Here is a 57,671-nt window from a genome sequence, read left to right as displayed (position 1 = left end):
CACCGGCGCCTCCCCGCTGAACTCGCTCAAGCACGCCGGCACCCCCTGGGAGCTGGGACTGGCCGAGGCACAGCAGACGCTGCTGCTCAACAAGCTGCGGGACCGGGTCACCGTGCAGGTCGACGGCCAGCTCAAGACCGGCCGGGACGTGGTGGTGGCGGCGCTGCTCGGTGCCGAGGAGTTCGGCTTCGCCACCGCGCCGCTGATCGTCTCCGGCTGCGTGATGATGCGCGTGTGTCACCTGGACACCTGCCCGGTCGGCATCGCCACGCAGAACCCGGTGCTGCGCGAGCGCTTCAACGGCAAGCCGGAGTTCGTGGAGAACTTCTTCCTCTTCCTCGCCGAGGAGATCCGCGGTTACCTGGCCGAGCTGGGCCTGCGCAGCATCGACGAGGCGATCGGCCGGACCGAGCTGCTCGACGTCGCGCCCGCCGTCGCGCACTGGAAGGCCGGTGGGGTCGACCTCGGTCGCGTACTGCACCTGCCGGAGCTGCCGGAGGGCGCCGCGCGCCGGGGCGTCCGGGCCCAGGACCACGGCCTGGAGCTGGCGCTGGACAACGAGCTGATCGCGCTGGCCGCCCCGGTGCTGGACGCGTCACCGGCCGACGGGACGCCGGTCGGTCCGGTCCGGGCCGAGGTGACGATCCGCAACGAGCACCGCAGCGTCGGCGCCATGCTGGGCGGCGAGGTGACCCGCCGGTACGGCGGTGCCGGGCTGCCCGCCGACACCGTCGAGTTCACGCTGCGCGGCACGGCCGGGCAGTCGTTCGGCGCGTTCCTGCCGCGCGGGGTCACCATGCGGCTGCACGGCGACGCCAACGACTACGTCGGCAAGGGCCTCTCCGGCGGGCGGCTGGTCGTCCGGCCGGCCGCGTCGGCGCCGTTCGTCGGCACCGGTGCCGAGGCCGGCCGGCGTGCCGAGGACCAGATCATCGCCGGCAACACCATCCTGTACGGCGCCACCGAGGGCGAGGTGTTCCTGCGTGGCCGGGTGGGGGAGCGGTTCGCGGTGCGCAACTCCGGCGCAGTGGCCGTCGTCGAGGGCGTCGGCGACCACGGCTGCGAGTACATGACCGGCGGCACGGTGGTGGTGCTCGGCCCGACCGGGCGCAACTTCGCGGCCGGCATGTCCGGCGGCACCGCGTTCGTCTGGAACCTCGACCGGCGGCGGGTCAACACCGAGCTGGTCGACCTCGCCGCCCCCGGCGAGCAGGAGCGGGTCCGGCTGCACGAGCTGGTGCAGCGGCACTTCGCGGAGACCGACTCGGCGGTCGCCGAGGCGCTGCTCAAGCGCTGGCCGGAGGCGGTGGAGGAGTTCACCGCCGTGGTACCCCGGGACTACCGCCGGGTGATGGAGATCATGCGGGCCGCCGAAGCCGCCGGCCAGAACGTCGACGACGCGGTGATGAGTGCGCTCGCACCGACCGCGCAGCCGCCCCAGGCGGCACCCACGTCGATGCCGGTTCCGTCCGCGTCGCGGGCGATCGCCCAGGAGGTGGCTCGTGCCTGACCCGAACGGTTTCCTGCGCTACCCCCGGCGGATGCCGGCGCGTCGGCCGGTACCGGTGCGGATCAGCGACTGGCGCGAGGTCTATCCGCCCGCCGGTGAGGAGCTGATCCGCGAGCAGGCCACCCGGTGCATGGACTGCGGCATTCCGTTCTGCCACAGCGACACCGCCGGCTGTCCGCTGGGTAACCGCATCCCGGACTGGAACGACCTGGTCCGCACCGGCAACTGGGACGCGGCGGTGGAGTCGTTGCACGCCACCAACAACTTCCCCGAGTTCACCGGCCGGCTCTGCCCGGCACCCTGCGAGTCGGCCTGCGTGCTCGGCATCGGCGGGGGCGCCCCGGTGACCATCAAGCAGGTCGAGGTGGAGATCGCCGACGCCGCGGTGGCCCGAGGGCTGACCCCGCAGCCGAGTCCGACCCCGTCCGGGCGGTCGGTGGCGGTGGTCGGCTCCGGCCCGGCCGGGCTGGCCGCCGCGCAGCAACTCGCCCGTGCCGGGCACGCCGTCACCGTGTACGAGCGCGACGACACCCCGGGCGGCCTGTTGCGGTACGGCATCCCCGACTTCAAGCTGGAGAAGCGGCACATCGACGCCCGGCTGGCGCAGTTGACCGCCGAGGGCGTGGTGTTCCGGACCGGCGTGAACGTCGGCGTCGACGTCACCGCCGCGCAGCTCCGCGCCCAGCACGACGCGGTGCTGCTGGCCTGCGGGGCGTTGCAGGGCCGGGACACCGACACCGTGGGCCGGCAGCTGCGCGGGGTGCACCAGGCGATGGCGCACCTGGTCGCCGCCAACCGGGTGGTCGCCGCGGCCGGCGCGGGCCGTCCCGCGCTGGCCACCCTGCCGGACGGTACGCCGATCGACGCGGCCGGCAAGCACGTGGTCATCATCGGTGGTGGCGACACTGCGGCCGACTGCCTCGGGGTGGCCCACCGGCAGGGCGCGGCCGGCGTACACCAGCTCGACCTGTACCCGCGACCGCCGCAGGCCCGCGACGAGGAGCGCGACCCGTGGCCGACCTGGCCGTGGGTGCTGCGCGAGTACGCGGCGCACGAGGAGGGCGGCGAGCGCGTCTTCGCGGTCGCGGTGCAGGAGTTCGTCGACGACGGCACCGGCGCGGTCCGTGCCGTGCGGATCGCCGAGGTGACCGTCGAGAAGCGGGACGGCCGGCGCATCGTCACCACTGTCCCGGGGACCGAACGGGAGTTGCCCGCCGACCTGGTGCTGCTGGCCATCGGCTTCGAGGGCACCGAGGTGCAGCCGCTGCTGACCCAGTTCGGGGTGACCCGCAACGCGCGGGGCGCGATCGACTCGCGGGGTGACTGGCAGACCGAGGCCGACGGGGTCTTCGTCGCCGGTGACATGCACCGGGGCGCGTCGCTGATCGTCTGGGCCATCGCCGAGGGCCGGGCCGCCGCCGCCGCGATCCACGAGTACCTCGGTGGCGTCGGCACCCTCCCGGCACCCGTGCACGCCACGTCCCAACCCCTCGCTGTGTAAGGAAGGGCCCCCTGTTAACGCCTCGTGCATAGCAGGGGACCCCTCCTAACAACCGCACACACGCCCGGCCGCGATCGGCCGGGCGTGTCGCGTCTGCGGAGTGCGGGCTATTCACTTCATCTGCATGTTTCGATAGCATTACCGGCTAGTAACAACCCCTGGCCACGCGCGCGGTCCACGGGCTCCACCACCACCCTCTGTGGAGGTCCGTCATGTCCCACCGTCCGCTGGCCCGTGCCCTCGCCACGCTGGTCGCCCTCGCCACCGCCACCCTCGGCGCGTTGGCCGTCCCCACCGCCGCCCAGGCCGCCGCACCCGTGCACTACGTCGCGCTCGGCGACTCGTACTCTTCCGGCGTCGGCGCCGGCCCGTACGACCTGTCCACCTGCCTACGCAGCCAGAAGTCGTACGCGCCACTGTGGGCCGCCGCCAACGCGGTGGCCAGCTTCCGCTTCCCGGCCTGCGGCGGCGCGGTCACCGCCGACGTGCTCGCCAACCAACTCGGCGCGCTCAGCGCCACCACCACGATGGTCACCATCACCGTCGGCGGCAACGACGCCGGATTCGCCGACGTGATGACCAGTTGCCGGTTCGGCAGCACCTCCACCTGCACCAGCGCGGTCAACGAGGCCAAGGCGTTCGCCACCGGCACCCTGCCGGCCCGGCTGGACCGCACCTACGCCGCGATCCGCGAGCGCGCTCCGAACGCACGGCTGATCGTGCTCGGCTACCCGCGTCTGTTCGAGACCCGGTCCTGCGGGCTGCTGGCGATGAGCACCTACAAGCGCACCATCCTCAACGAGGCGGCCGACGTCCTCGCCGAGGTGACCGCCGACCGGGCGGCCGCGGCCGGCGCCACCTTCGCCGATACCCGGCCCACCTTCGCCGGCCACGGGGTCTGCGGCGCCCAGCCGTGGATCCGCGACGTCACGGGCGTCATCGAGGCGTACCACCCCAACGCCGACGGCTACCGGTACGGGTACCTGCCGGCGCTCAACGCGGTCACCGGCTGACCGCTCGCGATGTTAGGAAGGGTCCCCTGCTATACACGAGGCGTTAGCAGGGGACCCTTCCTTTCACCACACGCCCGAGCGCGACGGGACCGTGCCCGGATCGCCGCTGTCCGTTAGGGTTTCAGCGGACCAGGCGGCCGTCGGCGGAGGGGCACACGTTGGGCAGGCTCGCGTCGGCGTACGGGCAGGCGATGGCCGCCCACCGGGCCGCCCAGGCCCACCTCGACTCCGCCCGTGACGCGCTGCGCGGCGCGGTGCCGGTCACCCCGGCGGCCGACACCGACCTGGTGGCCCGGCTGGCCCGGGTCGGCACGGCGTTGGCCACCCCGACCCCGGGTACGCCCCTGGTGCACCAGCCCGTGCCGGTACGCGTCGGCGAAGCGGTCGTCGCCGGTGGCGGATTCCCGGTGCTGCTGCCGCTCGGTGCCGGGCACCATCTGGCGGTCGACACCGACGCCCGTGACCCGGCCGTGGCCGCCCTGCTGCGGGCACTCGTGCTGCGGTTGCTGGCCACCGCCGCGCCCGGCGGCGTCCGGGTCGCCGGGCTGGACACGGCCGCTCTCGGTGCCACCTTCGGACCACTGCGGCCCCTGGCCGACGCCGGAGTGATCGACCCACCGGCCACCACCGACGCCGATGTCACCGCCCTGCTCGACGCCGCCGAACAGCACGCCCGGGACGCGCGTCGCGCCGACCGGCCCGACCAGGAACTCCTGCTGGTGGTCGCCGCGTCCGTCCCGTCGCCCCGCGAGGCGGCCCGGCTCGCCGCGCTCACCCACGCCGGGCCCGCCGCAGCGGTCTGCGTCCTGCTGGCCGGCTGGCCGGCGACCGGCCCGGGGGAGTCCGCGCCACCCCTGGGCCACACCACCGTGGTGCGGCTGGCCGGCGACCAGACCCGGGTCGGTGACCCGCCCGGAACGCCGTTCAGCGCCGACGGCAGCGGGCTGAGCGTCCCGGTGCGTCTGGACGGCGACGCGCCGCCGGCCTCGGTCGCCGCCCTCGCCACCCACCTCGGCGACGCCGCCCGGCGCGGTGCGGCGGTCAGCTTCGCCGACCTGCTGCCCGGGCAGCGCTGGACCGCCTCCGCCCGCGCCGGCCTGCGTACCGTGGTGGGCCGCGCCGGCCGCGACCCGTTCAGCATGGCCTTCGACGACGCCACCCCGCACTGGCTGGTCGGCGGACGCACCGGCGCCGGCAAGACGGTCTTCCTGCTCGACGTGCTCTACGGCCTGGCCGCCCGCTACTCGCCGGCCGAGTTGCAGCTCTACCTCCTCGACTTCAAGGAGGGGGTGAGCTTCACCGAGTTCGTCCCCACCGGACACGACCCGTCGTGGTTGCCGCACGCCCGTGCCGTCGGCATCGAGAGCGACCGCGAGTACGGCGTGGCCGTACTCCGCGAGCTGCGCCGCGAACTGCACCGGCGGGCCACCGCACTCAAACGCCACGGCGTCACCAAGCTCGCCGATCTGCCCGCCGACACGCCGGTGCCCCGGATCGTCGCCGTGATCGACGAGTTCCAGGTGCTGCTCGCCGCCAACGACCCGCTCGCCCGCGAATCGGTGGACCTGCTGGAGGAATTGGCCCGCAAGGGCCGCTCGTACGGCGTACACCTGGTGCTCGCCAGCCAGAGCACGACGGGGATCGAGGCCCTCTACGGGCGGGCCGAGGCGGTCTTCGGTCAGTTCGCGCTGCGGGTGGCGCTGGCCGGCGGCGGGGGAGTGCTCGACCAGCTCAACGATGCGGCGGCGACCCTGCCGGTCGGCTCGGCCGTAGTCAACACCGCCGCCGGCGCGCCCGGCGCGAACACCGTGATCCGGTTCCCCGACGCGCACGCCGCCGGTGGCGAGTTGACCCGGCTGCGGCACGACCTGTGGCAGGCCCGTCCGCCCGGCGCGCGCCCGCCTTCGGTGTTCCGGGGGTACGACACCGCCCACGTCGAGGCCGACGCCACCTTCACCGGTCTACGCCCCGGCGGGCGGCGTCCCCTGGCGCTGGTCGGCCGGACGGTCGACGTGGACGGCACCACCGCCATGTTCATCATGGACACCGCCCCCGGCCGACACCTGGCCGTGGTGGGCACCTCGGCCACCGGTGCCGAGGTGCTGCGCGCCGCGACCCTGAGCCTCGCCCGGCAGCACACCCCCGGCGAGGCGACCTTCCTGCTCGCCCCGCTGGTCGCCGCCGCCGACTCGGCCGCCGACGACACCGCCGCCGAACTCACCGCCGCCGGGCACCCGGTGCAGCGGCTGGACACCGCCGCCCTGCGCGCCAGGATCGGCGCCCTCGGGGCCGCCACTCCCGACGCCGGGACGTCCGATCCCGGCGTGCCCGGGGCCGGCGGGCCCGACCCGTCTGCGCCGTCCGGTGGACCGGTCGCTGCGGCGCGTACCTATCTGGTGGTGTTCGGGGTGGACGCCGCCGCCGGACGGCTCGCCGAGACCGATCCGGCGACCTTCCGCTCCGGCCACGACGACCTGCGGACCCTGCTGCGCCAGGGCCCCGGCCACGGGGTACACCTGCTCGGCTGGTGGCGTGGCCTGCGTCGACTCGCCGACGACCTCGGCGGCACCCAGAACCGCGACGACGTGGCCTGCCTGGTCGCGTTGAACGTGCCCGGCGCCGACCTCGGTCTGCACCTCGGCGTGCACGACCTCGCGTACACGCCCCGGGCCGACCGGGCGCTGCTGGTGGACCGGCACGACCAGCGGGTCCGGTTGATCGTGCCGTTCGCCCGGGACGGGCACACCCCCGACGGGCAGGAGTGAGGCGTGTCCAGCTTCGACGAGTACGCCGCGCTGCTGCGGCACCTCTCCGCACAGCAGCGCGCCGGTGAACAGGACACCGCCGCCAAGACCGAACGACACCGTCACCTCGGTGCCACCGTGGACTACCTGCACCGACGCCTGCTCGCCCAGGGCCAGCGCCTCGACCACCTCGGCCGCACCATCGGCGTGGACCCGGGCACCGCGGTCCCGCCGCCGGGCTTCCCGCCCGGGTCCGGCCCGCCGATGCCCCCGGGTGCCGCGCAGGTGTCGGGTGTGCCGGTCTCCGGTTCGCCCGATTCCGGGCCGTCGGGCGGCACGTCGGCCTTCGGCACGCCGGGTGCCGGGTTGGTCTCGGGGATGCCCGAGCCGCCGGCTGCCGCCGGTCACCAGCCGGTGTCCGGGGGACCGTCGGGGTCGCCGGGGCAGACGGACCGGGCGTTGCCGGTGGCGGTGAGCGCGACGGAGGCGGGGGTGCCGGCCCAGCGGGCCGGAACGGTCGACCCGGCCACGGAGCTGGAGTTGGCGCGGCGCTGGGCGGACGAGGCGGACAGGTACGCCCAGCAGGCCGAGATGCTGGCCCAGCGGCCGGTGCTGCTGCCGGGCTGGTCGCCGATGGCTCGGGCGGTCGCCGTGTACCTCGGCTTCTCCGGTGTCGCCGTGGTGCTGATGCTGGTGATGGTGCTCGCCTCCGGCGTCGGTGCGGTCGGCTTCGGCACCCTGATCGCCTGGATGTGCGCCGGTCTGCCCGCAGCGGCCCTGATCGGCGCCTGGCTGGTGCTCGGCAAGTGGGGGCGGCCCGCCAGCGGTGCCGCCACACCGCCCCGGTACCCGCTGCTGGGCTTCCTGCTCTGCTTCCTCGCCGTGCCGCTCGCCTACTGCGGCTACCTGCTGCTGTTCCGCGCGCTGCGCTGACCCGGCCCCTGCGTGTGGTCCGGCGTCCGCCAGGCCCACTGCGCGATCGATTGCGGGCGGCGCGGTGGGAACTGTGCTGCGGGCGCTATCGAGCTGAGCGCAGCGACGGATCGCTGGCGGGGCGAGTCGGCGTCGCAGGCCCGACGGACATGACGGGGCGCCTCGCGACTCGTCTTCTTCGAGGTGGGTAGATCTGTTGTCGTCCCAGCGACAACAGATCTACCCACCTCTCAGTGAACCGGGTGCGCGGTGCGGGTGGTCGCGGTGTGGGGACGGATCTCGTACGCTCCTGTGTGGTCGCGGGGGCGGTCGAGCCGGGGAGGGCATGTGAGCGCAGCGGAGATGATCGCCCGGTTGGCGGCAGCCGCGCAGAAGCTGGATGAGGCGAAGGCGAAGACGGCCGCCGCCGCCCAGGATGCTGCCGAGGCGCGGCAACTCGTCGCGGGCGCGTTGCAGGGCGTGGCCGCCGGTCCGCTGATCGGGATGATCGACTCGTACCGGCAGGCGCTCGCGCAGGCCGCCGAGGGCGGTGGCCCGGCCCGGCAGCACGTCCAGGAGACGATCACCAAGGTACGCGCGCTGGGCAACTGACCGGGGCGATCAAGGAGGTGGCGGGTGGACCGCGACGGCGGGACGGTGGACGGGTTCCACATCGGGCACGTGCCGCCCGGTGTCGGCGACGAGGTGTCGGACTTCGCCAGCGAGTGGGAGGGCGTGGGCCTCACCAGCCGGTTCTGGGAGCGGCCGACGGCCGACGGCCACCAGGTGGACCTGCGCGTCCACGTGCTGCGAGGTGAGCGCCTCGCCGACCTCGACGCGGTACGCGACTTCCTCGCCGAGTATCACGAGCGTGATCCGGCGCAGTGGCGGCTGACCGAGTTCGCGCACGAGGACGGCCCGGGGCTGACCGACGATGCGCAGGCGTTCTGGCTGGTCGAACCCGGTGTCGCCGTCACCGTGCTGACGACCCCGGAGTTCGCCGAGGCGCTCGCGGCGACCGCGCTGGCCCTACGCGTCGCCCCCGACGACGTGACGTGACCGCCGGGGCGGCCGGGCCGCACGTGCTCACCGCAGCCAGCGGACGTGGGCTCCGACGAGCCGGATCACCTGTCGCCAGGCACGGTTGACGGGCCCAGACTGGAGTTGGCCGAGCTGGCGACGTGCCTTCCACCCGCTGAGCGGCCGGTCCGCCACGCGCATCAGATCGTCGAGTTCGTCAAGCGGCGAGCCCACGCGTAACAGGCGGCGTACGTCGTCCCACTCGAACGCCTCCGCGAGTTCCAGGACGAGGTCGCGGTGGCCGATGAACAGACGCGGCACCCATTCGGTGATCGGGAACCTCAGGTTGTAGACGATCAGGTCGAAGTCGTACGACTGCTCGTCGTCGTCGCGCATCCCCGTCCGGAGCGCCCAGTTCATGAAGTCGTCCCAACCGGGTACGGCGGCCAGTTCGTGGGCTCCGGGCTCGGTCAGATACCGCTGCAACGATTCCGGTGACCGGAACAGGAGCAGGTCACCGTCGGCACCGAGGAAGAGGGCCTGCTCTTTCTGGTCGTCGACGTACGCCCGGAGTGTGTACCCTTCCTCGCCGTTCGGCAGCGACACGGTGATCGGCCGGATGGCCGGTGACTTCGGTAGTGCCGCCGGGTCGTACGACGGATGTGTCCACCGTGCCGAGGGATGCTGGCGTTCGCGGGCCTCCCGTTCGCGTTCCTTCCGTTCCCGCTCGCGCGTCTCGCGATCGCGGGCCTCGCGTTCCTCGGCCTCGCGCTCGCGCGCCTCCCGTTCCTCGGTGGCACGCCTACGGGCCTCGCGTTCCCGCATGTCCCGTTCGTAGGCGTCGCGCTCCCGTGTGCGCCGCTCCTGTTCCTGCTCGAAGGTCTCGCGCTGACCGGTCCCGCCACCACCGCCGTTTCCGCCACCACTGCTGGTCCGGCCACCACTGCTGGTCTGCTCTCCGCGGCTGTCCCGACCATGACCGTCGAGGAGCAGTTTGTACGCGGCGTTGATCTGCTGCATCTGCCGGGTCGCCTCGGCGCGGACATTCTCCGGACTCGACTGGTGCCGGTCCGGGTGCCAGACCTGCACGAGAATGCGATAGCGCTCCCGAATCTGTGCCGGCGTCGAATGCCGGGTGACGCCGAGGAGGAGGTACGGATCCTGGCCGTCAGGAGACATGTGTTCGCCGGTCTTCACGAGTGCGGAGCGTTGGCTGCGGCGATGGTAACAGTGTCCGTCGATTCGCGCGGTCGTCGAATCGCCTGCGCCCCACCGTGCAGGAGCGTGGCACTGTAGCTGCTCGACACGCCGGGCCGGCGCCAGCTGCACTGCCACGATCCGGGCCGATGGGCACGCGTCGTGGTCACGCGGGCCGGACGGCGACCGCTGAGGACCTGGCGCCGCTGGCCTTCGCGGGCCACGCGCACTTCACCGCCATGCAGGTACGCGGGGGACAGGTGCGAGGCCTCGACCTGCACCTGGAACGGCTGCGGTCCGCCTCGGCGCAGATGTTCGGTCGGGTGGTGCCCGACGACCGGGTCCGTGCCCACCTGCGGGCGGCGCTGGCGCAGAGCCCGGACGATGTCTCGCTGCTGGCCACCGTGTACTCGTCGGCAGGCGAGTTCACCCTGCCCGCTCCGGACGACGAGCTGGCGGTGCTGGTCCGGACCGGGCCGGCGGCATCCGGGCCGCCGGGCCCGCTGACGCTGGCGACGGTCGAGTACGAACGGGTCCTCCCGGAGGTGAAACACGTCGGCGAGGTGGCCAAGACGCATCTTCTCCGTCAGGCCGTGGCCCGAGGTGCCGACGACGCCGCTTTCGTCGACCGGCGGGGCCGGTTGAGTGAGGGGACGATCTGGAACCTGGCCTTCTGGGACGGTACGTCGGTGGTGTGGCCCGACGCGGAGATGCTCGGCGGGACCACGATGGGCATCGTCCGCCGCCAGGTGGACCGCCTCGGCGTCCCGCAGCGCGTGCAGGAGGTCACCGTCGCCGACCTGCCGGGCATGGCGGGGTGCGTGGTGATGAACTCGTGGACGCCGGGCGTGGCGGTGCACCGGATCGACGCGGTGCCGCTGCCCGACGCGCCGTCCTTCCTGTCCCTGCTGCACCGGGCCTACCGGGCCGAACCGCTCACCTCCCCGTGAGGAAGGGGCATGACGAACGGGGTCCTGCTCACCGGCGACGGCGACGGCGACGGCGATGGCGTCGGGGGTGGGGCGGGGGCGGGTGGGGGAGTCCAGGCCGAACTGCTCGGCCCGGTTCACGGGTCGGTGAGCAGCAGCCAGTCGTCGTCCAGGGGCGCGACCGTGGTGCCGTCGGGCCAGACGTGGGCGGCGGACGTCGTCGCGCGGGCCCGGTCGACCCGGGGGCGGTGGGCCAGCGTGGCGGACTCGAAGCTGACCGGGCCGTGGAAGCGGGCACGACCGAAGTTCGCCGTGCCGGGGAAGTGGGCGCCGGTGAACCAGACATCGGCGGCGAACTCGGTCCAGCGGAACAGGGCCAGGTCGGCGAAGTGGGCGCTCCGGAAATCGACGTGGCCGCCGAAGGCAGTGTGCTCCATGGACAGTCCGCCGAGGAACGACGCCTGGGGGAAGAACGCGCTGCCGCCGAACGTGGCGTGGTCGAAGGTGACCGACCGGCGGAACGTGGCGCCGCGCCAGGAGGTCTCGCCGAGTGTGGCGTGCCGGGCGGTGACCCGCCCGCCGAACTCGGCGTCGTCGGCGTACAGCCCACCGGTGACCCGGGCGTCGTCCAGCACGATCTCCGCGTCGCCGGTGACCGCGTCCAGCACCAGCTCGTCGAAGGTGGCCGCGAGCACCAGCCGACCACCGAGCCGGGCACCGCGTAACCGGGTGACGCCGGTGCACGTCGCACCGGTCAGGTCGGCGTCGTCGAGGATGCACCCGGACGCGTCGAGGTCGTGCAGGCGGGCGCCGGTCAGGTCCAGCCGCATACCGGGCCAGAACGCGTCGCCGTCCGCGCGCAGGTGCGCGGTCACCACCCGCTGCGCGGTACGGCGTACCTCCGACTCGCGCGCGTCGTCGTCCGGCGGCGGCATCCGCAGGTACGCGCAGAGCACCGCCACGATGGTCGGGCGCTGTGCCGGGTTGTCCTGACCGAGGCGTTCCAGGGCGTGCAGTCCACCGAGGCGTACCGCCGCGTTGTCGTTGCCGAGCAGCTCCACGGCCCGGGTGTACAGCTCGGTGAGTCGGCGCTCGGCGGCGTCGTACGCGGCGGCGTCGGCCTGACTCTCCTGGTGCCGCTGCCCGGCCTCGGCGACCGCCTCGACGTGCGCCTGCACCCGGTCGCGGTGTTCCTGGTCCCGGGCGGCGACGGTCTCCTGGTGTCGTTGCGCCCGCTCGCTGATCCACTGTCGGCGGGCGGCGAGCAACAGGGCCAGCCCGCCGCCGGTGCCGGCGACCACGGTCAGTCCGGTGCGGATCGCGTCGATGCGCAGGCCGGCTCGGGTGTCCGGGGCAGCGGCCCGGTCGGCCTCACCGAGCAGCCAGTCCAGCACCCACCAGCCGAGCAGGGCGGCCACAAGCAGCCCGATCAGGATCAGCCACCAGGGCATGACCCGGAGACGCTCGTCGGGGGGCGAGGTGCCGCGCACGGCTCACAGCATGCCATCGAATCGCGCCGCCCGCCGGTGCCGCCCGTCTGGGGTTGCGGCGGAACCTCCGGCACGGTACGCCATGCGTACGCAGATCCGCCGATGTCTCCGGGGGCCCACCCGGCGGCGGTCTGGAAGTCGAGGATGGAATGGAATTCTTGACCAGTCCCGAGCTGTGGATCGCGTTCGCGACCCTGCTCCTGCTGGAGATCGTGCTGGGCATCGACAACGTCGTGTTCATCTCGATCCTGTCCGGCCGGTTGCCTGAGCATCAGCAGGCCCGCGCCCGGATGATCGGCATCTCGCTCGCCCTGATCACCCGTCTGATCCTGCTGGCCTCGTTGTCCTGGATCATCGGCCTGACCGCTCCGCTGTTCACCGTGCTCGGACAGGAGATCTCCGGGCGGGACCTGATCCTGCTGCTCGGCGGGTTGTTCCTGGTCGGCAAGGCGACGTACGAGATCCACGAGCACCTGGAGGGATCCGACCACGCCAAGTCGGGCAAGAAGGCCGCCTCGTTCGGTGTGGTCATCGCGCAGATCCTGGTGCTGGACGTGGTCTTCTCGCTCGACTCGGTGATCACCGCGGTCGGCATGGTCGACGAACTCGCCATCATGGTGGCCGCCGTGGTGATCGCAATGATCATCATGTTGGTCTCGGTCAATGCGGTGAGCACCTTCGTCAACCAGCATCCGACGGTCAAGATGCTCGCCCTGTCGTTCCTGCTGATCATCGGTGCCAGCCTGATCGCGGAGGGCCTCGACCAGCACATCCCGAAGGGCTACGTGTACGGCCCGATCGCCTTCTCGATCTTCGTGGAGTTCCTCAACCTGCGGGTCCGGTCGCGTCAGCGACGCCGTCAGGAGAACCAGCCGGTGCAACTGCACCCGACGTACGTCAAGAACGGTCAGGCGCGGCCCGAGGCCGAGCCCGAGCCGGAGAAGACCCCGGCCGGCTGACCCGCGTACCAACTCGGACGCCGCACACACCCGGTCGGTGCGTGCGGCGTCCGCCGTCCGGCGGTGTGCCCCGCTCTCCGCGGTGTTCGTGCGGTGGCGACGAAGAGATCGCTACCCGCGCGTAACTTTTCATTGACGTTTCCGGATTGTGGCCCGCATCATCGAGGCACGGTCGATCGGACACCCCCACCGCCTCCACCCGGCAACCCCGGGATCCCCCTTGGGAGGTGCAGCGATGCTGCTCCGAAAGGCTGTCCCCGTCCTGGCCCTCGCCCTCACCGCCGTGCTGACGTTCCCCGCCGCAGCCGCCGCCCGCACCGTCCCCGACGGTTCGGCGACACCGGCGGACGCGACCGCCACCACCGTCTCCGGAGCCGCCAGGCCCACCGGCGTCACTCCCGTAAGCGCTGCCTCGGTCGGTGCCGTCTCCGAGGACCCCGTCCCCGCCGCCGCCGACGGACTGCGGGCCCTCGCCGGGGCCAACCCGGTCATCGTCGTCGGCGGGCTCAGCGGTTTCGCCGCCGTCTACGAACCGCTCGCCGCGCGACTGCGCGCCGACGGGTACCGCGTCTGGATCTATCCGCTGCCGAACCTCGGGCTCGGCGACATCACCGCGTCCGCCGGAAGCCTGCGCAGTTTCGTCAGCCAGGTCCGCGCCGGCACCGGCGCGGCAAAGGTCGACCTGGTCGCCCACTCCGAAGGCGGCCTGGTCAGCCGCTACTACATCAAGAACCTGGGCGGCGGGGACGCCGTCGGACGCTACGTCAGCCTGGGCACCCCGCAGTACGGCACGTACGTCGCCAACATCGTGGCCTTCCTCGGCCTGGGCAGTTGTGCGGGAGTGGTCGCCTGCCAGCAGATGACGATCGGCTCGCCGTTCCTCGCCGCCCTCAACGCCGGTGACGACACCCCCGGCCAGGTCCGCTGGACCACCGTGCGTACCTGGCAGGACGAGTTGGTCCGCCCGGTCGACAACGCCACGCTGGCCGACGGGGCGACGAACGTGCTGATCCAGTCCAGGTGTCCGCTCCGCGTCGTCGGGCACCTCGGTCTGGTGGCCGACGGCACCACGTACTCCGTGATCCGCCAAGCCCTCCGCGACCAACCCGTCAACCCCGCCTGCCTGGCCCTCTGACATTCTCCGCTCGTCCCGCCCGCGCGGGCGGGACGAGCGGAGCCGGGTCAGGTGGCGGTGGAGAGGGACTCGTACTCGGCGTCGGTCAGCTCTATGGTGGCGGCGGCGACGTTCTCCTCCAGGTGGGCCACCGACGACGTGCCGGGGATCGGCAGCATCACCGGCGAGCGGCGCAGCAGCCAGGCGAGCGCGAGCTGGGCGGGCGTCGCGCCGTGCTCGGTGGAGATGGCGTCCAGCGGTCCGCCGGGGCGGGCCAGCTCGCCGGTGGCGATCGGGAACCACGGGATGAACGCGATGTCGTTCGTCTCGCAGTAGGTCAGCACCTCCTCGGCGCTGCGGTCGGCCACGTTGTAGAGGTTCTGCACCGAGACGATCGGCGCGATCCGGCGGGCCGCCTCGACCTGCGCGACGCTTACCTCGGAGAGCCCGATGTGCTGGATCTTGCCCTCCTGGCGCAGCAGGACCAGCTCGCCGAGCTGGTCCTCCAGCGGCACCTTCGCGTCGATGCGGTGCAACTGGTAGAGCCCGATGCTCTCCAGGCCCAGGTGGCGCAGGCTCAGCTCGCACTGCTGGCGCAGATACTCCGGTCGACCCACCGGGCGCCACACGCCCGGGCCGCCGCGGGTGAGGCCGGCCTTGGTCGCGATGACCAGATCGTCGGCGTACGGGTGCAGCGCCTCCTTGATCAACAGCTCTGAGACGAACGGTCCGTACGAGTCGGCGGTGTCGATGAAGGTGACGCCCAGCTCGTACGCCCGGCGCAGCACCCGGACCGCCTCGGCCGGGTCCTTCGGGTCACCCCAGACGCCCGGGCCGGTGATCTGCATGGCCCCGTAGCCGAGCCGGTCGACGGTCAGCTCACCGCCGATGCGGTAGGTGCCGGAGGACTTCGCGGGTCGCGGGTCGGTCTCGCTCGCCATTCGTCGTTCCCATCGTGTCGTTCGCCGGTGACCGGCGCTGGTCGCCCTGGGATACACCTTTCCCCTGGTGCGGCGGATACACCGCCGCGAGCGGGTATCCGATCGTGGCCCGTCCCGACCATGTTGATCAACCGGCACGGCCGGGTGGAATCCGATGAGCTGCCGGTGCGGGTCACCGGTGGCGTGAGACGCTCGGGAGTACCGCCGTGCGTGCCGCCGCAGCGCGCGGGTGAGCTGCGGAAAGGAACGTGATGGCAGGAGAGCCGCGGGTGGACTTCGCGCTCGACACGTTCGAGTGCATCGTGCTGTATCCGGGTGCCGCCGGGCGGGCGTTGCCGGCCGAGACCATCCAGCGTCTCCAGGCCGAGCACGCCGAGCACATGGCGGCGTTGCAGCGCCGGGGGATCATCCTGGTGGCCGGCGCGGTGGACGGCAACGACGCCCGGGAACCGGACCCGCCGCTCGGATTCGGGCTGGCGCGCACCGGCTCCGTGGACGACGTACGCAGCGTGATGGAGGCCGACCCGGCCGTGCAGGCCGAGCTCTACCGGGTGGACGTGATGACCTTCCTCTGCCCGGCGGGCTCGTTGGAGTTTCCGCTGGCCAAGACAGAAAGCTGAGGCGGGGACGGGATTCGGCGGACGATCTTCGTGCAGTGATGTCGCGAGCACCCTCGGTCACTGAAGTGGAGCGCCTCGTCGCCCATTGGTGTCAGGGGCGTACCATTCCGGCGCGCGGTCGCTGTTGCCCGCCGTTGACGTCCGGTGCGGCTTCGCCCGCCGGCTGCGCGCGTACGGCGCGCAGCGTTGGACATTCGTTCCGCCATGCGCAAGGGGTCGGCCCGTGGTCCGACCTGGAGGAGAGACTAGCCTGATGGGCGTGACACGCCGCGCGAAGATCGTCTGCACTCTTGGCCCCGCCACCTCGTCGCCCGAGCGCATCCGTGGGCTCGTCGAGGCCGGCATGAATGTGGCGAGGCTCAACTTCAGCCACGGCAGCCACGCCGACCACGAGGCCGTCTATCGGCTCGTCCGGGAGGCAGCCGAGGCGACCGGTCAGCCGGTAGCGATCCTGGCCGACCTGCAGGGACCGAAGATCCGGCTGGGCCGGTTCGCCGACGGGCCGCACGAGTGGCGTACCGGCGACTCCGTCGTGATCACCGGCGACGAGATCCTGGGCAGCAAGGAGCGCGTCTCCTGCACGTACCGCCGCCTTCCGCAGGAGGTCAAGCCCGGAGACCGGCTGCTGATCGACGACGGCCGGGTCGCCGTCGAGGTCACCGACGTGACCGGCAACGACATCCGGGTGCTGGTCACCGAGGGCGGGCCGGTCAGCAACAACAAGGGCGTCTCGCTGCCCAACGTCGCGGTCAGCGTGCCGGCCCTCTCCGAGAAGGACGCCGCCGACCTGCGGTTCGCGCTCGGTCTCGGTGTCGACCTGGTGGCGCTCTCGTTCGTCCGCTCCGCCGACGACATCAAGCTCTGCCACTCGATCATGAGTGAGGTCGGTGTGCACCGGCCCGTACTCGCCAAGGTCGAGAAGCCGGAGGCCGTCGACCACCTGGAAGCGATCGTGCTGGCCTTCGACGGGGTCATGGTCGCCCGTGGCGACCTCGGCGTGGAGCTGCCGCTGGACGAGGTCCCGCTGGTGCAGAAGCGCGCCGTGCAGCTCTGCCGCGAGAACGCCAAGCCGGTCATCGTGGCCACCCAGATGCTCGACTCGATGATCGAGAACTCGCGGCCGACCCGCGCGGAGGCCTCCGACGTGGCCAACGCCGTGCTCGACGGCGCCGACGCGGTGATGCTCTCCGGCGAGACCAGCGTCGGCAAGTACCCGGTGCTCACGGTCAGCACCATGGCCAAGATCGTCACCACCACCGAGGCCGGGTCCATCGCCGTGCCCCGGCTCCAGCACGACCCGCGTACGCACGGCGGGGCGCTCACCGTCGCCGCCTCCTCCATCGCCCGGGCCATCGGGGCGAAGGCGCTGGTCGCGTTCTCGCAGACCGGTGATACCGTGCGTCGACTCAGCCGGCTGCACTGCGACCTGCCGCTGCTGGCCTTCACCCCGGTCCCCGAGGTGCGCCAGCAGCTCGCCCTCTGCTGGGGCGTGGAGACCTTCCTGATGCCGTTCGTCCAGCACACCGACGACATGTTCCGGCAGGTCGACCAGGCGCTGCTCGGACTCAACCGGGGCAACCCCGGTGACCTGGTGGTGGTCGTGGCGGGCAGCCCGCCCGGCAGCCCCGGCTCGACCAACACGCTGCGGGTGCACCAGCTCGGATCGCTCGTCGACGCCGCCACCGCGAGGGCGTTGCAGTGACCGACGGCGAGGGGACCATCGTCGGCCAGGCCGCCGTCGACCAGTTGTTGGAGGTGCTCGACCTGGAGTCGACGGGCACCATGTCGTTCCGGGGGATGAGTCCTCCGGTCGGCCCGCAGCGGGTCTATGGCGGTCAGGTCGCCGGCCAGGCACTGGTCGCGGCCGGGCGCACCGTCGCCCCGGACCGGGTGGTCCACTCGCTGCACGGCTACTTCGTCCGGGCCGGGGATCCGGCCGAGCCGATCGCGTACGAGGTGGAGAACATCCGCGACGGCCGGTCCTTCTCGGTGCGCCGCTCGGTCGCCCTGCAACACGGCAAGCCGATCTTCTTCATGTCCGCCTCGTTCCAGCGGCACGAGGAGGGGCTCGACCACCAGACCCCGGTCCCGCCGGACGTGCCCGCCCCACAGGACGTGCCGACGATGTCCGACCGGCTGGCCCGCTATCCGGAACGGCTCGGCATCTGGGGGCAGATCCCGCGCCCGATCGACGTGCGGTACGTCGGCGAACCCGGTTGGGTACGCCCCGGCGACCGCCCGGCGGAGAAGCACCAGCGGGTGTGGATGCGGATCGACGGCAAGCTCCCCGACGATCCGCTGCTGCACGCCTGCGCCCTCACGTACGCCTCCGACCTGACCCTGCTCGACTCGGTGCTCTCCGTGCACGGTGAGGTGTGGGGGCCGGGCGGGGTGGTCGGGGCGAGCCTGGACCACGCCCTGTGGTTCCACCGCCCGTTCCGCGCCGACGAGTGGTTCCTCTACGACTGTGGCAGCCCGTCCGCCTCCGGTGCGCGCGGTCTGGCCACCGGCCAGTTGTTCACCGTCGACGGTCGGCACATCGCCAGCGTCGTGCAGGAGGGTCTGCTGCGCCGGGTGGGGGAGTAAACCGATCGGTCAAGGGGTGATCGTCCGGCCGGATCGGGCGGCCCGCTAACCTGTCCGGCATGCGACTCTCCGCTCGGGTGGACTACGCCCTCCGCGCGGTCACCGAGCTGGCCTCGGTGACCGGGGCCGGGCGCGGTCGCCCGGTGACCGCCGACCAGATCGCCCGCGCCCAGGAGATCCCTCCGAAATTCCTGGAGAGCATCCTGCTGCAGATGCGCCGGGGCGGCATCGTACAGGCACAGCGGGGACCGGAGGGCGGCTACTGGCTGGCCCGTCCGGCCGAGGAGATCTCCCTGGCCGAGGTGATCCGGGTGATCGACGGACCACTGGCCCACATCCGTGGCCAGCGCCCCGAACAACTCGGCTACCACGGCGCGGCCCGCGCCCTGCAGGACGTCTGGATCGCCCTGCGCGCCAGCGAACGCCAGATCCTGGAACTGGTCACCGTGGCCGACGTGGCCCAGGGCACCCTGCCCGAGCAGGTCACCAAGCTGGTCGCCGACCCGCGCGCCTGGACCTGATCCCGCCCATCAGGGGAGCCGACGGCCCTGATCCCGCCCACCGGGGAAGCCGACGGCCCTGACCGTGGCGGCATAGGTGGTCCCGGCCCGGCGTGTCGTGCAGGTGCACTGCCACGATCACGCGCGCGGTCCGGGGTGTGACGTCCGTGCGTCGTCTCACTGACCGATCAGGGGGTTGACCGGAGGGCACTGCGTACCGCATTCTCGACCAAGTTGATAGGAGATGCCGAAAAGTAGGGGGCGTCCGTGCGCAAGTTGCTCGTCATCGCACTGGTCGGGCTGGCCGCGCAGCTGGTCGACGGTGCGCTCGGCATGGCCTACGGACTGACGTCCACGACCCTGCTGCTGGTGGTCGGCATCGCGCCGGCTGCGGCGTCCGCCTCGGTGCACCTGGCCGAGATCGGCACCACGCTCGCCTCCGGAGCGGCGCACTGGCGGTTCGGCAACGTCGACTGGCGGGTGGTACGCCGCATCGCCCTGCCGGGCGCGATCGGCGCGTTCGCCGGGGCCACCTTCCTCAGTTGGCTCTCCACCGACTCGGCCGCCCCCTGGATGGCCGCGATCCTGTTCACCCTCGGCGCGTACCTGCTCGTCCGGTTCTCCCGGCCGCTGCGCCGCAACCCGGCCGCGGGCCGGCTGCGCGGGCGCTTCCTCGGCCCGCTCGGGTTGGTCGCCGGTTTCGTCGACGCCACCGGCGGCGGCGGATGGGGCCCGGTCGCCACGCCGGCCCTGCTGGCGTCCGGGCGGATGGAGCCGCGCAAGGTGATCGGCTCGGTGGACACGTCCGAGTTCGTCGTCGCCTCCTCGGCCAGCCTCGGCTTCCTGATCGGCCTCGGCACCGAAGGCTTCCTGCTGCCGATCGTGCTCGCCCTGCTCGCCGGTGGTCTGATCGCCGCGCCGATCGCGGCCTACCTGGTGCGGATCATCCCGGCCCAGATGCTCGGCGCGGCCGTCGGCGGCGTGATCGTGCTGACCAACGCCCGCGTCCTGCTGGGCGCCGCCGAGCTGCCCAGCGCCGTGCCGGTGGTGGTCTACGTGCTGCTGGCCGCCGGCTGGGTGGCCGCGCTGGTGCTGGCGGTGCGGGTGCTGCGGCGGACCCGCCGCGAGGAGGCGCTCGCGGCGGCCACCGCACCGGTCGACGGTGCCGCGTCGCCCGCCGAGGCGGACGCCACGCCGACCGAGGCTGAGGGCAGCACCCGTGCCCTCTCCGGCGCGGACCGCTGACCGCCCGCCCGTTGTCCCCGGCCGCACGCCCCGACCGTAAGGAAGGGACCCTTCCTATACACGAGGCGTTAGTACGGGGCCCTTCCTTACCACCGGATCGCCGAGGGTCTGCCCGCGCCGGGTCGGCCCGACGCCGGTGAGTCAGTCGGCGGCGAAACGTGCGGCCTGCGAGATCAGCTTCCACGCCTCGTCCACGTGGACCTCGGTGGTCTGCGGCGCACCGACGGCCAGCCGCAGCGTGTACCGGCCGGCGACCCGGGTGTGCGTCAGATAGGCACGACCGGTGGCGTTCACCGCCGCCAGCAGCCGCTCGTTCGGTCCGTCGTCGCCGCGCAGCCGGAAACAGACCAGGGCGTACGGGTGCCCGGTGACCAGTTCGAAGCGGTCGTCGGCGCGTACCCGGTCGGCGAAGCGGGCGGCCAGGGCGACACCGCTGCGGATGTGCGCCCGTAGTCCCTCGATGCCGTACCAGCGCAGCACGAACCACAGCTTGAGCGCGCGGAAGCGCCGGCCCAGCGGCACCTGCCAGTCCCGGTAGTCGATCACCGCGCCGGATTCGGTGGCCGCGTTGCGCAGGTACTCGGGCAGCACGGTCAACGCCTCGACCAGCTCACCGGCATCGGCCACCCAGAACGCGTCACAGTCGAAGCCGGTCAGCAACCACTTGTGCGGGTCGAAGCAGTAGGAGTCGGCGTACTCCAGCCCGTCGTGGCCGAACCGCAGTTCGGGGCAGACCGCGGCGGAGCCCGCGTACGCGGCGTCGACGTGCAGGAAGACGCCGTGCTCGGCGCAGATCGGCCCGATCTGCGGCAACGGGTCCACGGCGGTGGTGGAGGTGGTGCCGACGGTCGCCACCACCAGGGCGGGAGTCACCCCGGCGGCGATGTCCGCCTCGATCGCGGCGCGCAGCGCCGACGCCGACATGGCCCAGGTGTCCGGGTCCACCTCGATCAGCTGTACGCCGTCGGCGCCGAGCCCGGCGATGCGGGCCGCCTTCTCCACAGAGGAGTGCCCCTCGGTGGAGGTGTAGACCCGGTACCGCCGGTCCACGCCGACCTGCCGCCACCGTCCCCGCGCGGCCCGGTGCACCGCCACCAGGGTGGCCACCAGCGTGGCGGAGGAGGCGGAGTCCTGGATGACCCCGCCGCCGGGGCCGGTGGAGCGGAACCTCTGCGGCAGGTCCATCAGGTCGGCCAGCCAGTCGAGCAGCACCGTCTCCATCTCGGTGCAGGCCGGGCCGGTGGCCCAGAGCATCCCCTGCACGCCGAGCCCGGCGCTGACCATGTCGCCCAGCACGCTGGGTCCGCTGGTGTTGGCCGGGAAGTAGCCGAAGAAGCCGGGGTGCTGCCAGTGGGTGAGCCCGGGCGTCACCAGCGAGTCCAGGTCTGCGAGGAGTGCCTCCACGGGCTCGCCGTGGCTGGGCGGTCCGGCCGGTAGCCGGGCGGCGACGGTGCCGGGCGGGTCCGGCGAGGTGACCGGACGTTTGTCGAGGGTGGCCCAGTAGTCGGCGATCCAGTCGACGACCGCGTATCCGGCCTGACGGAACTCGTCGGGTGTCATGTGCCCTGCCATACCGCGAGTCGATCAAGAAGCGGGCGTGGTGGCAAGCATCCGGACCGATTGTGCCGAGAAAGCGCTTGCCCTAGCATCGCAGCTGCGCGGGGCCGCGTGTACCGACGTCGATACGTCGGGATCTCTGCCTATCAGCGCGGCACGCCACCGCCGGACCGGGCACGCCGGCGCACGGGCGTAGACCGCGCGTGACCTCCTTCGGAGGGACGACCATGCCTCGCACCACCCGCCGGGCCGCTCTGCTGGCCACGGCCACCGCCACCATCGTCGCGGCCGGAGGGTTGACCACCCTCACCGCCTCCGCCGCGGCCGCCGGCTGCCGCGTCGACTACCGGGTCACCAACCAGTGGTCCGGCGGCTTCGGCGCCGACGTCACGGTGACCAACCTCGGCGACCCGCTCACCGGCTGGACCGTCACCTGGACCTGGCCCGCCGGTCAGCAGGTCAGCCAGGCCTGGAACGCCACCGTCAGCCAGTCCGGCACCCAGGTCACCGCCCGCAACGTGGACTACAACGCCGCGCTCGGCACCGGAGCCAGCACCGCCTTCGGCTTCAACGGCTCCTGGTCCGGCAGCAACCCCGCGCCGACCGTCTTCGCCGTCAACGGCACCACCTGCACCGGCGGCACGACCCCGCCGACCACCACGCTCCCGCCCGTCACGCCCACCCCGACCACACCACCGCCGCCCACCACGCCACCGCCGATGACCCCGCCGCCCACCACCCCGCCGGCCGGCACCATGCAGGCGGAGAACCTCGATCGGGGACTCGTCAGCGTCCGCGCAGGCGCCGGCAACCTGGTCTCCTGGCGGCTGCTGGGCACCGAGACCTCCGGCGTGGCGTTCCACCTCTATCGTGGCGGCACCCGGGTCACCGCCACCCCGATCACCGGCGCCACCAACTACCTGGACAACGGCGCCGCCGCCGGCAGCACGTACACCGTGCGGGCCGTCGTCGGCGGCGTCGAACAGGCCGCCTCGGCGCCCGCGCTCCAGTTCCCCGCCGGCTACCTCGACGTGCCGTTGCAGATCCCGCCGGGCGGCGCCACGCCCAGCGGCGAGGCGTACACCTACGCCGCCAACGACGCCAGCGTCGGCGACCTCGACGGCGACGGCCGATACGAGTTCGTCGTCAAGTGGGACCCCTCCAACGCCAAGGACAACGCGCAGTCCGGCTACACCGGCAACGTCTACGTCGACGCGTACACCCTGACCGGCACCCGTTTGTGGCGCATCGACCTGGGCCGCAACATCCGGGCCGGCGCCCACTACACCCAGTTCCAGGTGTACGACTACGACGGCGACGGTGACGCCGAGGTGGCCATGAAGACCGCCGACGGCACCCGCTCGGGCACCGGCCAGGTCATCGGCAACGCCAGTGCCGACCACCGCAACTCCAGCGGATACGTGCTCGCCGGCTCCGAATACCTGACCATGTTCGACGGCCGCACCGGCGCTGCCCTGTCCACCGTGGCCTACGACCCGCCGCGCGGCACCGTCTCCTCCTGGGGCGACAACTACGGCAACCGGGTGGACCGGTTCCTCGCCGCCACCGCCTACCTCGACGGACAGCGCCCCTCGCTGATCATGGCCCGGGGCTACTACACCCGCGCGGTGATCGCCGCCTGGGACTTCCGCAACGGCAGCCTGACCAAGCGCTGGACCTTCGACTCCAACGCCTCCGGCAACGGCGCCGCCGCCGGCCAGGGCAACCACAACCTCTCCGTGGCCGATGTCGACGGCGACGGTCGACAGGAGATTGTCTACGGCGCCGCCACCATCGACGACAACGGCCGCCTGCTGCACTCCACCGGTACCGGCCACGGCGACGCCATGCACGTCGGCGACCTCGACCCGAGCCGCCCTGGCCTGGAAGTGTTCAAGGTCAACGAGAGCGGCAGCCAGCCCAGCTCCTACCTTGCCGACGCCCGCACCGGACAGCGCATCTGGTCCACCCCGGCTGCCGGCGACAACGGCCGGGGCGTCGCCGGTGACATCTGGGCCGGCAGCCCCGGCGCCGAATCCTGGTCGTCCGCCGTCAGCGGCCTGAGCAACACCCGAGGCCAGAACGTCGGCCGCAAACCGTCCTCCACCAACTTCCTGATCTGGTGGGACGGCGACCCGGTCCGCGAGCTGCTCGACGCCACCCGCATCGACAAGTACGGCCCCAACGGCGACACCCGCCTGCTCACCGGCAGCGACGTGGCCTCGAACAACGGCACCAAGTCGACGCCCGCGCTCGCCGGCGACATCCTCGGCGACTGGCGGGAGGAGGTCGTCTGGCGGACCAGCGACAATCGGGCCCTGCGGATCTACAGCACGCCCACGCAGACCGGTACCCGCCTGCCCACCCTCATGCACGACCTGCAGTACCGGGTGGCCGTCGCCTGGCAGAACACCGCCTACAACCAGCCGCCGCACCCGAGCTTCTTCCTCGGCGACGGCATGAGCACCCCGCCGGCACCGCGCATCTACCTGCGGTGACGTCGAGGGTGCGAAGGCGGTAGGCAGAGAAACGGACAGGCACCGGGCCGCGATCGCGGAATCCGCACAATCGCAGCCCGGTGCCCCACACCGCGGCACCCCCGACCCGTCCCGACCGGGGAGTGCCGTACCACCACCGGTAATAAAGTTAAGCGGCCTCCGCGTCGCGAGGGTGACGCTCTCGTGAAGATCGTGTTTCACGCCCGCCGAACCGCTGTGACCTGCGTTACTGCCTCAGCAACCCCCCGGCCACCTCGGTCGCGATCAGCTCGAACGAGCGCACCCGGTCGGCCACGTCGTACACCATCGCGGTCAGCATCAACTCGTCCGCACCGGTCCGCGCCAGCAACTCACCCAACTGCCGACGGACCGTCTCCGGCGAACCGAGCGCCTGACCCTCCCGCCGCTGCACCACGAACTCCCGCTCCAGATCCGTGTACGGATACGCCGCCGCCTCCTCCGGTGAGGCGAGCGGCTCCGGCCGCCCCGACCGCAGCCGCAGGAACGACAGTCCCGCCGGCCCGGACAACCACTCGGCACGCTCGTCGGTCTCCGCACACACTGCGTTCACCGCCACCATCGCGTACGGCCGCTCCAACCATTGCGACGGCCGGAAACTCTGCCGGTACAACGCCAACGCCGGCAGCGTGTTCTGCGCGCTGAAGTGATGCGCGAACGAGAACGGCAGCCCCAGCGCACCCGCCAGTCGGGCACTGAACCCACTGGACCCGAGCAACCACACCGCCGGCTGCTGCCCCCGCCCCGGGGTGGCCGTGATCGGCCCCGACCCGTCCGCACTGAAGTACTCCATCAGGTCGGCCAGCTCCCGGGGGAAACCCTCCGCCGACAACCCCTCCATCGTCCGGCGCAACGCCAACGCGGTCACCTGGTCGGTGCCGGGCGCGCGACCGATACCCAGGTCGATGCGGCCCGGATGCAACGCCTCCAACGTGCCGAACTGCTCCGCGACCACCAAAGGCGCGTGGTTCGGCAACATCACCCCACCCGACCCGAGGCGGATGGTCTCGGTGTGCGCGGCCAGATGCGCGAGCAGCACCGCCGGTGCCGACGACGCGATGGCCGGCATGTTGTGGTGCTCGGCCACCCAGAACCGGCGGTAGCCCCACTCGTCGGTACGCCGCGCCAACTCGGTGGTGTGCCGCAACGCCTCGGTCGCGGAGGCGCCGGCCGCGACGGGGGCCAGGTCGAGGACAGACAACGGTACGTCGATCACACGGCTGGCCAACCCGCCGGAGGCCACCTTTGTTCCCCAGCGGCGGCCGACGTGAGTCAGCCCATTCCCCGCGCCTGCTCGAAGATCAGGCTGGTCTGGCTGTGCTGCACCGCCGGATCGACGGCCAGGTAGTCGAGGACGAAGTCCCGCAACGCCTCCGCCGAGGCCGCCCGCACGTGCAGCACGTAGTCCTCCGCCCCGGCCACGTGGAACACCGACACCACCCCCGGCAGGCGGACCGAACGCGTCCGGAACGCGTCCACCGCCGCCCGCGCGTGCTCGGTCAGCCGCACCGACACCAGCGCCTGCAACGGCAACCCCACCGCCGCCGGATCCACCTCGGCGTGGAAACCCCGGATCGCCCCGCACTCCCGCAACGCCCGCGTCCGCGCCAGACACGTCGACGGCGCCACCCCCACCCGCTCGGCCAGGGCGTTGTTGGGCAACCGCCCGTCGGCGGCCAGCTCGGTCAGGATCGCGCGATCGGTGTCGTCCAGGGCCGCGAACGGCCGCACATCGTTCGGAACGAGGGGCATGACGCCATCCTTCACCGAACATCCTCACTGCGGATAGGGATAACAGCGAATGATCTTCGGAAGTATTGCCCTCTCGGCACGATATGTTCGATCCTTGCCGCCATGACGACCGTGGACACCCGAGCCGTGCACGCCGGCCGCGACGACCTCGCCGCGCTGGGCGTCCACGTGCCCCCGATCGACCTCTCCACCACCAACCCGCTGCCCTCGGTCCACGACGGCGGCGACGCGTACGAACTCCTCGCCACCGGCGGCACTCCGACCCCCGGCACCAGCGCCGTCTACCAGCGGCTGTGGAACCCCACCGTGGCCCGCTTCGAGACCGCCCTCGCCGAACTCGAAGGCACCACCGACGCCGTCGCCTTCGCCAGCGGCATGGCCGCACTCACCGCCGCCCTGCTGGCCGCCACCCGCGACGGGAAACGACACCTGGTCGCCGCCCGCCCGCTCTACGGCGGCACCGACCACGTGCTCGCCACCGGCCTGCTCGGCACCGACGTCACCTGGGCCCGTCCCGACGAGGTCGCCGCCGCCGTCCGCCCCGACACCGCCCTGGTCGTCGCCGAGACCCCCGCCAACCCCACCCTCGACCTCGTCGACATCCGTGCCCTCGCCGACGCCGCCGGCGACGTACCCCTGCTGATCGACAACACCGTCGCCACCCCGGTCCTCCAGCAACCCGCCCGCCACGGTGCCGCGCTCGTGCTGCACAGCGCCACCAAGAGCATCGGCGGCCACGGCGACGTCCTCGCCGGCGTCGTCGCCTGCGACCCGCACTGGGCCGCCCGGCTGCGCCAGGTCCGCGCGCTCACCGGTGCGGTCCTGCACCCGCTCGGCGCGTACCTGCTGCACCGGGGACTGCAGACGCTGCCGCTGCGGGTCCGCGCCCAGCAGGCCGGCGCGGAGAAGATCGCCGCCTGGCTCGCCGACCACCCCGCCGTCGAGCGCGTGCACCACCCCGGACTCGACGACCACGCCGGGCTGATCGGCCGCCAACTCGCCGGTCCCGGCAGCCTGCTCGCCTTCCGGGTACGCGGTGGCGCCCCCGCCGCGGCGGCGGTCGCCGGTGCCTGCCGGCTGATCACCCACGCGGTCTCGCTCGGCGGCGTCGACACCCTCGTCCAGCACCCCGCGTCGCTGACCCACCGCCCGGTCGACGGCGACGCGAAACCCGACGGCGGCCTGCTGCGGCTCTCGGTCGGGCTGGAGGATCCCGAGGACCTCTGCGTCGACCTGGCCCAGGCGCTCGCCACCGTCTGAGCTGACGGCCACGGTTCAGCACTTCGGCCCGACGTGCCGGTCCAGCACGGCGACCGCCTCCCGGCGCGCGACGGAGAGGCTGTTGCGGCGATTCATCCGCCACGCCACCCCGAGCAGGTCCAGTGCCCACTGGCACAACGCCATGATGTCGGTCGACTCGTTGACGAACATGTAGCGCGGATAGACGTACGTCCGGCCCCGTACCGTGACCCGGTTGACGAACCGGCAGCCGTCGGAGTGGAACAGGCCGCGCAGGAAGCTGCCGGCGTGTGCCTGCACGATCGGCCGTTGCCAGGCCGTCAGCACGATCGGCCGGCGGTGTTTGGGGCCCGGACCGTGCTGCGGCAATAGGCATGGCCAGTGGCTGCCGTAGCTCTGCACGCTGATGCAGCCGGCGGACGGGACGCGTTGCACCGAGAAGGCGAGGACGCTTCTCATGGCGGTCTCGGCCGCGTCGACCAGCCCCGGCCAGGTCTGCGCACAGGCGATCCGGAGCACCGGCACCCGGGCGGCGGTGACCAGGTGCCCGTCACCGAGATAGAGACCGAGCAGGTAGGCGTACTGGCCGGGGTCTGTCGGATTCTCGACGTCGCGGCACCGGAAACAGCGCGATGCCGTGCTCCGCTGTCTCGGCTCCGGCTGGACCCGGCACCAGTGGCGGACGGTGGGGTAGGGGAGCCCGACGGCGCGGGCGACCTCCGCGACGGTCGCGCCGTCGCGGTGCAACCGCAGCGCTCGTAGACGCAGATCGGGTGGGTGCACCGGGGCATTCTCGAACGCCCGTGCGACACTTCTGGTGTCCCCGGTGGGACTCGAACCCACACTGTCGGAGGTTTGAGCTCCGTTTCTCTGCCAATTGGAATACGGGGACGTTCGCGCTCAACGCCTGTCGCGTCGGCCCATAGGTTACCCACTACGCTAGGAGCGGCGACACCCGGTACCGCGGGTGTCGGGCACAGACTGGGTGGGAGTGGCTCGTGGCCGAGACGCAGACGGATGCCGCGCGCAGGCGGGTGTTGATCGCCGAGGACGAGGCGCTGATCCGGCTGGACCTGGCCGAGATGTTGGCCGAGGAAGGCTACGAGGTGGTCGGGGAGGCTGGCGACGGCGAGACCGCCGTACGTTTGGCCGAGGAGCTCAAGCCCGATCTGGTCATTCTCGACATCAAGATGCCGATCATGGACGGACTGGCCGCCGCCGAGCGGATCGCCGGTGCCCGGATCGCCCCGGTGATCATCCTGACCGCGTTCAGCCAGCGTGACCTGGTCGAGCGGGCCCGGGCGGCCGGCGCGATGGCGTACCTGGTCAAGCCGTTCCAGAAGTCCGACCTGGTGCCGGCGGTGGAGATCGCCCTCTCCCGCTACTCGGAGATCGCCGCGCTGGAGGCCGAGGTCGCCGGGCTCAACGACCGACTGGAGGTCCGCAAGAGCGTCGAGCGGGCCAAGGGCGCGCTGATGACCACCTACAACATGACCGAGCCGCAGGCGTTCAAGTGGATCCAGCGCACGGCGATGGACCACCGGATGACCATGAAGGAGGTCTCCGAGCGGATTCTCGCCGAGACCGCCGGTGGCGGCGAGGTCACCCGCCCGGCTCCCTGACCGCTCGCCGTCACGGGGCAGTCGTGATGCCGGGCGGCCGTTAGCATCTGGCGGCATGGGTGCCCGGCGTTCCACGCTGACGCGGCGATCCGGGGCGCGTCGTCTCGGCGTGTCCCGTGTTCGGCGGTTGTTCCTGGTGGTGGGTGGCCTGCTGGCGGTGGTGCTGGCGGGGTGTCCGGCGCCTCAGCGGGACGACGCCGGCCCGCAGCCGGCGAAGCTGCACTGGGAGCGCGTCGAGTTGCCGAACCCGCCTGAGCCGGGCCGGGTCCTGGTGCGCGATCTGGTGGTGTGCGCCGGGCACTGGTATGCGGCCGGCGCGGTGGCGGATCCGGCCGGGGCCACCAGTCCGGCGGTCTGGTCCAGCCTGGACGGTGCGACGTGGACACCGGTGCCGTTGATCGCGGACTCGTTCTATGGACGGCAGAGTGTGCTGTTCTCCGTGGGCTGCCGGGACGGCGCGGTCGCCGCGGTCGGCGGCAAGGTCGGTGGCGCGCACGGCAATCCCCGGGTGAGCACCTGGTGGCAGCGTCGGGACGGCACGCTTGTCGAGGTGGCGGCCTCGTTCGAGTTGTACGGCGGCCCGAAGGCGGTCAACGTGTCCCGGTTGACCGGTGGCCCGGACGGGTGGTTGATCGTCGGGAACCGGGCCAGCGGAGCGGCGGCCTGGGTGTCGTCGGACGCGGCGGAGTTCGCGATCGTCGAGGGGGCGCCGGAGTTGGCCAGTGACGGCCAGGGCGTGACCTGGGCGTTCGACGCGGTGGCGGGGCCGTTCGGCTGGTTGGCGGTGGGCGGGCTGTTGGCGCCGGGACGGATCGACCGGGATCCGGCGGCGTGGACCTCGCCGGACGGGCGTACCTGGCGGCGGACGGTTCTGCCGGGCGGCCAGGAGTACGAGGAGATGCAGCGGGTGGTCCTGGTCGACGGGGTGCCGCTGGGTGTGGGGTTGCGCGGGCGGGTGTTCGGCGGCTGGCGTCAGGAGTCGGCCGGGTGGGTGGCGGCGGGTGGGTTCGGTCAGGTCGCCGGCGGGGTGCCGTCGGTCGGTGGGCTGGCCGTCTCCGGCGGGCAGGTGCTGGCGGTGGTCTCCGACGGCGAGCGGTACGGCGGTTGGCTCTCCGGCGACCGGGGTGACGGTTGGCGGCCGGTGGACCTGCCGGTGGCGGCGCCGGTCGGGGCGGCTCGGGCGGTGGCTCTGTCGGCGGACGGTGGGCGGTGGTGGTTGGCGGTCGACGACGGGGTGCGGACCTCGGTGTGGGTGGGCCGCCCCGACCCGTCGTCGGAGTGATCCAGCCGTCACTCCCGGTGGTTTCCGAGGTGGAAACCTGATCTTCACGGGGGTGCCGTACGGCAGCTCCGTCCGCGCGTGTCGGCGGTGTTCCGGGGTGTTCCAACTGGCGGACAGGTGTCGGCTAACGACCGGTCAGCGGATTGACCTGTTACGGGAGTGGCAGGGTTGACGTCTCTCTTCGTAACGGTTTCGCAGACCCCGCTCCGACCTCTTCCTTGGCCGAATGAGTGTGGGTACGCTCCGCCAGCACGAGCCGTAATGCAGGGGGCGTCCCTGCCCGGTGCGCGGTGGACGGGCCACACCTTGTCGCCGCCCCGCCGGGTCCCGGTGCCCACCTGCTTCTGGAGGAGGTCAGGAAGCCGTGAGGCGAAGCTATTCAAGGGCGCTGGGTACTGCCGCGCTCGCCGCGGTGCTGGTCGCCGCCGCTGGGTGCCAGGACGCCGGCGGCAGCGGCGACAACACCGCGTCCGGTGACTGCGGTGGCAAGATCGCCATCTTCGGTGCGTTCACCGGTGACAACGCGGGTCTGGTGCTGCCGTCGCTGAACGCCGCGAAGCTCGCGGTCAAGCAGCACAACGACGCGAACGCCGACTGCAAGGTCGAGATGGTCGAGTTCGACACCCAGGGTGACCCGGCGCAGGCCACCCCGGTCGCGAACCAGGTCGCGGGTGACAACTCGTTCCTCGGTGTCATCGGTGGCCACTTCTCCGGTGAGTCGGACGCCACCATGCCGGTCTACGAGGCCGCCGGTCTCGTGATGGTCGCCCCGTCGGCGACCCGGACCGACCTGACCCAGAAGGGCAACAAGTCCTTCTACCGGGTGGTCGGCAACGACGGCACCCAGGCGGGCGCCGTGGCGACCTACCTGAAGGGCGAGAACGCGCAGCGGGTCTTCCTGATCGACGACGCCAGCGCCTACGGCGCCGGTATCACCGCCGAGCTGACCAAGAACCTGGGCGCCACGATCGCCGCCAGCGACAAGATCCAGGAGCGGCAGTCGCAGTTCGAGGCCACGATCTCCAAGATCAAGGCGGCCAACGCCGACTTCGTCTTCTACGGTGGCTACACCCGTGAGGCCGCGCCGCTGGTCCGCCAGATGCGTGCCGCCGGTGTGCAGGCGAAGTTCATCGGTCCGGACGGTCTGTACGACCCGGCGTTCCCGGCCGGTGCGTCCGGTGGCGCCGACGGCTCCATCATCACCTGCCCGTGCCTCCCGCCGGACAAGGCCGGTGGCACCTTCACCGCCGACTACCAGGCCGAGTACGGCCAGCTGCCGGGTTCGTACGGCGCTGAGGGCTTCGACGCCGCGCAGATCTTCATCGACGCCTTCAAGGACGGCAAGAACACCCGTGCCGACGTCCTGGAGTACGTGAAGAACTACGACAAGCAGGGCGTGTCGAAGTACATCAAGTTCGACGCCAACGGCGACGTGGACCCGTCGAGGGTCGTCATCTGGGCGTACCAGATCAAGGGCACGGAGATCTCTCCGCTGCAGGAGCTCAAGCTCAGCTGACGAACAGTATCGGGGTGCGGCCGGGGTGATCCCCCGGCCGCACTCGATGCAAGGAGACCTGGTGAATTTCGCGGACCTCTTCAGCCACATCGGTCAGCACACCGTCGACGGGTTGTCCAAGGGGGCGATCTATGCCCTGATCGCTCTCGGCTACACCCTGGTGTACGGCGTCCTGCGCCTGATCAACTTTGCTCACTCCGAGGTCTTCATGGTCGGCACCTTCGCGGTGCTCGGCCTGTGGACGGCCTTCGGGGTGGAGAACAACCCGCCGCTCGGTCAAGCGGTGCTCTTCCTGGTACTCGGCCTGATAGTCGCGGCGATAGCCTCCGGCGGCACGGCCCTGGCGATCGAACGGGTCGCGTACCGACCGCTGCGGCGCAAGAACGCGCCGCCTCTCATCTTCCTGATCACCGCGATCGGTCTGTCGCTGGTGCTGGTGGAGGTCTTCGGCCTGGTGTTGCCGAAGCTGCTGGGCGACCTGGTGCCGTCCATGTTCGGCCGCGGCCGGATCATCCTCGGCATGCCGACGATCATCGAGCAGAAGACGCTGTTCACGATCGGCAACACGGAGATCAACAACGTTCAGTTGATCGTGATCGTGTCCGCGGTGGCGATGATGGCGGTGCTGGACTGGTTCATCAACCGCACCCGGTACGGCCGGGGTGTGCGGGCGGTGGCGCAGAACCCGGAGACGGCGGCCCTGATGGGCGTCAACCAGGAGCGCGTGATCATGCTGATCTTCGTGCTCGGTGGCATCATGGCGGGCGCGGCGGCGCTGCTGTGGGGCATGCGTTTCGGCTTCACGCAGAACAGCATCGGTTTCGTGCTCGGTCTCAAGGCGTTCACCGCAGCCGTCCTCGGCGGCATCGGTAACCTGCGCGGCGCGTTGCTGGGCGGCCTGTTCCTCGGCATCGTCGAGGTCTACGGCGCCACCATCTTCGCGTCCAACTGGGAGGACGTCATCGCCTTCGTGGTGTTGGTCGTGGTGCTGATGTTCCGCCCGACCGGCATTCTGGGCGAGTCGCTGGGGAGGGCCCGAGCATGATCGACAAGATTCGTGACCTGGACCGTAAGCGCACCAACGCGCTGCATTCGGTCGGCGACCGGTGGCGGGCACTGCCGAGGTGGCAGCGGTCGCTGTCCTTCGTGGCGTTCGTGATCTTCCTCTACTACCTGCCGCTGCTCGGCATCCCCGGCCTGACCTGGCTGCGCACCGACTCGATCTCGGGCGGTAGCAACTGGGCCGGTGTGCTGTTCACCTGCGCCATCTACGTGTTGGTGGCGATCGGTCTCAACGTCGTGATCGGCCTGGCCGGTCTGCTGGACCTGGGCTACATCGGCTTCTTCGCCATCGGCGCGTACGCGGTGGCGCTGTTCGGCTCGGTGAACTCGCCGGTCGTGAAGTGGATCCAGGCGGAGTTCAACCTCCCGACGACCTGGGCGGTGGCCTGGGCGATCTGTGTGTTCATCGCGTTGGTGATGTCGCTGATCTCCGGGGTGATCCTGGGCTGGCCGACGCTGCGACTGCGCGGTGACTACCTGGCCATCGTGACGCTCGGCTTCGGCGAGATCATCCGGATCGTGGCCCGCAACCTGGAGGGCGTCACCCGGGGCCCGCAGGGCATCTCGGCGATTCCCGGGCCGGAGGGTCCGCCCTCGCCGGACAACCAGGTCTTCGGGCTGGTCGACGTCAAGCCGTGGTACTGGCTGGCGATCAGCGTCGTGCTGCTCATGGTCTTCGCGGTGCGCCGGCTGGAGAACAGCCGGGTCGGCCGGTCCTGGCTGGCCATCCGGGAGGACGAGGACGCCGCGGCGGTGATGGGTGTCTACCCGTTCAAGTTCAAGCTCTGGGCGTTCGCCATCGGTGCGGCGCTCGGCGGTTTCGCCGGCTTCCTGTTCGCCAGCCGGTACGCCTTCATCGACCCGACCCAGTTCAACGTGAACCTGTCCATCCTGTTCGTGGCGATGGTCGTGGTCGGTGGGTCCGGCAACATGGTCGGCGTCTCGGTGGGCGCGGTGCTGCTGGCGTACCTTCCGGAGCGGTTCCGTGAGGTCGCCGACTACCGGTGGCTGGCCTTCGGTCTGGCCATGGTGCTGGTGATGATCCTGCGTCCGCAGGGCCTGATCCCCAGCGGACGGCGGGCCCGTGAGCTGAAGGACCGCGCGGCGGAGGCAGAGGAGGCGCCCGCTCATGTCTGACGAGACCAACACCCCGTCCGACGAGACGGAGACCCCGGTAGCGCCGAAGATCCCGGCGCAGCCGGGACCGCGCAAGACGCTGCTGGAGATCGACGACGTCACGCTGCGCTTCGGTGGCGTGGTCGCGCTCAACGGGATCAGCTTCGAGATCAAGGAAGGCGAGATCCTCGGCCTGATCGGGCCGAACGGCGCCGGCAAGACCACCTGCTTCAACGTGATGACCGGGGTCTACAAGCCGACGTCGGGCGCGGTCCGGTTCCGCGGTGAGCGGGTCACCGGCCGTAAGCCGCACCAGATCAGCCGGATGGGCATCTCCCGGACGTTCCAGAACATCCGGTTGTTCCCGGAGATGTCCGCGCTGGAGAACGTCATGGTCGGGACGGACTCCCGGCACAAGACGAGCGTGCCCGGCGCGCTGTTCCGGCTCTACCGGGTGCGGCCCAAGGAGGAGGAGCTGCCGCAGGTCACCGCCTCCGGCGGGATCGTGCGGACCTGGCAGCAGGTGCGGCGTTCCTTCGCCAAGACCTTCGGTCTGTCCCGGCACATCCTGGAGGAGCGGGCGGCCGAGGACAAGGCGATGGAGCTGCTGCGCTTCGTCGGCATCGCCGACCGGGCGAACGACGCGGCGCGCAACCTCCCGTACGGCTACCAGCGACGACTGGAGATCGCCCGGGCGCTCGGCACCGAGCCGAAGCTGCTCTGCCTGGACGAGCCGGCGGCCGGGTTCAACCCGGCCGAGAAGGAGGATCTGCTCGGGCTGATCCGCCGGATCCGGGACAAGGGCGTGACGGTGCTGCTGATCGAGCACGACATGCGGCTGGTGATGGGTGTCACCGACCGGATCGTGGTGCTGGAGTTCGGCAGCAAGATCGCCGATGGTCTGCCGGCCGAGGTCAGTCGAGACCCGCGGGTGATCGCGGCGTACCTGGGGGAGCCCGCCGATGCTGCTTGAGTTGAACGACGTCAGCGTCTCGTACGGTCGGATCGAGGCGTTGCACGGCATCAGCCTCACCGTCAACGAGGGCGAGGTGGTGGCCCTGATCGGTGCCAACGGCGCCGGCAAGACCACCACCATGCGGGCGATCTCCGGTATCCGTTCGCTGTCCGGCGGTCGGATCACCTTCGACGGCGAGGACATCAGCAAGCTCCGTGCCGACCTGCGGGTGGTCCGGGGTCTGTGCCAGTCACCCGAGGGCCGGCAGATCTTCCCCGGCATGACGGTGCTGGAGAACCTCGACATGGGGGCGTACACCAGGCGGGACCACGCTGGCATCGCCGCCGACCTGGAGAAGGTGCTGGAGCTGTTCCCCCGGCTGCGCGAGCGTCGCAAGCAGGCCGGTGGCACGCTCTCCGGCGGTGAGCAGCAGATGCTCGCCGTCGGTCGGGCGCTGATGAGCCGGCCGAAGCTGCTGCTGCTGGACGAGCCGTCGATGGGCCTGGCCCCGATGATCATTCAGCAGATCTTCGACATCATCGTGGAGATCAACCAGCAGGGCACCACGGTGCTGCTGGTGGAGCAGAACGCGCAGCAGGCGCTCTCCCGCGCGCACCGGGCGTACGTCCTGGAGACCGGGCGGATCGTCAAGGAGGGGACCGGGCAGGAGCTCCTGCACGACCCCTCGATCAAGGAGGCGTACCTGGGCGTGGCCTAGTCGCCGCGTGCCGTCGATGGCCGCCCGTCCCCGTGTCCGGGGGTGGGCGGCCGTCGACGTTTCCGGTCGGCCGCCGGTGCCGCCGCGCGGGGGGGTGTCGGGGGTACGGGCTAGAGTCGCTGCCGTGACAGCTACGACGCCGCGCCTGCTCCTCGTCGACGGACACTCCCTGGCATACCGGGCGTTCTTCGCCCTGCCGGTGGAGAACTTCTCCACCACGACCGGGCAGCCGACCAACGCCGTCTACGGCTTCACCTCCATGCTGATCAACGTGCTGCGCGACGAGCAGCCGACGCACATCGTGGTCGCCTTCGACGTGTCCCGCCGCTCCTTCCGCACCGAGAAGTACGCGGAGTACAAGGCTGGCCGCAGCGAGACGCCGACCGACTTCAAGGGCCAGGTCAGCCTGGTCAAGGAGGTCCTGGAGGCGTTGCGGGTGCCGGTGGTGGAGAAGGAGGGCTACGAGGCCGACGACGTCATCGCCACGCTCGCCTGCCAGGCCCGTGACCAGGGCATGCCGGTGCTGATCTGCACCGGTGACCGGGACGCCTTCCAGCTCGTCGGCGACCACGTCACCGTGCTCTATCCGCGTAAGGGCGTCTCCGACCTGGCCCGGATGGACCCGGTCGCGATCGAGACGAAGTACGGCGTCGGCCCGCAGCGTTACCGCGACCTGGCCGCGCTGGTCGGCGAGACCAGCGACAACCTGCCCGGTGTCCCGGGCGTCGGCCCGAAGACCGCGGCCAAGTGGATCAACACGTACGGCGGGGTGGAGGGTGTGATCGCCCGCGCCGACGAGATCAAGGGCAAGGCCGGTGACAGCCTGCGCGAGCGGCTGGCCGACGTGATCCGCAACTACGAGATCAACTGCCTGGTCACCGACCTCGACCTGCCGGTGCGGCCGGAGGACGCCCGCTGGCAGGGGTGGGACCGCGAGGCGGTGCACCAGGTCTTCGACACTCTCCAGTTCCGCATCCTGCGGGACCGGCTCTACCAGTACCTCGACGCCGTGGAGCCGGAGGCGGAGGCGGGCTTCGACCTGACCGGCGAGGTGCTCGCCGCGCCCGGTGCGTTGGCCGGGTGGCTGGAGACGCACGCGACGGCCGGCACCCCGGTCGGCGTCGCGGTGAAGCTGGACACCGGCCCGAACCGCCGGCACACCGCCGCCGTCACCGGCATGGCGCTGGCCACCGCCGACGGCGCGGCGGCCTGGTTCGACCCCGCCGGACTGGCCCGGGACGACGAGACCGCCCTGGCGGGATGGCTGGCCGACGAGAGCCGGCCCAAGGTGCTGCACGACAGCAAACCGGCCGTGCTGGCCTTCGGCGCGCACGGCTGGTCCCTGGCCGGCATCGCCCGGGACACCCAGATCGCGGCCTACCTGGCCCGCCCGGACCAGCGCTCGTACGACCTGACCGACCTGGCGCTGCGCTACCTGCACCGTGAGCTGCGGGTCGACACGCCGGACGACGGCCAGCTCACGCTGGACGGGTTGGGCGGCGACGGCGAGGCCGAGCAGAACCTGATGCTGCACGCGCGGGCCACGCTCGACCTGGCCGAGGCGATCGACGCCGAGCTGTCCCGCGACGGGGAGCAGTCGGCGCGGCTGATGGCCGGGGTGGAGCTGCCGCTGATGCGGGTGCTGGCCGCCATGGAGCGCATCGGCATCGCCGCCGACACCGACTACCTCTCGGAGTTGGAGGCGCACTTCGCCGCCGAGGTGAAGGCCGCCGCCCAGGGCGCGTACGCGGTGGTCGACCGGGAGTTCAACCTGGGGTCGCCCAAGCAGCTCCAGGAGATCCTCTTCGGTGAGCTGAACCTGCCCAAGACCAAGAAGATCAAGACTGGTTACACCACCGACGCGGACGCCCTGCAGTGGCTCTACGCGCAGACCGAGCACCCGTTGCTGCACCACCTGCTGCGGCACCGTGACGTGGCCAAGCTCAAGTCGACGGTGGACGGTCTGCTCAAGTCGGTCTCCGACGACGGGCGCATCCACACCACGTTCAACCAGACGGTGGCCGCCACCGGCCGGCTCTCCTCCACCGAGCCGAACCTGCAGAACATCCCGATCCGCACCGAGGAGGGGCGCCGGATCCGTCGCGCGTTCGTGGTGGGCGAGGGATACGAATGCCTGCTCACCGCCGACTACAGCCAGATCGAGATGCGGATCATGGCACACCTGTCGACGGACGACGCGTTGATCGAGGCGTTCAACTCCGGTGCCGACTTCCACGCCGCCACCGCCTCGTCGGTCTTCGGCGTGCCGGTCACCGAGGTCACGCCGGACCAGCGCCGCAAGATCAAGGCGATGAACTACGGCCTGGCGTACGGGTTGAGCGCGTTCGGTCTGTCCCAGCAGCTCGGCATCACCGCCGAGGAGGCGCGGGGGCTGATGGAGGACTACTTCGCCGGGTTCGGTGGGGTCCGCGACTACCTGCACGAGGTGGTGGCGCGGGCCCGCCAGGACGGCTACACCTCCACCATCCTCGGTCGCCGCCGATACCTGCCCGACCTGGTCAGCGACAACCGGCAGCGGCGTGAGATGGCCGAGCGGATGGCCCTCAACGCCCCGATCCAGGGCTCGGCGGCGGACATCATCAAGGTCGCCATGCTGCACGTCGACACCGCGTTGCGGGAGGCGGGCCTGGGGTCTCGGATGCTGTTGCAGGTGCACGACGAACTGGTCTTCGAGGTGGCGCCGGGCGAACGGACGGCGCTGGAGGAGTTGGTGCGCCGCGAGATGGGTGCGGCCTATCCGCTCTCCGTGCCGCTGGAGGTGTCGGTCGGCGAGGGCCGGGACTGGAACAGCGCCGACCACTGACCCGTGCGGCGGTCAGCGGTCAGACGGTGAGCGCGGTGTCCGGGCACGCGGCCGGCGTGGCGGTGCCGGGGCCGGTGGCCGGGGTGGCGTCGCGCAGTGCGGCGGCGAGCCGGTCGCGGAGCGCCACCTGGGCGGCGATGCGGGCGTCCAGCACGGCCAGACGGTCCCGGGCGATCCGGAGCCCGACGGGGGAGGGCGCCGCGGCGGCCACGTCCCCGTCGAGGCAGGGCAGGAACGCCCGGACGTCGGTCAGCGTCAGTCCGGCGGCCAGCAGGTGCCGGATGTTGCGGACCCGGACGACGGCCCGGTCGTCGTACTCGCGGTAGCCGTTGGCGGTCCGGTGCGAGTCGATCAGGCCGTGTTCCTCGTAGTGGCGCAGCGCCCGGGGCGTGCTGCCGGTGATCCGGGCCAGTTTCCCGATCCGCAATCCGGGCACCGTCCTCTCAGGCGACGACCGCTCCGCCGTCGACCGGCAGCACCACCCCGGTGACGAAGGCGGCTGCCGGTTCGCAGAGCCGCAGGATCGCCCACGCTACCTCCTCGGGGTGGCCGATCCGGCCCAGCGGGGTGTGCGCGAGCTGCCAGGCGCGTACCGCCGCACGCTGCTGCGGGTCGAGGCCCTGGTGCGTACCGATCGGGGTGTCGATCGCGCCGGGGGCGACCGCCACCACCCGGATGCCGCGCGGCGCCAGTTCCACCGCCCAGCTTCGGGTCAGCGAGTCGAGGGCGGTCTTGCCGGCGGCGTAGAGCGCGGAGCCGGGCCAGGCGCGTTGTCCGACCGCCGTGGTGACGTTGACGATCACGCCCCGGGTGGCGGTCAGCGCCGGAACGGCGGCGTGCGCCAGCCGGATCGGGGCGAGCAGGTTGGTCTCCAGTTGCCGGCGGGCTGCCGTCTCGTCCAGGTCGGCCAGGTCGCCGCCGCCGGCGATGCCGGCGTTGTTGACCAGTACGTCCAGGCGTCCGTGGCGGTCGACGGCGGCGCGGAGCACCCGGTCGGGCGCGTCGGCGGCGGTGACGTCGACGGTCAGCGGGGCGATCAGCGGGTGGCCGGCGGCGGTCTCCGCCAGCGGCGCGGCGCGGCGGCCCACCGCGATGACGTGGGCCCCGGCGGAGCTGAACGCCCGGGAGGCGGCCCGGCCGATTCCGGTGCCGGCACCCGTCACGACGACGACCCGGCGTGGCATGTGATCGTTCATGCCGCCGATCGTCCGACCCTGCCGTCAGTGGCAGGGTCAAGCCGCACCTCGGCCGGGGCAGGTCCGCCGAGGTCGCCGCGCCGGGCTGCGCGGAACTCGGCACGCCCGGCCGCACCTGGGTCGGGGCGCTGGCCGCGTCGGGATCAGCGTGCCGGGCCGCGCCGGTTCTTCGGTGGGCTGCCGTGTCGTTCCAGTGCCTTGCGGGACGGGCCGCCGGGCGGGGGCAGCGGGGCCTTGACCGGGTCGTGACCCCAGTTCATCAGGGAGTACCGCCAGCGTGTCTCGCGGACGTCGCCGCTGGGTCGCTGGGCCATGTGCCGCCGGACGTAGCCGACGACCTTGCGCATGTGCTTGTAGTCGGCCGCGCTGAGCTGGTCCCGCTTGCGGCGGAGCAGGTCGACGATCCGGCGGCCGGATTCGTGGCCGACCGACTCGCCGCCCTCGGTCCCCTTCTTCTGCCAGCCGACGTGCTTGGACTCCGGCGTCTCCAGCCACTGCTGGAGTTCGCCGGGCTTCATGTTCACCGCCTCGGTGAACTCCCGGTAGGTCTGCTGGTCGTCACTCCCGCTCACGGCGCAGCACCTCCGGATGGTGGGCGACGTCCCGGCCCGAGTCGTCGTTGCGGATGCGGTACTGCGGGGCCTGCGGGGACGCGTCGACGGTGTGTCCGCGTACCCGGGTGCGTTCGGTCAGTTTCTCCTGCACCACGCCGTGCGCCCGGCCGCTGTGGCTGGCCCAGGAGACGTGGTCGCCTCGGCGGAACTCCTTCTCGGCCATGTCGCGGCTTACCCGGGGGAGTGGGACGGAAACGGCGGCTACGGGCGCGCGCCGACAGCTCGGTCGGGTCGCTCGGTGACGAAGATCGCGGTGCCGGGGAAGAGCCGGCCGCGCAGCGGGCTCCACTGCCCCCAGATCCCCTCGTGTCCCGCTGGCCACTCCGGCTCCACCAGGTCCACCAGGCGGAACCCGGCACCGACCAGTTCGCGGATCCGGTCGCCGAGGGTGCGGTGCTGCTCGACGTAGGTGGCCACGCCGCCCTCGTCCTGCTCCACGTACGGCTGCCGGTCGAAGTAGGAGTGCACGGCGGTCAGTCCGCCCTCGCCGGGGTCGTCGAGGAAGATCCAGCGCATCGGGTGGGTGACCGAGAAGACCCAGCGACCGCCGGGGCGCAGGATCCGGTGCACCTCGCGCATCAGGGCCGCCGAGTCGTCGACGAACGGCACCGCGCCGAACGCCGTGCAGGCGATGTCGAAGCTGGCGTCGGCGAAGGGCAGCGCCAGCGCGTCGGCCTGGGTCAGCGGTACGCGTACGCCGCTGCGCTCGGCGGCGCGGGCGGCGTGGCGCAACATGCCGGCGGAAAGGTCCACCGCGACCGGGAGGGCGCCTTCGGTGGCCAGCCAGCGGGCGCAGGACGCCGCGCCCGCGCCGACCTCCAGCACCCGGCGTCCGGCCAGCTCACCGAGCAGCCGGGCGTCGGCCTCGCGCAGCCCCTCCGGGCACCAGACGAAGTCCACGTCGCCCAGGAAGGCCCCGTGTTCGGTCTGGTAGGCGTCGGCGTCGGTGTCCCACCAGCGGCGGTTGGCGTGGCGGATCTCGGCGGCGTCGACCCGGCGCCGGGTCACCCGGTTGTCGTCGTTCACCCGCTCACGCTAGGCGTCCGGAGGGGGTGGTACGACGGGTGGGCCGGGGTGTCGTGGCACCGGCTGGCCGAAATCTCCGCTTTCGCGGGTGGTGAGGTGATGAGGAGACGGGAGGGCTTGCACGCTGTGGTAATGCAGCGGGTAGGGTAGACGATGCGCTCGCGGATCGTGTGCCTCGGCAGGGAGCAGGTGCGCGGTCGACGGAGTCACATCAAGATCTCGTTCAGCGATTTCCGGGTGGTGGGTCCGCCGGCGGATCCGTTGGCGCGCACAGGTCACCGCGACACCAGCCTGCTGTGACACACCATCCGACCGGAGCAACCGCCCACATGACGAGCAGCATCGAGGCCCCCTCGAGCGCCACCAAGGTCACCGTCGACGATCTCGGCTCTGAGGAGGCTTTCCTCGCCGCGATCGACGAGACCATCAAGTACTTCAACGACGGCGACATTGTCGAAGGCACCGTCGTCAAGGTCGATCGGGACGAGGTCCTGCTCGACATCGGCTACAAGACCGAGGGTGTCATCCCCTCTCGTGAGTTGTCGATCAAGCACGACGTGGACCCGGCAGAGGTCGTCTCGGTCGGTGACCACATCGAGGCCCTCGTCCTCCAGAAGGAGGACAAGGAGGGTCGGCTGATCCTCTCCAAGAAGCGGGCGCAGTACGAGCGGGCCTGGGGCACGATCGAGAAGATCAAGGACGAGGACGGTGTCGTCCGCGGTTCGGTCATCGAGGTGGTCAAGGGTGGCCTCATCCTCGACATCGGGCTGCGCGGCTTCCTGCCCGCCTCCCTGGTCGAGATGCGGCGTGTGCGCGACCTGCAGCCGTACGTCGGCCGCGAGCTCGAAGCCAAGATCATCGAGCTGGACAAGAACCGCAACAACGTGGTCCTGTCCCGCCGTGCCTGGCTGGAGCAGACGCAGTCCGAGGTGCGCACCGAGTTCCTCAACAAGCTCCAGAAGGGGCAGGTCCGCAAGGGCGTCGTCTCCTCGATCGTCAACTTCGGCGCGTTCGTCGACCTCGGCGGCGTGGACGGTCTGGTGCACGTCTCCGAGCTGTCCTGGAAGCACATCGACCACCCCTCCGAGGTGGTCGAGGTGGGCCAGGAGGTCGAGGTCGAGGTCCTGGACGTCGACCTGGACCGCGAGCGGGTCTCGCTGTCGCTGAAGGCGACCCAGGAGGACCCGTGGCGGCAGTTCGCCCGCACCCACGCGATCCAGCAGATCGTGCCGGGTAAGGTCACCAAGCTGGTGCCGTTCGGCGCGTTCGTCCGCGTCGACGACGGCATCGAGGGCCTGGTGCACATCTCCGAGCTGGCCGAGCGCCACGTGGAGATCCCCGAGCAGGTCGTGCAGGTCGGCTCCGAGGTCATGGTCAAGGTCATCGACATCGACCTGGAGCGCCGCCGGATCTCGCTGTCGCTCAAGCAGGCCAACGAGGGCTTCGTCGAGGGCGAGGAGCACTTCGACCCGACCCTCTACGGCATGGCCGCGACGTACGACAACGAGGGCAACTACATCTACCCGGAGGGCTTCGACCCGGAGACGGGCGAGTGGCTCGAGGGGTACGACAAGCAGCGCGAGACCTGGGAGAACCAGTACGCCGAGGCGCGGCAGCGCTGGGAGGCGCACCAGAAGCAGGTGCAGACCTCTCGGGCCGCCGAGGCCGAGGCCGCTGCCAACCCGCAGCCCGCCCCGACCGGCACCACCACCTCGACCAGCGCGGCCCCGAGCCGTCAGGCCGAGGAGCCCGCGGGCACCCTGGCCACCGACGAGGCGCTCGCCGCTCTGCGGGAGAAGCTCGCCGGCGGTAAGTGACCCGCTGCTGACGACGACGGGCCCCGCCCCGACCTGGATCAACCGGGTCGAGGCGGGGCCCTCGCCGTCGACCGGCCCGCACGCGCGACCCCCGCCACCCGGGCTTGGCGCAACCGTCCTGGTCAGGTTGACTGGTGCCGTGTTGAAGATCGGACTCACCGGCGGGATCGGCTCGGGCAAGAGCGCGGTGGCGCGCCGGCTGGTCGAGCGCGGGGCGGTACTCGTCGACGCCGACCGGATCGCGCGGGAGGTCGTCGCCCCCGGCACCGACGGGTTGGCCGAGGTCGTCGCGACCTTCTCCGAACGGGTACTCGCCGCCGACGGCGCCCTGGACCGGGCTGCCCTCGGCGAACTGGTCTTCGCCGACGAGTCGGCCCGCCGCCGGCTGGAGGCCATCGTGCACGGCCGGGTGCGGGCCCGCACGGCGGAACTGGTCGCCGCGGCGCCACCGGACGCCGTGGTGGTCAACGACGTGCCGCTGCTGGTGGAGGTGGGGCTGGCCGCCACGTACCACCTGGTGGTCGTGGTGCGCACGGAGGTGGAGACCCGGCTGCGCCGGTTGGCCCGGGACCGGGGGATGAGCCGCGACGAGGTGGAGCGGCGGATCGCCGCGCAGGCCGACGACGCCCGGCGCGCGGCGGCGGCGGACGTGCTGCTCACCAACGACGGCACCCTCGACGAGTTGCACGCGGCGGTCGACGCGCTCTGGCGGGACCGGCTGGTGCCCTACGAGGTCAACCTGCGGCAGCGACGGCCGGTCCGGCTGGACCGGGTACGCCTGATCGAACCCGATCCGACCTGGCCGCAGCAGTACGCCCGGCTGGCCGCCCGGATCCGGCACGCGGTCGCCCCCGCCGACCTGCGCGTGGACCACATCGGGTCGACCGCGGTCACCGGACTGGCCGCCAAGGACGTCATCGACATCCAGCTCAGCGTGTCGTCGTTGGCCGAGGCGGACGGGCCGATGGCCGACCGGCTCGCCGACGTCGGGTTCCCCCGGTTGCCCGGCGACTGGTGGGACACCGCGCGCACCGGCGGCGGCCGGTGGGAGAAGCGGCTGCACGGCAGCGCCGATCCGGGTCGCCCGGTGCACCTGCACATCCGGGAGACCGGCTCGCCCGGCTGGCGGTACGCCCTGCTGATGCGCGACCACCTGCGCGCCGATCCGGACCGGCGGGCCGCGTACCTGGGACTCAAGCGGGAGTTGGCCGCCTCCGCGCCGGAGAGCGGCGCGTACGCCACGGCGAAGGACCCGTGGTTCGACGAGGAGCACCTGCGCGCCGAGGAGTGGGCCGCCCAGACCGGGTGGCGTCCCTGACCGGAGGCTCTCAGGTCGGCGGGGTCAGCCGGGGCACCCGCCCGACGGTCAGGTCGAGCTGTGCCCAGGCCCCGGCCGAGGTCCGGGCCTCCAGTCGGCGCAGCAGCCCGGTGCGGTCCACCCAGTAACGCGTCGGTCCCCGGGCGGTCTGTACCTCGACGACGTCCACCGGTACGCCGTCGTGGCTGTCGCCGCGGACCCGGCGGGTGCCGCCCTGCGGACCGGTGCCCCGGGCGGCGCGCAGCGCGGCGGACACCAGCGGGTCCAGCGCCGAGGTGCGGTGCGGCCCGGTCCGCCAGCCGGTGGCCGGGGGTGGCAGCGGAGGCTGTGCCGCTGGATCCGTGGCGGGCCGGGTCTCGATCCGCGTCACCGCGTGTCGGTCGTGCCGGACCAGGACGCGGCGGTCCGTGGCGTCGAGTTCGGTGACGCCCAGGTACGCGGTGCCCGCCGTCCAGCTCACCCAGCCGGAGCCACGCAGGTCGAGGCCGGTGCCGACCGGGCCGACCAGGGTGACGGTGGCACCACCGGCGGCGCGCAGTCGGGCCGGCAGCCGTCGCCAGCGGTCCCGTTCGGTGGTGGTGAGGACACGGGGCAGGCCAGGACGGCCGCCCAACGCGTCGACCGGGCGCAGCGTGGGCCGGTCGGCGCGGTGCACCTGGAGGTGCACCGTGCCGACGCCGGGCAGTGCGGTCTCGAGCCGGTGCAGCCGTCCGGCCGCGTCCAGCCAGTACCGGGCGGTGTCGCCGGGGACGGTGCGGGGCGCGGCGGCGGGCGACCCGGTCGGGGAGGGGGCGGGGCGCGGCAGGGTCGCCTCCAGCACGTCGACCGTCTCGCCGTCGACCCGCTCGTGTCGCAGCCAGCGGCCGGTCAGTTCGTCGGCGGGTTCGGGCCGGTCGCGGGCGAGGTCGAAGAGCAGGTGGAGCAGGGGGTCGAGGCTCGGGTCGGCGGGCAGTCGCCAGCCGCCGCCCGGGGGCATCAGCGGTGGCATGGCGGGGGTCGACATCGCCTCCGGGTCAGGGCGGACCACGGTCACCGTGGGGGTGGCCTGGGCCAGTCCGCGCAGCGGGCCGGCGCCGGGACCGCTGACGTCGAGGTAGACCAGTCGGCGGGCCCAGTCGACCCAGCCGAGCAGGTCGGTGCGGCCGGCGGTGCCGCTGACGGTGAGGTGCAGCCCGGCGCGGACGTCCCGGTAGTTGACGACCCGCATGGCGGCCAACCGGTCCCGCTCGGCCGCCGTCAGCTCGCGGGCGGGCGGTGCGGCGGGCGTCCAGTTCACCAGCGTCGCGACCAGGGTGACGGCGGAGGCCGCGGCGGTCAGTGCGAGTGCGGCCAGGACGACGCGGCGACGTCGGGCGGCGGCCTGCCGGAACTGCTCGACCTCCTGGTCGGCGCCGGTGAGGTCGTCGTCCTCGGCGGGGTTGGCGGCCGCCGGGTCGAGCATGCCGTGCACCACGGCCGCCCGGCGGAGGCCGGGGCGCGGTCGGGGTGCTCCGGTGGCCGGATCGGGCCCGGTCAGGCCGAGGATCGCCGGTGGGGTGATGCCGGAGCGGTGCCGACGGGCACCGGCGCGGTGGCGGCTGTCCCGTCCGGCGGGGCCGTCCGTCGGACGGTCGGCCGTGAGGTGCGCGTCCGCCGTGGTGCGCGCGTCTGCCGTGGTGCGCGCGTCCGCCGTGGTGCGCGCGTCGGCCGGGGTGTGCGCCGGAGGCGGGGTGTGCGCGTCGGGCGGGTCGCCGGGGCCGGTGTCGTCGGAGGCCGGTCGTGAGGTGTCCTTCACGGGAGGTTGAACGGGACGGACCGGGCTGGGGTGACGAGGTGGCGGCGCTCGCGGCGGCCGGTCTGCGCGTTCGGCGCGACCACGTCGGGCGCGCACGCCGGGCAATGCCGGGTGCTGCGGCCTTCGGTGCCGGGGGCGGCGTGGCCTGTGGGGCCCGCCACCGGCCCGGTCGGCCGCCGCGAGCGGCCTACGGAAAAATCGTAGCCGGGTGAGAAGAACCACACAATGCGAATATCGAAGCCGATCAGGTGCCGCCTGTAGTCGCGGCGGAGTGTCGGTCCCCGGGCGTACGGTTGACGCCATGGCGCTCGACATTCCCCGGCTCGACGGCCGTTTCCAGGTCGTCAGCGATTTCCAGCCGGCCGGTGACCAGCCGGCGGCGATCGACGACCTGGAGCGACGGGTCCGCCGTGGTGACCGGCACACCGTGTTGCTCGGCGCGACCGGCACCGGCAAGAGCGCCACCACCGCCTGGCTGGTCGAGCGGCTGCAACGGCCCACGCTGGTGCTGGCGCCCAACAAGACGCTCTGCGCCCAGCTCGCCAAGGAGTTCAGCGAGCTGCTGCCGGACAACGCGGTGGAGTACTTCGTCTCGTACTACGACTACTACCAGCCCGAGGCGTACATCCCGCAGACCGACACGTACATCGAGAAGGACTCCTCGATCAACGAGGAGGTCGAGCGGCTGCGGCACTCGGCCACCATGTCGCTGCTCACCCGGCGCGACGTGGTGGTGGTGGCGACCGTCTCGGCGATCTACGGCCTGGGCACCCCGGAGGAATACCTGGATCGCGCGGTGCGGGTCGCCGTCGGCCAGGAACTCGACCGGGACCAGTTGCTGCGCCGGCTGGTCGACATCCAGTACACCCGCAACGACATGGCCTTCCAGCGGGGCACGTTCCGGGTCCGGGGCGACACGTTGGAGATCATCCCGGCGTACGAGGAACTCGCCGTCCGCATCGAGCTCTTCGGCGACGAGGTGGAGAAGCTCTACTACCTCAACCCGCTGACCGGGGACGTGGTGCGCGAGGTCGACCATCTGCTGATCTTCCCGGCGACGCACTACGCCGCCGGGCCGGAGCGGATGGAGCGGGCGGTCCGCGACATCGAGGCCGAGTTGGGCGAGCGCCTGGAGGAGCTGGAGCGGCAGGGCAAGCTGCTGGAGGCGCAGCGGCTGCGGATGCGCACCACGTACGACATCGAGATGATGCGGCAGGTCGGCTTCTGCTCCGGCATCGAGAACTACTCGATGCACATCGACGGCCGGTTGCCCGGCAGTCCGCCGCACTGCCTGCTCGACTACTTCCCCGACGACTTCCTCACGGTGGTCGACGAGTCGCACGTGACGATCCCGCAGATCGGCGGCATGTTCGAGGGCGACGCCTCGCGTAAGCGGATGTTGATCGACCACGGGTTCCGGCTGCCCAGCGCCGCCGACAACCGTCCGTTGCGCTTCGACGAGTTCCTGGAGCGGGTCGGCCAGATGGTCTTCCTGTCGGCCACCCCGGGGCCGTGGGAGTTGGAGCACGCCCAGGGCGAGTACGTCGAGCAGGTGATCCGCCCGACCGGCCTGGTGGACCCGGAGGTCGTGGTCAAGCCCACCAAGGGTCAGATCGACGATCTGATGCACGAGATCAAGCTGCGCACCGAGCGCGACGAGCGGGTCCTGGTCACCACGTTGACCAAGAAGATGGCCGAGGACCTGTCGGACTATCTGCTGGAGAACGGCATCCGGGTGCGTTACCTGCACTCCGAGGTGGACACGTTGCGTCGGGTCGAGTTGCTGCGGGAGTTGCGACGGGGCGACTACGACGTGCTGGTCGGCATCAACCTGCTGCGGGAGGGTCTGGACCTGCCCGAGGTGTCGTTGGTGGCGATCCTGGACGCGGACAAGGAGGGCTTCCTGCGCAGTGGCCGGTCGTTGATCCAGACCATCGGCCGGGCGGCCCGGAACGTCTCCGGCCAGGTGCACATGTACGCCGACAAGATCACTCCGTCGATGGCGGCCGCGATCGAGGAGACCGACCGGCGCCGGGCCAAGCAGATCGCGCACAACGAGGCGCACGGGATCAGTCCCGAGCCGCTGCGCAAGAAGATCCACGACATTCTCGACGACATCTACCGCGAGGCGGAGGACACCGAGGCGACCCGGGTCGGTGGTGCGGTGCGTCAGTTGTCGCGGGGCAAGGCGCCGGTCAAGGAGACCCGCAGCCGGTCCCGGGGCGGTGCGGCCACCCCGGCTCGCGAGGGCATGGCGCGGGCCGAGTTGGCGCAGCTCATCCAGGAGCTCAACGACCAGATGCTGGCTGCCGCGCGGGAGTTGCAGTTCGAGTTGGCCGCCCGGATCCGCGACGAGGTCGCCGACCTCAAGAAGGAGTTGCGGGGAATGGACGCTGCCGGGGTGACCTGACCGCCGGAGCGGGTGTGGTGGCGCGCGGTGATATCGGTTCGTTGCATAGCGCAAGCGAGGTATTGCCGTGCGTGACTGTCCTGCGTACTCTCCGACGGTGGGGAGGCCGGGATGCCGTTGTCAGCAAGTCCTGTCATCCGCCGGGTACGGCTCGGTGCAGAGTTGCGCCAGCTACGCCGCGGTGAGTCGCTCACCTTGGAGCAGGTCTGTGGCCAGCTCGGGTGGGCGTCCACGTCCAAGTTGTCCCGCATCGAGCTGGGCCAGAGCCGGCCGGACCTGGCCGACGTGCTCGACCTGCTCGACGTCTATCAGGTGCCGGCACCGCAGCGCGAGGCGTTGATCGTCATCGCTCGGGACGCGGCGGCCGGTCGCGGCTGGTCCCGGGCGCTGGGTGAGATGGGGGAGCGGCAACGCGCGTACGCGGAGTTGGAGGCGGGTGCGGCCGGCATCGTCGAATACCAGCCTGCTGTGCTGCCCGGGTTGTTGCAGACCCCGGCGTACGCCCGGCTGCGGCTGACCGCCGCGGCGCTGATCGCTCCCGAGCTGGAACTGGAGGCCGAGGTGCGGGCTCGCGGGCTGCGGCAGCAGGTGCTGCGTCGGGACGATCCGCCGCACTACACGGCCCTGCTGGACGAGCGGGTCTGTGCCCCCGACGGCATGCCGGTGGACGTCTGGCGGGAGCAGGTGTGGCACCTGGTGGCGTTGACCGAGCTGCCGCACGTCACCATCCGGCTGGTGCCCGGTGACGCCGCGCCGCACCACGGTGTGCACCCGCTGGCCGGGTTCTCCTGGTATGTCTTTCCCGATCCGGCGGATCCCCGCACGGTGATGCTGGAGACGCTCACCACCGACCTGCGGTTGGTCGCCGAGGCCGACATCGCGCGCTACGAACGGATGATCGACTGGCTGTCCGCGGTGGCGCTGCCGGCCACGGAGACCGCGTCGGTGCTGGCCCGGCAGGTCGAGCGGCCGGAGATCCCCCGGCCCGCCGACCCCGTCGAGGACGCCGTGCCGCCACCCGTCGAGGAGGCCCCGGCCGTGGAGCACGACGCGGAGCGCCTCGCCGGCTGAGGCGTCCCGCTTCTGACGGGACGCGTACGCAGGACGCGGGTGATCGGATGGGGACGCGCGGCCGTCGGGCCCGGCGCGCCCCCGAGCCCGGCGACCGCGCGTCGCGGGCACGATAGACGAGGGGTACGACACTTCCCGGGCGGCAGGCCGGCAGCCGCAGGTGTCGTCAGGCGGGTACGTCGACGAAGTGCTCGACGAGCGGCGGACCGGCGAAGTACGGGCCGATCAGCCCGCGCCACTGCGCGAAGCGGTCGGTCTGCCGGAAGTTGACCTCGTGCGCCTCGACCGAGTCCCACTCGACCAGCAGCACGAACCGGGTGGGGGACTCGACACCCCGGGTCATCCGGACCGACCGGCAGCCGGGCGTGTCGGCAAGGACCGGGTGCGCCGTGCGGTACGCGGCGGCGAACTCGTCCTCCTGCCCGGGAATCACGTCGATCAGCGCGACTTCAAGCACCATGTCAGCAGCCTCGCACGGCGGCGGGGTCGAGGTGGTCGCAGGGGTCTGTTCCGCCGCCGGTCGGCGCTCTAGGGTGAGCCCGCGAAGGACCGGGAGGACCTGTGATCGACTGGCTCACCAGCACGGCGTTCAGCGTCGCCGGGGCGGGCATCAGCTGGGCGGAGCTGCTGGGCTTCGGCACCGGTGTGGTGAACGTCTGGCTGATCGCCCGGCAGCACATCGCCAACTGGGCGATCGGCATCGCCAACGTGCTGCTGCTCGGGCTGCTGTTCTGGACCGCCGGCCTGTACGCCGACGCGAGCCTGCAACTGGTCTACGTGGCTCTCGGCTGCTACGGGTGGTGGCACTGGCTCTACGGCGGCGAGCGGCGCAGCCGGCTCACCGTGACCCGCACCGGACGGCGGGAGTGGCTGGGGCTCGGCGTGGCCGGGGTGCTGCTCACCGGTGCGATCTGGCTGCTGCTGGACCGGGCCACCGACTCGACCGTGCCGCTGCCCGACGCGCTCACCACCGCGCTGTCGTTGCTGGCCACGTACGGGCAGACCCGCAAGCTGGTGGAGAGCTGGTGGCTGTGGATCGCCGCCGACCTGATCTACATCCCGCTGTACGGGTACAAGGGACTCTGGCTGACCGCCGTGCTGTACGTGATCTTCCTCGGTCTCTGCGTGGTGGGTCTGCGGGCGTGGCGGTCGGACCTACGGCGGCGTGAGTCACCCGCGCCGGTGCCGCCCGGTCCGGCGCCGGTGGTCGCGTGAGCGGCGGGACCGACCCGGCGACCGCCCCGTCCGGGGCCGCGTCCCGGTTCCGGCACGGCATGGTGGTCGGGAAGTTCTATCCGCCGCATGCCGGGCATCACGCGTTGATCGAGGCGGCGGCGGCCCGTTGCGCGACGGTGACCGTGGTGGTCGCGCCGTCGCGGCGGGAGTCGATTCCGCTCGCCGAGCGGGTCGCCTGGTTGCGGGAGGCGCACGCGGGCAGCGGCCGGGTGCGGGTGGTGGGTCGCTACGACGACCATCCGGTCGACTACGCCGATCCGGCGGTGTGGGACGCGCACTGCGCGGTGTTCCGGGAGGCGGTCGGGCCCGAGCCGGTGGACGCGGTCTTCTCCTCCGAGGAGTACGGCGCGGAGCTGGCCCGTCGCTTCGACGCGGTGGCGGTCTGCGTGGACCCGGACCGGCGTACGGTGCCGGTCTCCGGCACGGCGGTCCGGGCCGATCCGGTGGCGCACTGGCGGTGGTTGAGTCCGGCGGTGCGGGCCTGGTTCGTCCGCCGGGTCGTGGTGGTGGGCGCCGAGTCGAGCGGCACCACGACGATGGCGCAGGCCCTGGCCGCGCACTACGGCACGGTGTGGGTCCCCGAGTACGGCCGCGAGTTGACCGCCCGCAAGCTGGCGCGACTGCGTCGGCGGGAGCCCTCGGCGACGGTCTTCGACGTGACCTGGGATCGGGACGACTTCGTCGAGGTGGTCCGTGGTCAGCAGGCAGCCGAGGATGCGGCGGCCCGGGTCAGCGGCCCGCTGCTGTTCTGCGACACGGACGCCCGGGCGACGGCGGTCTGGGAGGAGCGGTATCTGGGCTCGACCTCACCGGCGGTGCGGGCGGCGGCCCGGCGTCCGGCGCAGTATCTGCTGACCGACCACGAGGACGTGCCCTTCGACGACGACGGCCTGCGCGACGGCGAGCACCTGCGGGCCTGGATGACCGAGCGGTTCCGCACCGAGTTGGCCGGGTGCGGGGTGCCGACGGTGGCGTTGCGCGGCTCGCACGCCGAGCGGCTGGCCACGGCGGTGGCCGCCTGCGACGCGCTGCTGGCGGCCGGGTGGTCCCTGGCCGATCCGCTGCTCCCGGCCACCCCACGACACCTAGCCTCCTAGGAAGCCGTAGCGGGAGAGGGCCGGGTCACCCTGATGGGCGGCTCAGATGCGGTGCGCGCCGACGAGAGTGGCGGTGCGCTCCTCGGGCAGCCGTTCCTCCACCACCCGGCGGTGCCGGAAACAGGCGTGCAGCATCCGCCGCTCGTCGTGTCGCCGGGGAGCGGCGGTGACGATGCCGATGTGGTGGATCCGCTCGTTGGGTCGGGCGAAGGTGTACAGGTCACCCGGCCGTTCGGCGCCAAGCGCCACCGGGCGGGTGGCGACGGCCTGGTCGGCGGCGTCGCGGGGGAGTCGCACTCCGAGCCGTCGCCAGGCCAGGTGCACCAGGCCCGAGCAGTCGATCCCGTACGCGGACAGGCCGCCCCACAGGTAGCCGACGTCGACGAGTCGTGCCGCCAGGGCGGCCACCTGCGCGACGTCGGGTGGAGCGGTCGGCGCGGTCGCCAGGTGCGTCGCCGGCAGCCACAGCGGGTCGGCGTACCCGGGGGCGTGCACCGGACGCCAGCCGTCGACGGCCGCACCGGCGGCGGCCAGTCGGGTGCCGAGGACGACACCGGGGAGCACGACGCATCCGCCCGGGCCGGTGCGCAGGGCGGTGACCCGGGCGTCGACGACCACCGGCGTGCCACGCGCGGCGGTGGACGGGGCGAGTTGGGCGGCGGACAACCAGCCCGGATAGCCGCGCGGATCGAGCCGTGCCGAGGGCTGTTCGAGCGCCACCACGTGCGCCCAGCCGTCCGGTCGGACCTCGGTGACCAGCACCCGCTCGCCGAGCAGGAGTTGGCTCAGCACGCAGGAGTCGACCTGCTGACCGGCGTCCAGGCCGGCGATCCACGCCCCGACCTCGGCCGGTGCGCCGAGTGCCGGGGCGTCGACCGCCCGCACCTCGTCGGGAGATCGCCAGAGGGTGGCGACGGCGACCCGGACCACCGCTTCGGCACCGTGTCGCACACCCACCCCCGGCCGGTTGCACCCCTGGGTCCGGACGATAGGAAAGTTCTCGACGGTCGACAATCCTCAGTCCGCATCTTTACTCCGGGTGGCGTGGTCACTTCTGCCTGCCCGGCCACCGGAACCGGCCCTGCGGTGGTGATCGTCGGATCGGGCACGCTGGTAGGCGTGGTGTTCAGCGATGGGGAGGATCAGAACGTGGGTCTGGAACGGGACTGGCGGCTCGTGGGCGCGCCCAACGCGCGGGACCTGGGTGGTCTGGTCGGTGCGCGGGGGCGGCGGGTACGGCCGGGGCGGCTGATCCGTACCCCGGCGCTGGGTCGGCTGACCGACGAGGACCTGACGGTGCTGGCCGGGCTCGGTCCGGCGTGCGTGGTGGACCTGCGGGACCGCTCGGAGGTGTCGGTGGCCCCGCCGGACCGGTTGGTCGGCGCGCCGACCGTGGTGCACCTGCCGGTGCACGACCCGGCCCATCCGGTCTTCACCTATGTCTCGGCGGTGCTGCTCGGGCACGACCTGGACGGGTACGCGGACCTGGCGCGGCAGGGGACACCGGCGGCGATGGCGGACATCTATCGCTGGTTCGTGACCGGGGAGTCGGCCCGGGCGGGCTTCGGCGCTGCCGTGCGGCTGGCGGCCGAGTCGGCGAACCTGCCGCTGGTGTACCACTGCTCGGCGGGCAAGGACCGCACCGGTTGGTTGACCGTGGTGCTGCTGCACGCCCTGGGTGTGGACGAGGTCGCGATCCGGGCCGACTACCTGGCCAACAACGAGTTGACCGAGAGCCTGCGCGAGGTGCTGATCGAGGCGATGCGGCGGCGGCACCCGGGGGTGGACGACGCGGCGGTGCGTCCGGTGCTGGAGGTCCGCCCGGAGTATCTGGACGCCGGGTACGCGCAGGTGCGGCGGGTGCACGGGTCGTTCGACGCGTACCTGCGGGACGGGCTGGGGGTCACCGACGAGACGGTGGCGGCGTTGCGGGCGAACCTGTTGGAGTGAGGTGATGCCGGTCGCGCCACAGCCGGGCGGAGATGTCGGCGACCAGCCGGCGGGCGTGCGCGTCGGCCGGGCCGCTGGGCTGCTGCGCGGTCAGCGGGGTGGTGGTGCACACCGCCAGCAGGTACGGGTCGGCGTCGGTGGGGAAGACCACTGCGGCGCCGTGGCGTATCCCGCGTACCCAGCCGTTCTTGTGGGCCAGCCGGGTGCCGGCGGGCAGGCCCTCGGCGATGTCCTGACGGACCTGCTGGCCGCAGAGCACGTCGAGCATCGCGGCGCAGGCGGCGGGTGGGGCGATCGGCCCGGGGCGGGTGGCCCCCACGGCGACTTCGCGCAGCAGGGCGGCCAGGTCGGCGGCGGTGACCAGGTTGGTGATGCCCGCGTCGCGGGCGGCGAGGTCCTCGATGCCCCGGGCGGTGACGCTGTGCCGGGCACCGGCCGCCGCCCAGACCTCGGCGACGGCGGGTCGGCCGACGTGTTCGAGGACCAGGTTGGTGGCGAGGTTGCTGGACCGGACGATCATCCGTTCGGCGAGCCAGCGCAGTGGTTCCTCCCGCCCGAGCCGGTGCCAGACGTCCTGGTCGTTGTCGTACTCCCGGACGCAGGAGTACGGGGGTGCGTCCGGGAGTGCGGAGGTGAACCGGTTGCGGATCGGCACCGGGGTGTCCAGGTCGAGCCGTCCGGCCTCGGCGGTGCGGTGCAGCGCGGCGAGCACCGCGAGTTTCATGGTGCTCGCCGCGTAGTGGGTGGCCTCGGCGTGTCGGGTCCAGGTGGGCGGGGCGTCGAGCCGCCCCGCGTACACCGAGATCGTGCCGGGTTCCCGGTCCAGCCGCGCGTCGAGGTCGTCGGCGGACATGGCAGGGGTCAGCCGGCGTGCTTGCGGCGGGCGGCGGTGCGCGCCCGCTGGGTCTGGTCGAGCACGACCTTGCGGATGCGTACGGCGGCGGGGGTGACCTCGACGCACTCGTCCTCGCGGCAGAATTCGAGGGCCTGCTCCAGCGACAGCTTGCGCGGCGGGATCAGCTTCTCGGTCTCGTCGGCCGTGGAGGAGCGCATGTTGGTGAGCTTCTTCTCCTTGGTGATGTTGACGTCCATGTCGTCGGAGCGGGAGTTCTCCCCGACGATCATGCCCTCGTACACCTCGGTGGTGGGCTCGACGAAGAGCTGGCCGCGCTCCTGGAGGTTGGTCATCGCGAAGGCGGTGACCGCGCCGGACCGGTCGGCGACCAGCGAGCCGTTGTTGCGGGTCCGCAGCTCGCCGAACCACGGCTCGTACGACTCGAAGACGTGGTGCAGGATGCCGGTGCCGCGGGTCTCGGTGAGGAACTCGGTGCGGAAGCCGATCAGGCCGCGCGCCGGGACCAGCCACTCCATTCGGATCCAGCCGGTGCCGTGGTTGACCAGTTGCTCCATCCGGCCCTTGCGGGTGGCCAGGAGCTGGGTGATCGCGCCGAGGTACTCGTCGGGCGAGTCGATGGTGAGCCGCTCCACCGGCTCGCAGGTGCGGCCGTCGATCTCGCGGGTGACCACCTGCGGCTTGCCGACGGTCAGTTCGAAGGACTCGCGGCGCATCTGCTCGACCAGGATCGCCAGCGCCAGCTCGCCCCGGCCCTGCACCTCCCAGGCGTCCGGGCGCTCGGTGGGCAGGACCCGCAGCGACACGTTGCCGATGAGTTCCTTGTCCAGCCGGTCCTTGACCATGCGGGCGGTGACCTTGGCGCCCTTGACCCGGCCGACCAGCGGCGAGGTGTTGGTGCCGATGGTCATCGAGATGGCCGGCTCGTCGACGGTGATCAGCGGCAGCGGCTGCGGGTTCTCCGCGTCGGCGAGCGTCTCACCGATCATGATCTCCGGAATGCCGGCGACGGCGATGATGTCGCCCGGGCCGGCCGAGTCGGCGGGCTTGCGCTCCAGGCCCTCGGTCATCAGCAGCTCGGAGATGCGGACCCGCTGGGTGCTGCCGTCGGTGCGGCACCAGGCCACGCTCTGGCCCTTGGCGATGGTGCCCTGCCGGACCCGGCACAGCGCGAGGCGGCCGAGGAACGGGGAGGCGTCGAGGTTGGTGACGTGGGCCTGGAGCGGGGCCTGCTCGTCGTACGCGGGCGGCGGGATGGTGTCCAGCAGGGTGCGGAACAGCGGCTCCAGGCTCTGGCTGTCCTGGGGTACGGAGCCGTCGGCGGGCTGGGTCAGCGAGGCGATGCCGTCGCGGGCGCAGGCGTAGACGATCGGGAAGTCGATCTGCTCCTCGTCGGCGTCGAGGTCGAGGAAGAGCTCGTAGGTGTCGTCGACGACCTCCTTGATCCGGGCGTCGGGACGGTCCACCTTGTTGATCACGAGGATGATCGGCATGCGGGCCTTGAGGGCCTTGCGGAGCACGAACCGGGTCTGCGGCAGCGGGCCCTCGCTGGCGTCGACCAGCAGCACCACGCCGTCGACCATGGTCAGGCCGCGCTCGACCTCACCACCGAAGTCGGCGTGGCCGGGGGTGTCGATGATGTTGATGGTGACCGGGTCGGAGCCGTCCGCCGGCAGGTAGCGCACGCCGGTGTTCTTGGCGAGGATGGTGATGCCCTTCTCGCGTTCGAGGTCCATCGAGTCCATCACCCGCTCGGTCACCTCGCCCCGGGCGCCGTAGGCGCCGGCCTGCCGCAACATGGCATCGACCAGGGTGGTCTTGCCGTGGTCGACGTGAGCGATGATGGCGACGTTGCGAAGGTCGGTGCGCAGCTGCATGAGCTCCATCCTCCCGCCTGGTCGGTAGCCGCGTGGCGTCGGGGTCACCGGAGAGTGGGGCCGCGCGGTGACGGAGAGCACTGTCACACTTGCAGGGCAGTCCTGCCGAGGTGATCCGGGGGCGCCGTGCACGATCTGCTGAACTCGGTGCAGAGCCTGCCACCGGGTCTTATCTACGTGGTGGCGGCCCTGGTGGTGGCGGCCGAGACGGCTCTGCTCGTCGGGTTGGTGGCGCCCGGTGAGGCCACTCTGCTGTTGGTGGGCTTCCTCACGTACACCGGGACGTTGCGGCTCGGTCCGGCGCTGGCGGTGATGATCGTCGCGGCGGCGACGGGGGACGCGGTGGCGTTCCGGGCCGGGCGGCGCTACGGGCCCCGGTTGCGGGCGAGCCGGTGGGGTGTGCGGGTGGGACCGCAGCGGTGGGCGCGGGCGGACGCGATGCTCGGCCGGATGGGCGGACGGGGTGTGCTGACCGCCCGGTGGGTGGCGTTCGCCCGGACGCTGGTGCCCCGGCTGGCGGGTGCGGCGGGCATGCCGTACCGCCGGTTCGCGCCGTGGAACCTGGCCGGGGTGGCCACCTGGGTGGGCGGGTCGGTGCTGGTGGGGCACCTCGCGGGCGAGTCGTACGAGACGGTGTCGCGGCTGCTCGGTCGGGCCACCGGCGCGGTGCTGGTGTTGATCGCGGCCCTGCTCGCGGTGGTGCTGGTCGGGCGGTGGCTGGGGCGTAACCCGGATCCGGCGCGGGCGTTGTTGACCCGGGCCGCGCGGCTGCCGCCGCTGCGGTGGTTGTCCGCCCGGTACGGGCTGCTGTTCTTCCTGCTCAGCCTGCGGCTCGGTCCGGCGTGGGCGTTGCTGGCGAACCTGGCGGCCGGGGTGGTGCTGTTGTTCGTGGTCGGTCTGGTCATCACCTGGACGTTGCGGACGGTGGTCCGGCACAGCGGTCTCGCGCTGGTGGACGGGGCGATCGCGGGATGGTTCGCGGCCCGACGTAC

General features: G+C 72.0%; 50 protein-coding genes and 1 tRNA gene (2 of these 51 cut by a window edge). 33 read left to right on the top strand and 18 right to left on the bottom strand.

Annotated features, from left to right (window positions below; genetic code table 11):
* The 7 genes from gltB to ACZ31C_RS16020 all read left to right on the top strand — a co-directional run.
* On the top strand, positions 1-1,510 hold the 3' end of the coding sequence (gltB, locus tag ACZ31C_RS16050; protein WP_465795932.1) for a glutamate synthase large subunit. The gene continues 3,221 nt to the left of window position 1, outside the view; only the last 1,510 of its 4,731 coding nucleotides appear in the window; its start codon lies beyond the left edge, outside the window; it ends in the stop codon at positions 1,508-1,510.
* Entirely contained in the window at positions 1,503-3,011 is a 1,509-nt protein-coding gene (locus ACZ31C_RS16045; RefSeq protein ID WP_449946720.1) for a glutamate synthase subunit beta, read from the top strand. Before gltB ends, ACZ31C_RS16045 begins: the two co-directional genes overlap by 8 nt.
* 212 nt (positions 3,012-3,223) lie before the next feature.
* A complete protein-coding gene (locus ACZ31C_RS16040; RefSeq protein ID WP_396742726.1) occupies positions 3,224-4,024 on the top strand; it encodes an SGNH/GDSL hydrolase family protein in 801 nt (266 codons plus the stop codon).
* Between the two features lie 191 nt (positions 4,025-4,215).
* Positions 4,216-6,789 carry an FtsK/SpoIIIE domain-containing protein gene (locus ACZ31C_RS16035; protein ID WP_465795956.1) on the top strand — a complete coding sequence of 858 codons (2,574 nt, stop codon included), beginning with the start codon at positions 4,216-4,218 and terminating at the stop codon, positions 6,787-6,789.
* 3 nt (positions 6,790-6,792) lie between these two features.
* Positions 6,793-7,701 (top strand): hypothetical protein, encoded by a 909-nt coding sequence (locus tag ACZ31C_RS16030; protein WP_465795931.1) that lies wholly within the window; start codon positions 6,793-6,795, stop codon positions 7,699-7,701.
* A gap of 327 nt (positions 7,702-8,028) precedes the next feature.
* Entirely contained in the window at positions 8,029-8,292 is a 264-nt protein-coding gene (locus ACZ31C_RS16025) for a DUF6244 family protein (RefSeq protein WP_350696440.1), read from the top strand.
* 24 nt (positions 8,293-8,316) lie between these two features.
* On the top strand, positions 8,317-8,739 hold the full coding sequence (locus ACZ31C_RS16020) for a hypothetical protein (protein WP_465795930.1): 423 nt from the start codon (positions 8,317-8,319) through the stop codon (positions 8,737-8,739).
* A 27-nt stretch (positions 8,740-8,766) separates the two neighbouring features.
* Here ACZ31C_RS16020 and ACZ31C_RS16015 read toward each other — a convergent pair whose 3' ends face one another.
* Positions 8,767-9,879 carry a J domain-containing protein gene (locus tag ACZ31C_RS16015; RefSeq protein ID WP_465795929.1) on the bottom strand — a complete coding sequence of 371 codons (1,113 nt, stop codon included), beginning with the start codon at positions 9,877-9,879 and terminating at the stop codon, positions 8,767-8,769.
* A gap of 167 nt (positions 9,880-10,046) precedes the next feature.
* Between ACZ31C_RS16015 and ACZ31C_RS16010 the strand changes: the two genes are divergently transcribed.
* Positions 10,047-10,847: an aminotransferase class IV family protein gene (locus ACZ31C_RS16010; RefSeq protein ID WP_465795928.1), complete on the top strand. Its 801-nt coding sequence runs from the start codon at positions 10,047-10,049 to the stop codon at positions 10,845-10,847.
* 116 nt (positions 10,848-10,963) lie between these two features.
* Here the strand turns inward: ACZ31C_RS16010 and ACZ31C_RS16005 are convergent, their stop codons facing one another.
* Positions 10,964-12,316 (bottom strand): pentapeptide repeat-containing protein, encoded by a 1,353-nt coding sequence (locus tag ACZ31C_RS16005; protein WP_465795927.1) that lies wholly within the window; start codon positions 12,314-12,316, stop codon positions 10,964-10,966.
* A gap of 149 nt (positions 12,317-12,465) precedes the next feature.
* On the opposite strand from ACZ31C_RS16005, the gene ACZ31C_RS16000 reads away from it, so the two are divergent.
* Both ACZ31C_RS16000 and ACZ31C_RS15995 read left to right on the top strand, forming a co-directional pair.
* Entirely contained in the window at positions 12,466-13,275 is an 810-nt protein-coding gene (locus ACZ31C_RS16000) for a TerC family protein (protein WP_465795926.1), read from the top strand.
* A 235-nt stretch (positions 13,276-13,510) separates the two neighbouring features.
* The gene (locus ACZ31C_RS15995; protein ID WP_465795925.1) at positions 13,511-14,410 is read left to right on the top strand and encodes an esterase/lipase family protein; all 900 of its coding nucleotides are present in this window, start codon (positions 13,511-13,513) and stop codon (positions 14,408-14,410) included.
* A 47-nt stretch (positions 14,411-14,457) separates the two neighbouring features.
* Here the strand turns inward: ACZ31C_RS15995 and ACZ31C_RS15990 are convergent, their stop codons facing one another.
* Positions 14,458-15,330 carry an aldo/keto reductase gene (locus ACZ31C_RS15990; protein ID WP_465795924.1) on the bottom strand — a complete coding sequence of 291 codons (873 nt, stop codon included), beginning with the start codon at positions 15,328-15,330 and terminating at the stop codon, positions 14,458-14,460.
* 251 nt (positions 15,331-15,581) lie between these two features.
* Between ACZ31C_RS15990 and ACZ31C_RS15985 the strand changes: the two genes are divergently transcribed.
* The 5 genes from ACZ31C_RS15985 to ACZ31C_RS15965 all read left to right on the top strand — a co-directional run bounded on the left by ACZ31C_RS15985 (position 15,582) and on the right by ACZ31C_RS15965 (position 20,281).
* Positions 15,582-15,950 (top strand): YciI family protein, encoded by a 369-nt coding sequence (locus ACZ31C_RS15985; protein ID WP_117227117.1) that lies wholly within the window; start codon positions 15,582-15,584, stop codon positions 15,948-15,950.
* A gap of 253 nt (positions 15,951-16,203) precedes the next feature.
* Complete coding sequence (gene pyk / locus ACZ31C_RS15980; protein WP_396742757.1) at positions 16,204-17,652, top strand: pyruvate kinase; 1,449 nt, start codon at positions 16,204-16,206, stop codon at positions 17,650-17,652.
* On the top strand, positions 17,649-18,536 hold the full coding sequence (locus ACZ31C_RS15975) for an acyl-CoA thioesterase (RefSeq protein ID WP_449946691.1): 888 nt from the start codon (positions 17,649-17,651) through the stop codon (positions 18,534-18,536). The genes pyk and ACZ31C_RS15975 overlap by 4 nt, the downstream gene beginning before the upstream one ends.
* A gap of 59 nt (positions 18,537-18,595) precedes the next feature.
* Positions 18,596-19,057, top strand: coding sequence for an RrF2 family transcriptional regulator (locus ACZ31C_RS15970; RefSeq protein WP_350696461.1), 462 nt, complete (start codon positions 18,596-18,598; stop codon positions 19,055-19,057).
* A 246-nt stretch (positions 19,058-19,303) separates the two neighbouring features.
* Complete coding sequence (locus ACZ31C_RS15965) at positions 19,304-20,281, top strand: sulfite exporter TauE/SafE family protein (RefSeq protein WP_465795923.1); 978 nt, start codon at positions 19,304-19,306, stop codon at positions 20,279-20,281.
* Between the two features lie 141 nt (positions 20,282-20,422).
* Here ACZ31C_RS15965 and ACZ31C_RS15960 read toward each other — a convergent pair whose 3' ends face one another.
* Positions 20,423-21,841: a pyridoxal-dependent decarboxylase gene (locus tag ACZ31C_RS15960; RefSeq protein WP_465795922.1), complete on the bottom strand. Its 1,419-nt coding sequence runs from the start codon at positions 21,839-21,841 to the stop codon at positions 20,423-20,425.
* A 224-nt stretch (positions 21,842-22,065) separates the two neighbouring features.
* Here ACZ31C_RS15960 and ACZ31C_RS15955 point away from each other — a divergent pair, with 224 nt between their 5' ends.
* The gene (locus ACZ31C_RS15955; RefSeq protein WP_465795921.1) at positions 22,066-24,336 is read left to right on the top strand and encodes a rhamnogalacturonan lyase family protein; all 2,271 of its coding nucleotides are present in this window, start codon (positions 22,066-22,068) and stop codon (positions 24,334-24,336) included.
* A 226-nt stretch (positions 24,337-24,562) separates the two neighbouring features.
* On the opposite strand, the gene ACZ31C_RS15950 is transcribed toward ACZ31C_RS15955, so the two are convergent.
* Both ACZ31C_RS15950 and ACZ31C_RS15945 read right to left on the bottom strand, forming a co-directional pair.
* The gene (locus tag ACZ31C_RS15950; protein WP_465795955.1) at positions 24,563-25,570 is read right to left on the bottom strand and encodes an LLM class flavin-dependent oxidoreductase; all 1,008 of its coding nucleotides are present in this window, start codon (positions 25,568-25,570) and stop codon (positions 24,563-24,565) included.
* Between the two features lie 56 nt (positions 25,571-25,626).
* Positions 25,627-26,106, bottom strand: a complete 480-nt coding sequence (locus tag ACZ31C_RS15945) for an Lrp/AsnC family transcriptional regulator (RefSeq protein ID WP_131053250.1) — start codon at positions 26,104-26,106, stop codon at positions 25,627-25,629.
* 102 nt (positions 26,107-26,208) lie between these two features.
* Here ACZ31C_RS15945 and ACZ31C_RS15940 point away from each other — a divergent pair, with 102 nt between their 5' ends.
* Positions 26,209-27,366, top strand: coding sequence for a trans-sulfuration enzyme family protein (locus tag ACZ31C_RS15940; protein WP_465795920.1), 1,158 nt, complete (start codon positions 26,209-26,211; stop codon positions 27,364-27,366).
* 15 nt (positions 27,367-27,381) lie between these two features.
* Here ACZ31C_RS15940 and ACZ31C_RS15935 read toward each other — a convergent pair whose 3' ends face one another.
* Positions 27,382-28,128, bottom strand: a complete 747-nt coding sequence (locus ACZ31C_RS15935) for a helix-turn-helix domain-containing protein (protein ID WP_465795919.1) — start codon at positions 28,126-28,128, stop codon at positions 27,382-27,384.
* A 32-nt stretch (positions 28,129-28,160) separates the two neighbouring features.
* Positions 28,161-28,237 (bottom strand) — tRNA-Leu (locus tag ACZ31C_RS15930).
* Between the two features lie 106 nt (positions 28,238-28,343).
* On the opposite strand from ACZ31C_RS15930, the gene ACZ31C_RS15925 reads away from it, so the two are divergent.
* The 8 genes from ACZ31C_RS15925 (at position 28,344) to polA (ending at position 38,440) form a co-directional block, all read left to right on the top strand.
* A complete protein-coding gene (locus tag ACZ31C_RS15925) occupies positions 28,344-28,967 on the top strand; it encodes an ANTAR domain-containing response regulator (RefSeq protein WP_465795918.1) in 624 nt (207 codons plus the stop codon).
* Between the two features lie 109 nt (positions 28,968-29,076).
* Positions 29,077-30,249, top strand: a complete 1,173-nt coding sequence (locus ACZ31C_RS15920; protein WP_465795917.1) for a hypothetical protein — start codon at positions 29,077-29,079, stop codon at positions 30,247-30,249.
* Between the two features lie 364 nt (positions 30,250-30,613).
* Positions 30,614-31,765, top strand: a complete 1,152-nt coding sequence (locus ACZ31C_RS15915) for a branched-chain amino acid ABC transporter substrate-binding protein (RefSeq protein WP_465795916.1) — start codon at positions 30,614-30,616, stop codon at positions 31,763-31,765.
* A 61-nt stretch (positions 31,766-31,826) separates the two neighbouring features.
* Positions 31,827-32,810 (top strand): branched-chain amino acid ABC transporter permease, encoded by a 984-nt coding sequence (locus tag ACZ31C_RS15910; protein WP_350696478.1) that lies wholly within the window; start codon positions 31,827-31,829, stop codon positions 32,808-32,810.
* Complete coding sequence (locus ACZ31C_RS15905; protein ID WP_350696480.1) at positions 32,807-33,964, top strand: branched-chain amino acid ABC transporter permease; 1,158 nt, start codon at positions 32,807-32,809, stop codon at positions 33,962-33,964. The genes ACZ31C_RS15910 and ACZ31C_RS15905 overlap by 4 nt, the downstream gene beginning before the upstream one ends.
* Entirely contained in the window at positions 33,957-34,916 is a 960-nt protein-coding gene (locus tag ACZ31C_RS15900) for an ABC transporter ATP-binding protein (RefSeq protein WP_465795915.1), read from the top strand. Before ACZ31C_RS15905 ends, ACZ31C_RS15900 begins: the two co-directional genes overlap by 8 nt.
* Positions 34,906-35,616: an ABC transporter ATP-binding protein gene (locus ACZ31C_RS15895; RefSeq protein ID WP_131053259.1), complete on the top strand. Its 711-nt coding sequence runs from the start codon at positions 34,906-34,908 to the stop codon at positions 35,614-35,616. Before ACZ31C_RS15900 ends, ACZ31C_RS15895 begins: the two co-directional genes overlap by 11 nt.
* Before the next feature lie 124 nt (positions 35,617-35,740).
* Positions 35,741-38,440, top strand: coding sequence for a DNA polymerase I (polA, locus tag ACZ31C_RS15890; RefSeq protein WP_465795914.1), 2,700 nt, complete (start codon positions 35,741-35,743; stop codon positions 38,438-38,440).
* Positions 38,441-38,459: 19 nt separating this feature from the next.
* On the opposite strand, the gene ACZ31C_RS15885 is transcribed toward polA, so the two are convergent.
* The 5 genes from ACZ31C_RS15885 to ACZ31C_RS15865 all read right to left on the bottom strand — a co-directional run bounded on the left by ACZ31C_RS15885 (position 38,460) and on the right by ACZ31C_RS15865 (position 41,276).
* Positions 38,460-38,876 carry a MerR family transcriptional regulator gene (locus tag ACZ31C_RS15885; RefSeq protein WP_465795913.1) on the bottom strand — a complete coding sequence of 139 codons (417 nt, stop codon included), beginning with the start codon at positions 38,874-38,876 and terminating at the stop codon, positions 38,460-38,462.
* Positions 38,877-38,883: 7 nt separating this feature from the next.
* The gene (locus ACZ31C_RS15880) at positions 38,884-39,636 is read right to left on the bottom strand and encodes an SDR family NAD(P)-dependent oxidoreductase (protein ID WP_465795912.1); all 753 of its coding nucleotides are present in this window, start codon (positions 39,634-39,636) and stop codon (positions 38,884-38,886) included.
* Positions 39,637-39,779: 143 nt separating this feature from the next.
* Positions 39,780-40,208 (bottom strand): DUF3140 domain-containing protein, encoded by a 429-nt coding sequence (locus ACZ31C_RS15875; RefSeq protein WP_465795911.1) that lies wholly within the window; start codon positions 40,206-40,208, stop codon positions 39,780-39,782.
* Positions 40,195-40,413, bottom strand: coding sequence for a hypervirulence associated TUDOR domain-containing protein (locus ACZ31C_RS15870; protein ID WP_465795910.1), 219 nt, complete (start codon positions 40,411-40,413; stop codon positions 40,195-40,197). Before ACZ31C_RS15870 ends, ACZ31C_RS15875 begins: the two co-directional genes overlap by 14 nt.
* 38 nt (positions 40,414-40,451) lie before the next feature.
* Positions 40,452-41,276: a class I SAM-dependent methyltransferase gene (locus ACZ31C_RS15865; RefSeq protein WP_465795909.1), complete on the bottom strand. Its 825-nt coding sequence runs from the start codon at positions 41,274-41,276 to the stop codon at positions 40,452-40,454.
* A gap of 329 nt (positions 41,277-41,605) precedes the next feature.
* Between ACZ31C_RS15865 and rpsA the strand changes: the two genes are divergently transcribed.
* Both rpsA and coaE read left to right on the top strand, forming a co-directional pair.
* On the top strand, positions 41,606-43,093 hold the full coding sequence (rpsA, locus tag ACZ31C_RS15860) for a 30S ribosomal protein S1 (protein WP_117227135.1): 1,488 nt from the start codon (positions 41,606-41,608) through the stop codon (positions 43,091-43,093).
* 139 nt (positions 43,094-43,232) lie between these two features.
* Positions 43,233-44,411, top strand: a complete 1,179-nt coding sequence (gene coaE / locus ACZ31C_RS15855; protein WP_465795908.1) for a dephospho-CoA kinase — start codon at positions 43,233-43,235, stop codon at positions 44,409-44,411.
* Positions 44,412-44,421: 10 nt separating this feature from the next.
* Here coaE and ACZ31C_RS15850 read toward each other — a convergent pair whose 3' ends face one another.
* A complete protein-coding gene (locus ACZ31C_RS15850) occupies positions 44,422-46,185 on the bottom strand; it encodes a hypothetical protein (RefSeq protein WP_465795907.1) in 1,764 nt (587 codons plus the stop codon).
* Positions 46,186-46,486: 301 nt separating this feature from the next.
* Here ACZ31C_RS15850 and uvrB point away from each other — a divergent pair, with 301 nt between their 5' ends.
* Both uvrB and ACZ31C_RS15840 read left to right on the top strand, forming a co-directional pair.
* On the top strand, positions 46,487-48,595 hold the full coding sequence (gene uvrB, locus ACZ31C_RS15845; RefSeq protein WP_465795906.1) for an excinuclease ABC subunit UvrB: 2,109 nt from the start codon (positions 46,487-46,489) through the stop codon (positions 48,593-48,595).
* 111 nt (positions 48,596-48,706) lie between these two features.
* Positions 48,707-49,666, top strand: coding sequence for a helix-turn-helix domain-containing protein (locus ACZ31C_RS15840; RefSeq protein WP_465795905.1), 960 nt, complete (start codon positions 48,707-48,709; stop codon positions 49,664-49,666).
* A gap of 166 nt (positions 49,667-49,832) precedes the next feature.
* On the opposite strand, the gene ACZ31C_RS15835 is transcribed toward ACZ31C_RS15840, so the two are convergent.
* Positions 49,833-50,126 (bottom strand): antibiotic biosynthesis monooxygenase family protein, encoded by a 294-nt coding sequence (locus tag ACZ31C_RS15835; RefSeq protein WP_350696498.1) that lies wholly within the window; start codon positions 50,124-50,126, stop codon positions 49,833-49,835.
* A gap of 101 nt (positions 50,127-50,227) precedes the next feature.
* On the opposite strand from ACZ31C_RS15835, the gene pnuC reads away from it, so the two are divergent.
* Complete coding sequence (gene pnuC, locus ACZ31C_RS15830; RefSeq protein WP_396742823.1) at positions 50,228-50,881, top strand: nicotinamide riboside transporter PnuC; 654 nt, start codon at positions 50,228-50,230, stop codon at positions 50,879-50,881.
* Entirely contained in the window at positions 50,878-51,999 is a 1,122-nt protein-coding gene (locus ACZ31C_RS15825) for an AAA family ATPase (protein ID WP_465795904.1), read from the top strand. Before pnuC ends, ACZ31C_RS15825 begins: the two co-directional genes overlap by 4 nt.
* Before the next feature lie 42 nt (positions 52,000-52,041).
* Here ACZ31C_RS15825 and ACZ31C_RS15820 read toward each other — a convergent pair whose 3' ends face one another.
* Positions 52,042-52,929: a C40 family peptidase gene (locus tag ACZ31C_RS15820; protein ID WP_465795903.1), complete on the bottom strand. Its 888-nt coding sequence runs from the start codon at positions 52,927-52,929 to the stop codon at positions 52,042-52,044.
* Between the two features lie 225 nt (positions 52,930-53,154).
* On the opposite strand from ACZ31C_RS15820, the gene ACZ31C_RS15815 reads away from it, so the two are divergent.
* Positions 53,155-53,949, top strand: a complete 795-nt coding sequence (locus ACZ31C_RS15815) for a tyrosine-protein phosphatase (protein ID WP_465795954.1) — start codon at positions 53,155-53,157, stop codon at positions 53,947-53,949.
* Here ACZ31C_RS15815 and ACZ31C_RS15810 read toward each other — a convergent pair.
* Together ACZ31C_RS15810 and typA are read right to left on the bottom strand one after the other, a co-directional pair.
* Positions 53,903-54,802, bottom strand: a complete 900-nt coding sequence (locus ACZ31C_RS15810; protein ID WP_465795902.1) for a serine hydrolase — start codon at positions 54,800-54,802, stop codon at positions 53,903-53,905. The genes ACZ31C_RS15815 and ACZ31C_RS15810 overlap by 47 nt on opposite strands.
* A gap of 8 nt (positions 54,803-54,810) precedes the next feature.
* Complete coding sequence (typA, locus tag ACZ31C_RS15805; protein WP_465795901.1) at positions 54,811-56,679, bottom strand: translational GTPase TypA; 1,869 nt, start codon at positions 56,677-56,679, stop codon at positions 54,811-54,813.
* A gap of 126 nt (positions 56,680-56,805) precedes the next feature.
* Here typA and ACZ31C_RS15800 point away from each other — a divergent pair, with 126 nt between their 5' ends.
* On the top strand, positions 56,806-57,671 hold the 5' portion of the coding sequence (locus ACZ31C_RS15800; protein WP_465795900.1) for a DedA family protein. The gene runs 505 nt beyond the window's last position; the window shows 866 of its 1,371 coding nt (coding positions 1-866); the start codon lies at positions 56,806-56,808; the stop codon falls past the right edge of the window.

This window comes from Micromonospora sp. NPDC023869, from assembly GCF_055559695.1.
The sequence above is the reverse complement of the archived record's forward strand: the minus strand, read 5'-3'. Positions and strand labels throughout refer to the sequence as shown.

What these genes read in the sequence shown, in the direction of transcription:
- ACZ31C_RS16040 (WP_396742726.1), top strand. Translation starts at nt 3,224, where the DNA reads ATGTCCCACCGTCCGCTGGCCCGTGCCCTCGCCACGCTGGTCGCCCTC.
- ACZ31C_RS16015 (WP_465795929.1), bottom strand. Translation starts at nt 9,879, where the DNA reads ATGTCTCCTGACGGCCAGGATCCGTACCTCCTCCTCGGCGTCACCCGG.
- ACZ31C_RS15840 (WP_465795905.1), top strand. Translation starts at nt 48,707, where the DNA reads ATGCCGTTGTCAGCAAGTCCTGTCATCCGCCGGGTACGGCTCGGTGCA.
- ACZ31C_RS15870 (WP_465795910.1), bottom strand. Translation starts at nt 40,413, where the DNA reads ATGGCCGAGAAGGAGTTCCGCCGAGGCGACCACGTCTCCTGGGCCAGC.
- ACZ31C_RS15970 (WP_350696461.1), top strand. Translation starts at nt 18,596, where the DNA reads ATGCGACTCTCCGCTCGGGTGGACTACGCCCTCCGCGCGGTCACCGAG.
- ACZ31C_RS16000 (WP_465795926.1), top strand. Translation starts at nt 12,466, where the DNA reads ATGGAATTCTTGACCAGTCCCGAGCTGTGGATCGCGTTCGCGACCCTG.
- ACZ31C_RS15985 (WP_117227117.1), top strand. Translation starts at nt 15,582, where the DNA reads ATGGCAGGAGAGCCGCGGGTGGACTTCGCGCTCGACACGTTCGAGTGC.
- ACZ31C_RS16035 (WP_465795956.1), top strand. Translation starts at nt 4,216, where the DNA reads ATGGCCGCCCACCGGGCCGCCCAGGCCCACCTCGACTCCGCCCGTGAC.
- pyk (WP_396742757.1), top strand. Translation starts at nt 16,204, where the DNA reads ATGGGCGTGACACGCCGCGCGAAGATCGTCTGCACTCTTGGCCCCGCC.
- ACZ31C_RS15895 (WP_131053259.1), top strand. Translation starts at nt 34,906, where the DNA reads ATGCTGCTTGAGTTGAACGACGTCAGCGTCTCGTACGGTCGGATCGAG.
- ACZ31C_RS15900 (WP_465795915.1), top strand. Translation starts at nt 33,957, where the DNA reads ATGTCTGACGAGACCAACACCCCGTCCGACGAGACGGAGACCCCGGTA.
- uvrB (WP_465795906.1), top strand. Translation starts at nt 46,487, where the DNA reads ATGGCGCTCGACATTCCCCGGCTCGACGGCCGTTTCCAGGTCGTCAGC.
- ACZ31C_RS15905 (WP_350696480.1), top strand. Translation starts at nt 32,807, where the DNA reads ATGATCGACAAGATTCGTGACCTGGACCGTAAGCGCACCAACGCGCTG.
- ACZ31C_RS15835 (WP_350696498.1), bottom strand. Translation starts at nt 50,126, where the DNA reads ATGGTGCTTGAAGTCGCGCTGATCGACGTGATTCCCGGGCAGGAGGAC.
- ACZ31C_RS15995 (WP_465795925.1), top strand. Translation starts at nt 13,511, where the DNA reads ATGCTGCTCCGAAAGGCTGTCCCCGTCCTGGCCCTCGCCCTCACCGCC.
- ACZ31C_RS15960 (WP_465795922.1), bottom strand. Translation starts at nt 21,841, where the DNA reads ATGACACCCGACGAGTTCCGTCAGGCCGGATACGCGGTCGTCGACTGG.
- ACZ31C_RS15990 (WP_465795924.1), bottom strand. Translation starts at nt 15,330, where the DNA reads ATGGCGAGCGAGACCGACCCGCGACCCGCGAAGTCCTCCGGCACCTAC.
- typA (WP_465795901.1), bottom strand. Translation starts at nt 56,679, where the DNA reads ATGCAGCTGCGCACCGACCTTCGCAACGTCGCCATCATCGCTCACGTC.
- ACZ31C_RS15945 (WP_131053250.1), bottom strand. Translation starts at nt 26,106, where the DNA reads ATGCCCCTCGTTCCGAACGATGTGCGGCCGTTCGCGGCCCTGGACGAC.
- ACZ31C_RS16010 (WP_465795928.1), top strand. Translation starts at nt 10,047, where the DNA reads ATGGGCACGCGTCGTGGTCACGCGGGCCGGACGGCGACCGCTGAGGAC.
- ACZ31C_RS15810 (WP_465795902.1), bottom strand. Translation starts at nt 54,802, where the DNA reads ATGTCCGCCGACGACCTCGACGCGCGGCTGGACCGGGAACCCGGCACG.
- ACZ31C_RS15880 (WP_465795912.1), bottom strand. Translation starts at nt 39,636, where the DNA reads ATGAACGATCACATGCCACGCCGGGTCGTCGTCGTGACGGGTGCCGGC.
- ACZ31C_RS15940 (WP_465795920.1), top strand. Translation starts at nt 26,209, where the DNA reads ATGACGACCGTGGACACCCGAGCCGTGCACGCCGGCCGCGACGACCTC.
- ACZ31C_RS15955 (WP_465795921.1), top strand. Translation starts at nt 22,066, where the DNA reads ATGCCTCGCACCACCCGCCGGGCCGCTCTGCTGGCCACGGCCACCGCC.
- rpsA (WP_117227135.1), top strand. Translation starts at nt 41,606, where the DNA reads ATGACGAGCAGCATCGAGGCCCCCTCGAGCGCCACCAAGGTCACCGTC.